The organism is Streptomyces avidinii (assembly GCF_014650695.1).
In the GTDB taxonomy this organism is placed as follows: domain Bacteria; phylum Actinomycetota; class Actinomycetes; order Streptomycetales; family Streptomycetaceae; genus Streptomyces; species Streptomyces avidinii.
In genome coordinates this window covers 1-56,091 of sequence record NZ_BMVL01000009.1, presented here as the reverse complement: position 1 = coordinate 56,091, position 56,091 = coordinate 1, and the positions used below count along the sequence as shown (strand labels likewise).

The 56,091-nt window shown below is 71.8% G+C and carries 52 protein-coding genes, 1 tRNA gene and 2 pseudogenes; 30 read left to right on the top strand and 25 right to left on the bottom strand.

Annotated features, from left to right (window positions below):
- The first annotated feature begins 274 nt into the window (after positions 1-274).
- A complete protein-coding gene (locus IE257_RS23370) occupies positions 275-934 on the top strand; it encodes a response regulator (RefSeq protein ID WP_189971683.1) in 660 nt (219 codons plus the stop codon).
- 331 nt (positions 935-1,265) lie between these two features.
- Here IE257_RS23370 and IE257_RS23365 read toward each other — a convergent pair whose 3' ends face one another.
- Entirely contained in the window at positions 1,266-2,870 is a 1,605-nt protein-coding gene (locus IE257_RS23365; protein ID WP_189971681.1) for a protein kinase domain-containing protein, read from the bottom strand.
- Positions 2,871-3,100: 230 nt separating this feature from the next.
- Between IE257_RS23365 and IE257_RS23360 the strand changes: the two genes are divergently transcribed.
- The 10 genes from IE257_RS23360 (at position 3,101) to IE257_RS23315 (ending at position 14,945) form a co-directional block, all read left to right on the top strand.
- Positions 3,101-4,759, top strand: coding sequence for a protein kinase domain-containing protein (locus tag IE257_RS23360; protein WP_189971680.1), 1,659 nt, complete (start codon positions 3,101-3,103; stop codon positions 4,757-4,759).
- 142 nt (positions 4,760-4,901) lie between these two features.
- Positions 4,902-5,426: a hypothetical protein gene (locus tag IE257_RS23355; RefSeq protein WP_189971678.1), complete on the top strand. Its 525-nt coding sequence runs from the start codon at positions 4,902-4,904 to the stop codon at positions 5,424-5,426.
- Between the two features lie 97 nt (positions 5,427-5,523).
- Complete coding sequence (locus tag IE257_RS23350) at positions 5,524-6,171, top strand: PadR family transcriptional regulator (RefSeq protein ID WP_189971676.1); 648 nt, start codon at positions 5,524-5,526, stop codon at positions 6,169-6,171.
- 25 nt (positions 6,172-6,196) lie between these two features.
- On the top strand, positions 6,197-6,943 hold the full coding sequence (locus IE257_RS23345) for an ABC transporter ATP-binding protein (RefSeq protein ID WP_189971674.1): 747 nt from the start codon (positions 6,197-6,199) through the stop codon (positions 6,941-6,943).
- 101 nt (positions 6,944-7,044) lie between these two features.
- On the top strand, positions 7,045-9,804 hold the full coding sequence (locus IE257_RS23340; RefSeq protein WP_229920634.1) for an ABC transporter permease: 2,760 nt from the start codon (positions 7,045-7,047) through the stop codon (positions 9,802-9,804).
- Between the two features lie 92 nt (positions 9,805-9,896).
- Positions 9,897-10,436, top strand: a complete 540-nt coding sequence (locus tag IE257_RS23335) for a bacterial proteasome activator family protein (protein ID WP_030014634.1) — start codon at positions 9,897-9,899, stop codon at positions 10,434-10,436.
- A 222-nt stretch (positions 10,437-10,658) separates the two neighbouring features.
- Positions 10,659-11,549, top strand: a complete 891-nt coding sequence (locus IE257_RS23330) for an NTP transferase domain-containing protein (protein WP_189971669.1) — start codon at positions 10,659-10,661, stop codon at positions 11,547-11,549.
- Positions 11,546-12,853, top strand: coding sequence for a molybdopterin molybdotransferase MoeA (locus IE257_RS23325; RefSeq protein WP_189971667.1), 1,308 nt, complete (start codon positions 11,546-11,548; stop codon positions 12,851-12,853). The genes IE257_RS23330 and IE257_RS23325 overlap by 4 nt, the downstream gene beginning before the upstream one ends.
- Positions 12,841-13,941: a potassium channel family protein gene (locus tag IE257_RS23320; RefSeq protein WP_189971665.1), complete on the top strand. Its 1,101-nt coding sequence runs from the start codon at positions 12,841-12,843 to the stop codon at positions 13,939-13,941. Before IE257_RS23325 ends, IE257_RS23320 begins: the two co-directional genes overlap by 13 nt.
- 26 nt (positions 13,942-13,967) lie before the next feature.
- Complete coding sequence (locus tag IE257_RS23315) at positions 13,968-14,945, top strand: NAD(P)H-quinone oxidoreductase (RefSeq protein WP_189971663.1); 978 nt, start codon at positions 13,968-13,970, stop codon at positions 14,943-14,945.
- A 146-nt stretch (positions 14,946-15,091) separates the two neighbouring features.
- Here IE257_RS23315 and IE257_RS23310 read toward each other — a convergent pair whose 3' ends face one another.
- Genes IE257_RS23310 through pdhA form a run of 3 tightly spaced genes read right to left on the bottom strand, consistent with a single transcriptional unit; the run spans position 15,092 to position 18,578 of the window.
- Positions 15,092-16,429, bottom strand: coding sequence for a dihydrolipoamide acetyltransferase family protein (locus tag IE257_RS23310; RefSeq protein WP_189971661.1), 1,338 nt, complete (start codon positions 16,427-16,429; stop codon positions 15,092-15,094).
- Positions 16,429-17,397: an alpha-ketoacid dehydrogenase subunit beta gene (locus tag IE257_RS23305; RefSeq protein ID WP_189972106.1), complete on the bottom strand. Its 969-nt coding sequence runs from the start codon at positions 17,395-17,397 to the stop codon at positions 16,429-16,431. Before IE257_RS23305 ends, IE257_RS23310 begins: the two co-directional genes overlap by 1 nt.
- A gap of 47 nt (positions 17,398-17,444) precedes the next feature.
- Positions 17,445-18,578, bottom strand: coding sequence for a pyruvate dehydrogenase (acetyl-transferring) E1 component subunit alpha (gene pdhA, locus IE257_RS23300; protein WP_189971660.1), 1,134 nt, complete (start codon positions 18,576-18,578; stop codon positions 17,445-17,447).
- A 178-nt stretch (positions 18,579-18,756) separates the two neighbouring features.
- On the opposite strand from pdhA, the gene IE257_RS23295 reads away from it, so the two are divergent.
- Complete coding sequence (locus IE257_RS23295) at positions 18,757-19,335, top strand: Lrp/AsnC family transcriptional regulator (RefSeq protein WP_372453149.1); 579 nt, start codon at positions 18,757-18,759, stop codon at positions 19,333-19,335.
- A 129-nt stretch (positions 19,336-19,464) separates the two neighbouring features.
- Here IE257_RS23295 and IE257_RS23290 read toward each other — a convergent pair whose 3' ends face one another.
- Both IE257_RS23290 and IE257_RS23285 read right to left on the bottom strand, forming a co-directional pair.
- A complete protein-coding gene (locus IE257_RS23290; RefSeq protein ID WP_189971659.1) occupies positions 19,465-20,052 on the bottom strand; it encodes a TetR/AcrR family transcriptional regulator in 588 nt (195 codons plus the stop codon).
- Positions 20,049-21,560, bottom strand: coding sequence for a 3-hydroxyacyl-CoA dehydrogenase (locus tag IE257_RS23285; protein ID WP_189971658.1), 1,512 nt, complete (start codon positions 21,558-21,560; stop codon positions 20,049-20,051). Before IE257_RS23285 ends, IE257_RS23290 begins: the two co-directional genes overlap by 4 nt.
- 124 nt (positions 21,561-21,684) lie before the next feature.
- On the opposite strand from IE257_RS23285, the gene paaN reads away from it, so the two are divergent.
- On the top strand, positions 21,685-23,367 hold the full coding sequence (gene paaN, locus IE257_RS23280; protein ID WP_189971657.1) for a phenylacetic acid degradation protein PaaN: 1,683 nt from the start codon (positions 21,685-21,687) through the stop codon (positions 23,365-23,367).
- Positions 23,368-23,425: 58 nt separating this feature from the next.
- Here paaN and IE257_RS23275 read toward each other — a convergent pair whose 3' ends face one another.
- Positions 23,426-24,073 (bottom strand): MerR family transcriptional regulator, encoded by a 648-nt coding sequence (locus IE257_RS23275; RefSeq protein ID WP_189971656.1) that lies wholly within the window; start codon positions 24,071-24,073, stop codon positions 23,426-23,428.
- Between the two features lie 101 nt (positions 24,074-24,174).
- Here IE257_RS23275 and IE257_RS38540 point away from each other — a divergent pair.
- A pseudogene (locus IE257_RS38540) lies at positions 24,175-25,107 on the top strand (hypothetical protein); the annotation flags it as partial.
- On the opposite strand, the gene IE257_RS23270 reads toward IE257_RS38540, so the two are convergent.
- The 3 genes from IE257_RS23270 to IE257_RS23260 form a co-directional block, all read right to left on the bottom strand.
- Positions 25,063-25,824: a TrmH family RNA methyltransferase gene (locus IE257_RS23270; RefSeq protein ID WP_189971655.1), complete on the bottom strand. Its 762-nt coding sequence runs from the start codon at positions 25,822-25,824 to the stop codon at positions 25,063-25,065. The pseudogene IE257_RS38540 and the gene IE257_RS23270 overlap by 45 nt on opposite strands.
- 64 nt (positions 25,825-25,888) lie before the next feature.
- The gene (locus IE257_RS23265) at positions 25,889-27,064 is read right to left on the bottom strand and encodes an HTTM domain-containing protein (RefSeq protein WP_229920617.1); all 1,176 of its coding nucleotides are present in this window, start codon (positions 27,062-27,064) and stop codon (positions 25,889-25,891) included.
- Entirely contained in the window at positions 27,049-27,711 is a 663-nt protein-coding gene (locus tag IE257_RS23260) for a DUF5819 family protein (protein ID WP_229920616.1), read from the bottom strand. The genes IE257_RS23265 and IE257_RS23260 overlap by 16 nt, the downstream gene beginning before the upstream one ends.
- A gap of 135 nt (positions 27,712-27,846) precedes the next feature.
- Between IE257_RS23260 and paaA the strand changes: the two genes are divergently transcribed.
- From paaA to IE257_RS23230, 6 genes are all read left to right on the top strand, one after another.
- Positions 27,847-28,908, top strand: a complete 1,062-nt coding sequence (paaA, locus tag IE257_RS23255) for a 1,2-phenylacetyl-CoA epoxidase subunit PaaA (RefSeq protein ID WP_189971653.1) — start codon at positions 27,847-27,849, stop codon at positions 28,906-28,908.
- A complete protein-coding gene (paaB, locus tag IE257_RS23250; protein WP_030009045.1) occupies positions 28,905-29,189 on the top strand; it encodes a 1,2-phenylacetyl-CoA epoxidase subunit PaaB in 285 nt (94 codons plus the stop codon). Before paaA ends, paaB begins: the two co-directional genes overlap by 4 nt.
- Positions 29,186-29,938, top strand: a complete 753-nt coding sequence (paaC, locus tag IE257_RS23245) for a 1,2-phenylacetyl-CoA epoxidase subunit PaaC (RefSeq protein ID WP_189971652.1) — start codon at positions 29,186-29,188, stop codon at positions 29,936-29,938. Before paaB ends, paaC begins: the two co-directional genes overlap by 4 nt.
- Positions 29,932-30,438, top strand: a complete 507-nt coding sequence (gene paaD, locus IE257_RS23240; RefSeq protein ID WP_189971651.1) for a 1,2-phenylacetyl-CoA epoxidase subunit PaaD — start codon at positions 29,932-29,934, stop codon at positions 30,436-30,438. Before paaC ends, paaD begins: the two co-directional genes overlap by 7 nt.
- On the top strand, positions 30,439-31,542 hold the full coding sequence (locus IE257_RS23235; RefSeq protein ID WP_189971650.1) for a 2Fe-2S iron-sulfur cluster-binding protein: 1,104 nt from the start codon (positions 30,439-30,441) through the stop codon (positions 31,540-31,542). It begins immediately after the preceding gene.
- 163 nt (positions 31,543-31,705) lie between these two features.
- Positions 31,706-32,848, top strand: a complete 1,143-nt coding sequence (locus IE257_RS23230) for an acyl-CoA dehydrogenase family protein (protein ID WP_189971649.1) — start codon at positions 31,706-31,708, stop codon at positions 32,846-32,848.
- Between the two features lie 11 nt (positions 32,849-32,859).
- Here IE257_RS23230 and IE257_RS23225 read toward each other — a convergent pair whose 3' ends face one another.
- From IE257_RS23225 to IE257_RS23200, 6 genes are all read right to left on the bottom strand, one after another.
- The gene (locus IE257_RS23225; RefSeq protein ID WP_189971648.1) at positions 32,860-33,204 is read right to left on the bottom strand and encodes a rhodanese-like domain-containing protein; all 345 of its coding nucleotides are present in this window, start codon (positions 33,202-33,204) and stop codon (positions 32,860-32,862) included.
- Between the two features lie 69 nt (positions 33,205-33,273).
- The gene (locus IE257_RS23220; protein WP_189971647.1) at positions 33,274-34,137 is read right to left on the bottom strand and encodes a J domain-containing protein; all 864 of its coding nucleotides are present in this window, start codon (positions 34,135-34,137) and stop codon (positions 33,274-33,276) included.
- A 177-nt stretch (positions 34,138-34,314) separates the two neighbouring features.
- Complete coding sequence (locus tag IE257_RS23215) at positions 34,315-35,715, bottom strand: DUF2252 domain-containing protein (protein WP_189971645.1); 1,401 nt, start codon at positions 35,713-35,715, stop codon at positions 34,315-34,317.
- Positions 35,716-35,772: 57 nt separating this feature from the next.
- Entirely contained in the window at positions 35,773-36,432 is a 660-nt protein-coding gene (locus IE257_RS23210) for a response regulator (protein WP_308279494.1), read from the bottom strand.
- A 9-nt stretch (positions 36,433-36,441) separates the two neighbouring features.
- The gene (locus IE257_RS23205; RefSeq protein WP_229920614.1) at positions 36,442-38,142 is read right to left on the bottom strand and encodes a sensor histidine kinase; all 1,701 of its coding nucleotides are present in this window, start codon (positions 38,140-38,142) and stop codon (positions 36,442-36,444) included.
- Between the two features lie 197 nt (positions 38,143-38,339).
- Positions 38,340-38,422, bottom strand: a tRNA-Leu gene (locus IE257_RS23200).
- Positions 38,423-38,715: 293 nt separating this feature from the next.
- Here IE257_RS23200 and IE257_RS23195 point away from each other — a divergent pair.
- The 6 genes from IE257_RS23195 (at position 38,716) to pknB (ending at position 46,843) form a co-directional block, all read left to right on the top strand.
- Positions 38,716-39,573 carry an FHA domain-containing protein gene (locus tag IE257_RS23195; protein WP_189971641.1) on the top strand — a complete coding sequence of 286 codons (858 nt, stop codon included), beginning with the start codon at positions 38,716-38,718 and terminating at the stop codon, positions 39,571-39,573.
- Positions 39,574-39,583: 10 nt separating this feature from the next.
- The gene (locus tag IE257_RS23190) at positions 39,584-40,087 is read left to right on the top strand and encodes an FHA domain-containing protein FhaB/FipA (protein ID WP_052870511.1); all 504 of its coding nucleotides are present in this window, start codon (positions 39,584-39,586) and stop codon (positions 40,085-40,087) included.
- Positions 40,088-40,234: 147 nt separating this feature from the next.
- Complete coding sequence (locus tag IE257_RS23185) at positions 40,235-41,698, top strand: PP2C family protein-serine/threonine phosphatase (RefSeq protein WP_229920613.1); 1,464 nt, start codon at positions 40,235-40,237, stop codon at positions 41,696-41,698.
- Positions 41,699-41,732: 34 nt separating this feature from the next.
- Positions 41,733-43,157, top strand: coding sequence for an FtsW/RodA/SpoVE family cell cycle protein (locus tag IE257_RS23180; RefSeq protein ID WP_189971637.1), 1,425 nt, complete (start codon positions 41,733-41,735; stop codon positions 43,155-43,157).
- The gene (locus tag IE257_RS23175; protein ID WP_189971635.1) at positions 43,154-44,620 is read left to right on the top strand and encodes a peptidoglycan D,D-transpeptidase FtsI family protein; all 1,467 of its coding nucleotides are present in this window, start codon (positions 43,154-43,156) and stop codon (positions 44,618-44,620) included. The genes IE257_RS23180 and IE257_RS23175 overlap by 4 nt, the downstream gene beginning before the upstream one ends.
- 195 nt (positions 44,621-44,815) lie before the next feature.
- A complete protein-coding gene (pknB, locus tag IE257_RS23170; RefSeq protein WP_189971633.1) occupies positions 44,816-46,843 on the top strand; it encodes a Stk1 family PASTA domain-containing Ser/Thr kinase in 2,028 nt (675 codons plus the stop codon).
- Between the two features lie 234 nt (positions 46,844-47,077).
- On the opposite strand, the gene IE257_RS23165 is transcribed toward pknB, so the two are convergent.
- The 6 genes and pseudogenes from IE257_RS23165 to IE257_RS23140 all read right to left on the bottom strand — a co-directional run bounded on the left by IE257_RS23165 (position 47,078) and on the right by IE257_RS23140 (position 51,033).
- Positions 47,078-47,800: a class E sortase gene (locus IE257_RS23165; RefSeq protein ID WP_189971631.1), complete on the bottom strand. Its 723-nt coding sequence runs from the start codon at positions 47,798-47,800 to the stop codon at positions 47,078-47,080.
- A gap of 13 nt (positions 47,801-47,813) precedes the next feature.
- Positions 47,814-48,500 (bottom strand): annotated as a pseudogene (locus IE257_RS23160) (class E sortase); the annotation flags it as partial.
- 134 nt (positions 48,501-48,634) lie between these two features.
- Entirely contained in the window at positions 48,635-49,273 is a 639-nt protein-coding gene (locus IE257_RS23155) for an aminodeoxychorismate/anthranilate synthase component II (protein WP_189971629.1), read from the bottom strand.
- Complete coding sequence (locus IE257_RS23150) at positions 49,270-49,446, bottom strand: hypothetical protein (protein ID WP_030011120.1); 177 nt, start codon at positions 49,444-49,446, stop codon at positions 49,270-49,272. Before IE257_RS23150 ends, IE257_RS23155 begins: the two co-directional genes overlap by 4 nt.
- Positions 49,447-49,535: 89 nt before the next feature.
- Positions 49,536-50,288, bottom strand: a complete 753-nt coding sequence (locus tag IE257_RS23145) for a class E sortase (protein WP_189971627.1) — start codon at positions 50,286-50,288, stop codon at positions 49,536-49,538.
- Positions 50,260-51,033 carry a DUF881 domain-containing protein gene (locus tag IE257_RS23140; protein ID WP_189971625.1) on the bottom strand — a complete coding sequence of 258 codons (774 nt, stop codon included), beginning with the start codon at positions 51,031-51,033 and terminating at the stop codon, positions 50,260-50,262. Before IE257_RS23140 ends, IE257_RS23145 begins: the two co-directional genes overlap by 29 nt.
- 91 nt (positions 51,034-51,124) lie before the next feature.
- Here IE257_RS23140 and crgA point away from each other — a divergent pair, with 91 nt between their 5' ends.
- Positions 51,125-51,379: a cell division protein CrgA gene (crgA, locus tag IE257_RS23135; protein WP_030383881.1), complete on the top strand. Its 255-nt coding sequence runs from the start codon at positions 51,125-51,127 to the stop codon at positions 51,377-51,379.
- Positions 51,380-51,494: 115 nt separating this feature from the next.
- Here the strand turns inward: crgA and IE257_RS23130 are convergent, their stop codons facing one another.
- Both IE257_RS23130 and IE257_RS23125 read right to left on the bottom strand, forming a co-directional pair.
- Positions 51,495-52,373, bottom strand: coding sequence for a rhomboid family intramembrane serine protease (locus IE257_RS23130; protein ID WP_189971624.1), 879 nt, complete (start codon positions 52,371-52,373; stop codon positions 51,495-51,497).
- A gap of 124 nt (positions 52,374-52,497) precedes the next feature.
- Positions 52,498-53,025 (bottom strand): peptidylprolyl isomerase, encoded by a 528-nt coding sequence (locus tag IE257_RS23125; protein WP_308279495.1) that lies wholly within the window; start codon positions 53,023-53,025, stop codon positions 52,498-52,500.
- A 147-nt stretch (positions 53,026-53,172) separates the two neighbouring features.
- Between IE257_RS23125 and IE257_RS23120 the strand changes: the two genes are divergently transcribed.
- Entirely contained in the window at positions 53,173-53,880 is a 708-nt protein-coding gene (locus IE257_RS23120; protein ID WP_229920611.1) for a DUF5324 family protein, read from the top strand.
- Between the two features lie 94 nt (positions 53,881-53,974).
- Here the strand turns inward: IE257_RS23120 and IE257_RS23115 are convergent, their stop codons facing one another.
- Positions 53,975-54,526 (bottom strand): LysM peptidoglycan-binding domain-containing protein, encoded by a 552-nt coding sequence (locus IE257_RS23115; RefSeq protein ID WP_189971620.1) that lies wholly within the window; start codon positions 54,524-54,526, stop codon positions 53,975-53,977.
- 204 nt (positions 54,527-54,730) lie between these two features.
- Here IE257_RS23115 and IE257_RS23110 point away from each other — a divergent pair, with 204 nt between their 5' ends.
- Together IE257_RS23110 and IE257_RS23105 are read left to right on the top strand one after the other, a co-directional pair.
- Positions 54,731-55,636 (top strand): ATP-grasp domain-containing protein, encoded by a 906-nt coding sequence (locus IE257_RS23110; protein ID WP_189971618.1) that lies wholly within the window; start codon positions 54,731-54,733, stop codon positions 55,634-55,636.
- A gap of 85 nt (positions 55,637-55,721) precedes the next feature.
- On the top strand, positions 55,722-55,901 hold the full coding sequence (locus tag IE257_RS23105) for a hypothetical protein (protein ID WP_189971616.1): 180 nt from the start codon (positions 55,722-55,724) through the stop codon (positions 55,899-55,901).
- Positions 55,902-56,091: the final 190 nt, after the last annotated feature.

The window sequence follows — 56,091 nt, the reverse complement described above, 5'->3', positions numbered from 1 at the left end:
ACCTGTATCCGTAACGAGCGCACGGGGTGGGTGCGCGTCGCGTACGGGGATTCAGGCGTGACAGGTGCCCCGGCGAGTGCCCTGCGCAATGCACGTTACCCAGTGTGTCGCATAACTGCGAAACCCCGTTTGACCTGCGTTTTTGCTTGGATTTCCAAGTAAATCCGCAGCGACGGGAACAACTACTGGTCACAGCCTTGCAGGGGCCGGGAACAACGGCACGTTATCCCGGGTAACTCCGGCAGGGAAGGGGTGAGTGTGTGAAACTGACTTCGTGCGCGAAGACGGAAAAATCAAGGTATTCCTCCTGGACGACCACGAAGTGGTACGTCGGGGTGTCCATGAGCTCTTGTCGGTCGAAGACGACATCGAGATCGTCGGCGAGGCCGGCACCGCGACGGAAGCCCTGGTCCGTATTCCCGCCACCCGTCCCGACGTGGCCGTCCTCGATGTCCGCCTGCCGGACGGCAGCGGTGTGGAGGTGTGCCGCGAGGTGCGCTCCGGGAACGAGGACATCAAGTGCCTGATGCTGACCTCGTTCGCCGACGACGAGGCACTCTTCGACGCGATCATGGCCGGCGCCTCCGGATACGTTCTCAAGGCGATCCGCGGCAACGAGCTGCTGAGCGCCGTGCGCGACGTGGCCGCCGGCAAGTCGCTGCTCGACCCGGTCGCCACCGCGCGGGTGCTGGAGCGGCTGCGTGACGGCAAGGGCGGCAGGGGCGACGACCGCCTCTCCAACCTCACCGAGCAGGAGCGCAAGATCCTCGACCTGATCGGCGAGGGCCTGACCAACCGCGTCATCGGCGAGCGGCTGCACCTGGCCGAGAAGACGATCAAGAACTATGTCTCCAGTCTGCTGTCCAAGCTGGGCATGGAGCGCCGCTCCCAGGCCGCGGCCTACGTGGCCCGGCTGCAGGCCGAGAGGCGCTGAGCGCGCCCGCACCACGGCGGTGACGCCCCGTGTGGTGCTCAGAATGCATTCCGGTTTCGGCTATCACCAGGCCTGCAACGGCAGTGTGGTGGCGTGCGGGGCCGACCATTTCAATTCCCGTGACCAGCGGCTCCGGTCGGTCCAGTTCACCGGAACGGCGCAGGTAGCCGAACCGGCCGCGGCTGAACCGGAGCTCTTCGGCCCGGTTCCGCATTTCGGCGGCGGCGAGCTCTTCGACCCCGTCTGCACGCGCGTCGAACCCCAGTTCATCACCGTGCACTCGCCGACCCGGAATGCGGAGCGCGCGTACCGGCACGCGCTCCGACCCGCGTCACTCCTCCGAGTTGGTGCCGGCGCCACCGCCGGGGCCACCCGCGCCACCGCCGCTCGCGTCCGTGGGCTTCGGTGACGTGGAGGTCGTCGGCTTGGTGCTCGCGGACGTCGTCGGCTTCGTCGACGCCGACGCCGACGGCGAGGCCGTACCGGTCGGCGAGTGCGACGCGGACGCCGAGGGCGTCGGGCTGAAGCTCTGCGACCGGGTGCGGCTCGGCGCGGGCGAGTTGTCGTTGCTGGGCGGGGGGTTGTCCTGCGTCTGCGTCGCCGTCGTGGCGTTCGGGGTGCTGGACTGGCTCGGCTGGCCGCCCGGGGTGCTCTGGGTGGTCTCCGGCTTGTTCCCGCCCTTGCCCACGGTGTTGACCGCGTACGCCACGCCGCCCGCGACCGCGATGATCGCGAGGACCGCGAACAGCCAGGCCTTCCAGCGGCTGCCGCCGCCACCGCGCTCGTCGTAGCCGTCGTACCCGTCGTAGCCGCCGCTGTTGGTGCCGGGGAAGGCCGAACCGTCGTCCGGGTTCAGCGCCGGCACCATCGGCTGCTGGAACTGCGAGGTCGAGGCGTGCGCCCCGTACTGCTGCTGACCGCCGCTCCCGCTCACGGGCATGGCCGTGGTGGCGGCGGCGCCGCCCCGCCCGTGCGGCAGGGCCATGGTGACCGGGCCGGTGCCCCAGGTGCCGGTGTTCGCCCCCTGCTCGTGCAGCATCTGCAGCGCGTACTGGACCAGCCCGCGCATCTCCTCGGCGCTCTGGAACCGGTCGTCCGGGTCCTTCGCCAGGGAGCGCATGACCAGACCGTCGAGCTCCTGCGGGATGTGCTGGCCCTCCGGCAGCTGCGAGGGCGGCACCGGTGCGTCCTGGACGTGCTGGTAGACGACCGACAGCGGGGTCTCGCCGGTGAACGGGGGACGCAGCGCGAGCAGTTCGTACAGCAGGCAGCCGGTCGCGTACAGGTCGGAGCGGTGGTCGACGGCCTTGCCGAGGGCCTGCTCGGGCGACAGGTACTGCGGGGTGCCCATGACCATGCCGGTCTGGGTCATCGTCGACTGGGCGCCGTGCAGCGCGCGGGCGATGCCGAAGTCCATCACCTTGACCGCGCCGGTCTCGGTGATGATGACGTTCGCGGGCTTGATGTCGCGGTGCACGATGCCGTGCTGGTGCGAGTACGCGAGGGCTTCGAGCACGCCCGAGGTGATGATGAGCGCCTGCTCGGGGCCCGGGGCCTCGGCGCTGATCAGCAGGTCGCGGATGGTGCGGCCCTCGACGAGCTCCATCACGATGTACGGGACGGTGTTCGGGCCGACCCGGTCCTCGCCCGAGTCGTACACGGCGACGACGGCGTGGTGGTTGAGTCCGGCGACGGACTGCGCCTCGCGCGTGAAGCGGGCCTTGGACACCGGGTCCTCGGCCAGGTCCGCTCGCAGCAGCTTCACGGCGACGGTGCGGCCGAGTCGTACGTCCTCGGCGGCGAAGACCTCGGCCATGCCGCCACGGCCCAGCCGGTGCGTCATCCGGTAACGACCGTCTCCCACCAGGCCGCCTGCGCCCCAGTGCTCAGGACCATCGGTCATCCCGGCGCCGTTTCCCTCGGGTTCGGGTGCCATCAGTCCTCGCCGTCGTATCTCTCGGCCGCCGCTCAGCGGTAGTCCTCTTCGTCGGTGCTCCGGTGAACGCTACAGCCTCGGAACCGGTCACCGTTCGGACAAGGCCACGCTGTGCCCGTGTGGTCACGGAACGGGCACCTGGCTTGACGTGTGCTTGCCCTCGGGCAGACTGGGCGCCACATGCGCCCGGCCGGAGGCGTAGGGACACAGCCCGAGGGGAAGCAACAGTCATGAGCCAGGACGGCACTCAGGGCCAGTACGCAGGCGGCTCTCTGGCCGGTGGCCGTTACCAGCTAAGGGACTTGCTGGGTGCGGGCGGCATGGCCTCCGTCTACCTGGCGTACGACTCGGCCCTCGACCGACAGGTCGCCATCAAGACGCTGCACAGCGACCTCGGCCGCGAGCAGTCCTTCCGCGAGCGGTTCCGCCGCGAGGCGCAGGCTGTAGCAAAACTGTCGCACACGAACATCGTCTCGGTATTCGATACCGGTGAGGGCGAAGTGACGTTCGGTGGCAGCAGCCGCGGTGACGGCGCCGTGATGCCCTACATCGTCATGGAGTACGTGGAGGGCCGGCCGCTGGGTTCGGTGCTGGAGGAGGACGTCCGCCAGCACGGGGCCATGCCCGCGGACAAGGCGCTGAAGGTGACGGCCGATGTGCTGGCCGCCCTGGAGACCAGCCACGAGATGGGGCTCGTCCACCGCGACATCAAGCCCGGCAACGTCATGGTGAACAAGCGCGGCGTGGTCAAGGTGATGGACTTCGGCATCGCCCGCGCCATGCAGTCGGGGGTCACCTCGATGACGCAGACCGGCATGGTCGTCGGCACCCCGCAGTACCTCTCGCCCGAGCAGGCCCTGGGGCGCGGGGTCGACGCCCGTTCCGACCTCTACTCGGTCGGCATCATGCTGTTCCAGCTGCTGACCGGGCGGATCCCGTTCGACGCGGACTCCCCGCTGGCCATCGCCTACGCCCACGTGCAGGAGGAGCCGGTCGCCCCGTCCTCCGTCAACCGGTCACTGACCCCGGCGATGGACGCGCTGGTGGCGCGGGCCCTGAAGAAGAACCCGAACGAGCGTTTCCCCACGGCCGCGGCCATGGGCGACGAGGTCGCGCGGGTGCTGGGATCCGGGCAGACCGGGGCGCCGGTCATCGTGCAGGGCCACGGCCCGCTGAGCAGCGGCGCGGGTGTGGCCTCGGCCGTCTTCCCGCCGGTGGAGTCCGGGTACCAGGCGCCCCCGCAGTCGGTGCAGCAGCCCTACCAGGCTCCGCAGACCCCGACGCCGGCCCCGTACGCGCCGACGCCCGCCCCCCAGCACGCGCAGGGCGGCTACGCCTACCCGCACACGCCCCCGCCGCAGCAGCAGTACGCGCCGCAGACCCCGCCGCCGTACACGATCTCCCCGACGGGCGCGTCGGGCGCATCGGCGACGGCCGGTGGCGGCAAGCGGAACATGCCGGTGCTCGTGGGCGCGATCGCGGTGGCCCTGCTGGCCGTCGGCGGCCTGATCGCGGCGATCGCGATGAACGGCGACGACAAGGACAAGGGGCGGACGACGGCGGACCCGGGCGCTTCCGCGTCGGCCTCCGCCAAGGCCGGGTTCAAGGGCCCGGACACCACGCGGACGATCGACCCGAAGAAGTGCACCGAGCCGGTGAAGCACTACAGCGAGGCCGGCAAGTACATGGCGCCGGACCTCAAGTACAAGAACCTGCTCTCCGTGAAGGAGTGCATCCAGGCCTCGGGCGGCAAGTACAAGATCGAGTACAAGGACGAGGCCGTGTACGGCAAGGACACGGTGCTGTTCCAGACCCCGTCCGCCGGCGAAAAGATCGACAAGGAAGGCACGGAGTACACGCTGACCGTGTCGAGCGGCAACCCCGAATAGCGCACCGCGTTCCGACACACCGGCATCCCGGGCACCCCGATGGGGGGTCCGGGATGCCGCTTTTGCCCCACTATGTAAATCTGGGCGCATATCTCTGACGCGCAGCGAGCAGCTCGCCGGCTCGGGACGGGAGGGGCTCCCCGTGATCCAAGGCTTCCGCCCGCCGCACTGGCTGGCCTGCGCGGCCCTGGCCGCCGCCGCGCTCGCGCCCACCGCCTCCGCGTACGCGGGCCCCCTCCTCGCCCCGGCCCGGCACGCGGCCGCCCCGGTCCCCGCACTCGCCCTCGCGCCCGCGCCCGCCCCTCCGGACGGCCCCTACGAGGAGCTGGCCGGCAGCCTCGCCGGCGTCGGGCGGGAGCGCCCCGGGCGACCGGTCGGCGAGCCTGCCGACCCCGAGCTGACGGTGGCCTCCCGGCCGCTGCCGGTGCGCCCGCGCACCGAGCCCACGCCGCCACCCGACGCCGCCGTACCGAGCCCGCACCCGCCCCTGCCTCTGCCCCCGCAGGCCGATCCGCAGCGCCCGCCGTCGGTGGTCACCGCACTGGGCACCGACACCAACGACCGGGCCGCCGACCTGGCCGCGCACATACTCCCGCTCGGCACCGGGTTCGCCCTGATGGGGCTGGGTCTGGGCTACCTCGGGATGCGGCTGCGCCGGAGCATCTGAGCGGACCCCGGCCACCCCCTTCCCACAGCCGTCCCCCTCGGGATGTAGTCCCGAGGATGGTTGCCGAGAGTGAACATACTCGGTATACATACTCGGTATGTCGATCCGCCACGGGCTACTCGCCCTGCTGGAACGGGGTCCTCGGTACGGCTCACAGCTGCGCACCGAGTTCGAATCCCGCACCGGCTCCACCTGGCCGCTCAATGTCGGGCAGGTGTACACGACCCTCGCCCGCCTCGAACGCGACGGCCTCGTCGCCCCCGACGGCGAGGACGCCGCCGGCCACACCCTGTACGCCATCACCGACGCCGGACGCACCGAGCTGTTCCAGTGGTACGAACGGCCCGTCGACCGGGCCAATCCGCCCCGCGACGAGCTGTCCATCAAGCTCGCCATGGCCGTTGGCGCCCCCGGCGTGGACATCCGCGCCGTCATCCAGTCCCAGCGGCACGCCACGATCAAGGCGATGCAGGACTACACCCGGCTCAAGGCGACCGCGCTGGCCGCGGTCGAGAGCGGGCGGTCCCACGAACGCGACGACGTGGCCTGGCTCCTCGTCCTGGAACAGCTGATCTTCCAGACCGAGGCCGAGGCCCGCTGGCTCGACCACTGCGAAGCCCGGCTCGTCCGGCTCTCCCTGCCGGCCGACCGGAGAGCCGCGGAACCCGAACCACCCCAGGCCGCCGCCGAGACCCCGGCCCCGACCACCACCCAGCCCCGTACCGCCCGCTCGCGACGTGGCTGAACCACCGTTCCAGGGGGGAACCTCCATGCCTGAACAGCGCAAGTCCCAGCAGCCCGTGCTGCAGTTGGACCGACTCGTCCGCACGCACGGCAGCGGCGCCACCGAGGTGCACGCCCTGCGCGGGATCGACCTCTCCGTCTTCCCCGGCGAACTCGTCGCCGTCATGGGTCCCTCCGGCTCCGGCAAGTCCACGCTGCTCACGCTCGCGGGCGGCCTCGACACCCCGAGCAGCGGCCGCGTGGTGGTCGAGGGCACCGACATCACCACGGCGAGCCGCAGGCAGCTGGCCGCCCTGCGCCGCCGCAGCATCGGCTACGTCTTCCAGGACTACAACCTGATACCGGCCCTCACCGCCGCCGAGAACGTGGCACTGCCCCGGGAACTCGACGGGATATCCGCCCGCAAGGCCCGCGCCTCCGCGCTCGCCGCACTGGAGGAGATGGGCCTGGGCCAGCTCGCCGACCGCTTCCCCGACGAGATGTCCGGCGGCCAGCAGCAGCGCGTGGCCATCGCCCGCGCCCTCGTGGGCGACCGCCGCCTGGTCCTGGCCGACGAGCCCACCGGCGCCCTCGACTCGGAGACCGGCGAGTCCGTCCTCGCCCTGCTGCGCGCCCGCTGCGACGCGGGCGCGGCCGGCATCCTCGTCACGCACGAGCCGCGGTTCGCCGCCTGGGCCGACCGCGTGGTCTTCCTGCGCGACGGCAGCGTGGTCGACGAGACCCTGCGCAGCCACGCCGACTCCCTCCTCCATGGGCAGGCGGCCGGCCAGTGACCTCTCCGCTCCAAGGCTGGTACCACTCCTGGATCGCGGCCCTGCGCATCGCGCGCCGCGACGCCTGGCGCGCCAAGGGCCGCAGCGCCCTCGTCCTCGCGATGCTCGCCCTGCCGATCGTCGGGGTGAGCGCCGCCGACCTCACCCTGCGCAGCGCCGAACTGTCCACCGAGCAGATGCTGTCCCGCATGATCGGCGCCGCAGACGCCCGCGTGAGCCGCTCGGGCATGAACGGGCCCATCAACCAGACCCCCGACGCCACGAGCTACGCACCCGTCGGCGGCTACAAGGCGTACGACCCCTCGAAGTCCTCGCGGGAAACACCGCCGGAGCCGGTGCAGTCCGGCTTCCCCGCCGGGGCCCAGATCCTCAAGGACAGCTTCGGCTACGGCAAGGTCCGCACCACGCACGGGCTGCTCGAAACCAAACTGCGTGAACTCGACACGCACAGCCCGCTGGTGGGGGGCATGATCACGCTGGAGCGCGGCCGGCTGCCCGAGAACCCGGGCGAGGTCGTCGCCACCCAGGCCTTCCTGAAGAACTCCGGCTTCTTCGTCGGCTCCTCGGTCACCCCCCGCGGCGCCACCTCCTCGTACAAGATCGTCGGCGCCTACGAGGTGCCCGACGACCTCGGCCGGGACGAGATCATCGCCCCGCCCGGGACCCTGCTCGCCCCGCTCGGCAAGGCCCTGGAGGCCTCCGGAGGGCGCAGCTTCACCCCCGAGGACACCTACCTGGTCAAGGTCGGCGGCGAGGGCGTCACCTGGAACGCGGTCAAGGCGGCCAACGCCAAGGGCCTGACCGTCATCTCCCGCGCCGTCATGCTCGACCCGCCCGCCGACTCCGACGTCCCGCTCTACAAGGACGAGCCGAAGGAGCAGTTCAGCCGCGACGGCAACAACGCCGTCGAGACGGCCATCCTGGCCACCGTCGTGGGCCTGGCCATGCTGGAGATCTGCCTGCTCGCCGGACCGGCCTTCGCCGTCGGCGCCCGCCGCTCGCGCCGCCAGCTGGGCCTGGTCGGCGCCAACGGCGGCGACCGGCGCCACATCCGCTCCATCGTGCTCTCCGGCGGCCTGGTCCTCGGCGCCGTCGCCGCCGTCACCGGCACCGTCATCGGCATCACCCTCACCGTGCTCCTGCGACCGGTGCTGGAGGAGACCCTCGGCAACCGCTTCGGAGGCTACGACTTCCGCCCGCTGGAACTGGGCGGCATCGCCCTGCTCGCCGTGATCACCGGCCTGCTGGCCGCGATCGTCCCGGCCGTCAACGCCTCCCGGCAGACCGTGCTGGCCTCGCTGACCGGCCGCCGCGGCATCCGCCGCGCCAACCGGGTGCTGCCCGTCATCGGCCTGATCGCCGTCGCCGTCGGCGCCGCGATCGCCCTCTACGGAACCACCTCGCAGCTGGGCAGCACCGTCGTGGCCGGCGGCAGCGCCATCGCCGAGCTCGGCATCGTCGCCCTCACCCCGGTCCTGGTCGGCCTGTTCGGCCGGCTCGGGCGGTGGCTGCCGCTGTCGCCGCGGCTCGCGCTGCGCGACGCCGTGCGCAACCGCGGGCGTACGGCACCCGCCGTTGCCGCGGTGCTCGCCGCCGTCGCCGGAACGGTCGCAGTGGCCACGTACCAGCACAGCAACGACGTCCAGATGCGCCACGAGTACCAGGCGGACCTGCCGCACGGCACCGGGCTGCTGGAGGCGTCCGAGAACGGCGCGTACAAGGACGTGCCCGCCCTGCGCGAGATCCTCTCCAAGGAGATGCCGGTGGCTCAGCGGGCGGACGTCGACCGGCTGGTCGTCGGCAAGCCGAGCTGCGAGTCGTACTCCACGGACCCCGGTTGCGGCCGGGCCGAGATCGTCGCACCCAAGGAGCAGCGCTGCCCGCTCTACGAGAACCCCGAGGGCATGGACGCCTTCACCGAGGCGCAGCGCCGGGAACTGCGCCAGGACTGGCGCTGCCAGGACAGCCGGTACGGCACGCAGCACCCCGTCCTCGTCGGGGACGAGAAGGTGCTGAGCATCCTCGCGGTCACCGACCCGGGCTCCGTGTCCGCGCTCAAGGCCGGCCGGGCCGTCGCCTTCGACAAGCGCCAGGTCAAGGACGGCAAGCTCACCCTGCGGATCATCACGGACCCGAAGGCCGCCGACGCCATGCGCGGGAGCGGCACGGAGCTGCCCGGCGAGGACAAGATCCTCCCCGTCCACCTGGCGCCCGACACGGCCGTCAGTTGGGGCGTCGACCTGATCCTGCCGCCCTCCGCGGTCAAGGCGGCCGGGTTGGTCAGCGCGCCCCTGGGCTCGTACTTCCGCCTCGACGGGACCGCCACGACCGAGCAGCGCCAGAAGATCGACGGGGAGATCGACCGGATGGGCGTGGAGGCCGCACTGCGCATCGAGGCCGGCTACCAGGGTGACAACAGCCTGGTCATGCTCGCCCTCGCCGTCTTCGCCGGGCTCGTCACCATCGGCGCGGCCGGCATCGCGACCGGGCTGGCCCAGGCCGACGCCGAGGCCGACCTGAAGACGCTGGCCGCGGTGGGCGCGGCGCCCCGGGTGCGGCGGACGCTGAGCGGCTTCCAGTGCGGGGTGGTCTCCCTGATGGGCGTCGTCCTGGGCTCGGCCGCCGGGATCCTGCCCGCCGTCGGCCTGCGCCTGACGCAGCGGCGGGAGATGGAGGACCTCTACCGGCACTCCATCGAGCAGGGCTACTCGTCGGCAACGGAAGCCCTGCCCTACGTGCCGATCTCGGTGCCGTGGGAGACCCTCGGCGCCCTGGTCGTCGTGGTCCCGCTCGGCGCGGCCCTGCTGGCGGCCCTCGTCACCCGCTCCAGCGGCGCGCTGGCCCGCCGGGCCGCGGCGTAGCGCCGTAGCAGGCCGGTGCCCCCGTACAGGGTGGATCACGACTGTACGGGGGCACACCGTGTGAGTACGGAGGTGTGCGAGAGAATGACGGCATGGAGATGCCGAGGAGTGAACGGTCGCAGGACAGCCCCCCGCACGTCCTGATCGTGGGACAGGACGGGACGGCGGTCGGCGACGCCGATGACGAGTCGCGCGAGGTCCCGGTGACGGAAATGGTCGAACAGCCCGCCAAGGTCATGCGGATCGGCAGCATGATCAAGCAACTCCTGGAAGAGGTACGTGCCGCGCCTCTGGACGAGGCGAGCCGGGTCCGGCTCAAGGACATCCATGCCGCCTCGGTCAAGGAGCTGGAGGACGGTCTGGCTCCCGAGCTCGTGGAGGAACTGGAGCGCCTGTCCCTCCCGTTCACCGAGGAGGCCATTCCCTCCGAGGCCGAACTGCGGATCGCCCAGGCCCAGTTGGTGGGCTGGCTGGAGGGCCTCTTCCACGGCATCCAGACGGCCCTGTTCGCGCAGCAGATGGCGGCGCGGGCCCAGTTGGAGCAGATGCGCCGCGCCCTCCCGCCGGGCGGGCCGCACGACGACGACGAGGACGGCGGGCACGGAGCGATCCGCTCGGGCCCGTATCTGTAACCCCCTGCGGACCGCAGAAGAAGCGGGTCCGGCCCACGCCCGAGGCGCGGCCGGATCCGCTCCGCAGTTTCAGCCCTCTTTCAGCCCCGCCGGCGTTTGAGGCGCGGGGGTCCGGGGGCAGCGCCCCCCGGCAACGGCGCCGCACCCGGCACCCGGCACCCCCGGGAAGCCCCTCCAGGTGCGGCTCCCCGCCGGGGGGTTGGGCGCCGCATACTCAACGGCATGAGTTACGACGCGATCGTGCTGGCCGGCGGCGCCGCGCGGCGACTCGGCGGGGCCGACAAGCCCGCGCTGAGCGTCGGCGGCCGCGCACTCCTCGACCGCGTCCTCGACGCCTGCCCCGACGCCCGGACCACCGTCGTGGTCGGCGGCCGCCGCCCCACCGCACGCCCGGTCCACTGGACCCGTGAGGACCCGCCCGGCGGCGGGCCCGTGGCCGCACTGGACGCCGGGCTGCGGCGGACCACCGCCGAGCTGGTCCTCGTACTCTCCGCCGACCTGCCGTTCCTGGACCGCGAGACCGTACGGGCCCTGCTGGAGGCCCCCGGCGGGCCCGGGGCGGACGGCGCGGACGGAGCGGACGGAGCGCTGCTGCGGGACCCCGACGGCCGGGACCAGCCGCTGGTCGCCGCGTACCGGGCCGAGCCCCTGCGCCGCGAGATCGCGCTGCTGGCCACCGAGCACGGCACCCTCACCGGGCTCCCGCTCCGCGCGCTGACCGCCGAACTGGACCTCGTCCGCGTCACCTCCCGGCCACTCGCCTCCTTCGACTGCGACACCTGGGAGGATCTCGCCGTCGCCCGCGCCCGGATCAGGGAGCATGGAAGCGTGCTGGAGCAATGGATCACCGCCGTCAAGAGCGAGCTGGGCATCGACCTCGCCGTCGACACCAAGACACTGCTCGACCTCGCCCGGGACGCCGCCCACGGCGTCGCCCGGCCCGCCGCCCCGCTGACCACCTTCCTGGTCGGCTACGCGGCCGCCCACGCCGCCGCCACCGGCGCCGACCCCGCCCAGGCCGTCGCCGAGGCCTCCCGCAAGGCGGCCGACCTGGCGCTGCGCTGGGCCGACGAGGCAGCGGCCGACTCCGCCGAACAGAACGGCTCCGGATGACCCCCACGAACTCCGCCGAGCAGGCCCTCGACGAGGCCCTGGCCCTGGTCAGCCGCGCCCCCGAGAGCGGCGGCGCAGGTGGCCGTCGCGCGGCCTCCTGGTCGCGGGCCCGGGACACCGCCGTCCGCGCCGGGCAAGGGGTCCGGCCCCGGACCCACCGTGTGCCTCTGGCCGACGCCCTCGGGGAGGTCCTGGCCGCCCCCCTGGACGCGCTGTCCGACCTGCCGTCCTTCGACACCTCCGCCATGGACGGCTGGGCCGTCGCGGGACCCGGCCCCTGGAGCGTGCGCACCGGCGGCAGCGTCCTGGCCGGCTCCGAGCGGCCCGACCCCTTGACGGACGGCGAGGCCGTGCGGATCGCCACCGGCGCCCGGATCCCCGCCGACACCACCGCCGTCATCCGCACCGAGCACTGCCGCGAGGCCGGCAGCCAGCTCTTCGCGGACCGGCCCGTCCTCACCGGCCAGGACATCCGCCCGCGCGGCCAGGAGTGCCGCTCCGGCGACCTGCTGCTGCCCACCGGGTCCCTGGTCACCCCGGCCGTGCTGGGGCTCGCGGCGGCCGCCGGGTACGACGAGCTGACCACCCGGCCCCGCCCCCTCGTGGAGATCCTGGTGCTCGGCGACGAGCTGCTCACCGAGGGCCTCCCGCACGAGGGGCTGGTGCGCGACGCCCTCAGCCCCATGCTCGGACCCTGGATCGACCGGCTCGGCGCCGAGGTCATCGGCACGCGGCGACTCGGCGACGACCCTGAGGGGGCCGCCGCCCTGCTGGAGGCCGTCACCACGAGCACCGCCGACGTCCTCGTCACCACGGGCGGCACCGCGTCCGGACCCGTCGACCACGTCCACCCGGTGCTGCGGAAGGCGGGCGCCGAACTGCTGGTCGACGGGGTCGCCGTGCGGCCCGGGCACCCCATGCTGCTCGCCCGCCTCGGATCCGCGACGCCCGACGGGAACCCGGTGCGCCACCTGGTCGGACTGCCCGGGAACCCACTGGCCGCCGTCTCCGGGCTGCTGACCCTCGCCGACCCCCTGCTGCGCGCCCTCGCCGGCCGCCGCGGCCGGCCCCGCTACACGGCGCCGGTGCAGGCCGACGTCCCCGGCCACCCGTACGACACCCGGCTCGTCCCGGTCCAGCTGAGCGATGAGCACGCGGTACCGCTGCGCTACCACGGCCCCGCGATGCTGCGCGGAGTGGCGGCCGCCGACGCGCTGGCCGTCGTACCGCCGAAGGGCGCGCGGTCGGGACAGGAACTGGAGATTCTCGATCTGCCCTGGGCTGCTGGAGGATGTTTCACGTGAAACTTCACGGCCAGGACTCCATGGCCCGCGGCGCCGACGAGAAACTCGTCTCCCGGCGCATCAAGCTGCCCAAACGCATCGTCGAGAACCCGCTGAGGCAGGTCACCAAGCGCCTGCTGATGGCGCTGTTCGTGCTCTTCCTGACGGTCCTCATCGTGTGGCTCGACCGCGACGGCTACCACGACAACGCCAACCAGGAAGTCGATCTCCTCGACTGCTTCTACTACGCCACGGTGACGCTGTCGACGACCGGCTACGGCGACATCGTGCCGTACAGCGACAGCGCACGGCTGATCAACATCCTGCTGATCACCCCGCTGCGCGTGCTGTTCCTGATCATCCTGGTCGGTACCACCCTGGAAGTCCTGACGGAACGGACGAGGGAAGAGTGGCGGCTGAAGAGCTGGAGGAAGAACTTGCGTGAGCACACGGTCGTCATCGGCTTCGGCACGAAGGGCCGCTCGGCCCTGCAGACGTTGCTGGCCACCGGCCTCTCCAAGGAGCAGGTCGTCATCGTCGATCCCAGCGCCAAGGTGATCGACACGGCCAACGCGGAGGGCTTCACGGGCGTGGTCGGCGACGCCACCCGCTCCGACGTCCTGCTCCGTGCCGAGCTGCAGAAGGCCCGTCAGATCGTCATCGCCACCCAGCGGGACGACACGGCGGTCCTGGTCACCCTGACCGCCCGGCAGCTCAACCGCGGGGCGAAGATCGTCGCGGCGGTGCGCGAGGAGGAGAACGCCCCGCTGCTGCGCCAGTCCGGTGCCGACGCGGTCATCACGAGCGCGAGCGCGGCCGGCCGGCTGCTGGGCCTCTCGGTGCTCAGCCCGAGCGCGGGCACCGTGATGGAGGACCTGATCCAGCAGGGCAGCGGCCTCGACCTCATCGAACGCCCCGCCCGCAAGTCCGAGGCCGGCAAGTCGGTGCGGGACACCGAGGACCTGGTCGTGAGCGTGGTGCGCGGCCACCGGCTGCTCCCGTACGACGATCCGCACGCGAGCCCGATCCAGCTGACGGACCGTCTCATCACCATCGTGCGGGCGACGCCGCCGGCCTCACCGCAGGTGAGGTTCGGACCTGCCGAGTAGCCGCGCCGTGGCGTAGCCTCCGGGCCATGCATGCGATCACCATCGAGCAGCCCGGCGGCCCCGAGGCCCTGGTCTGGGCCGACGTACCCGATCCGGTGCCGGGCGAGGGCGAGGTCCTCGTCGAGGTCGCGGCGAGCGCCGTGAACCGCGCCGACGTACTCCAGCGACAGGGGTTCTACGATCCGCCGCCCGGCGCGTCGCGCCATCCGGGGCTGGAGTGCTCCGGCCGGATCGCCGCGATCGGACCGGGGGTGTCCGGCTGGTCCGTGGACGACGAGGTGTGCGCCCTGCTGGCCGGTGGCGGGTACGCCGAGCGGGTGGCCGTGCCGGCGGGCCAGCTGCTGCCGGTCCCGGCGGGCGTGGACCTGGTGACGGCGGCCGCCCTGCCCGAAGTCGTCGCGACCGTGTGGTCCAACGTGTTCATGGTGGCCGGACTCCGCCCCGGCGAGACCCTGCTGGTGCACGGCGGGTCCAGCGGGATCGGCACGATGGCGATCCAGCTGGCGAAGGCGGTGGGCGCGACGGTCGCCGTGACGGCAGGCGGCCCCGAGAAGCTGGCGCGCTGCAAGGAGCTGGGCGCGGACATCCTGATCGACTACCGCGAGCAGGACTTCGTGGCCGAGCTGCGCGAGGCGACGGGCGGTGCCGGGGCGGACGTGATCCTGGACATCATGGGTGCGAAGTACCTGGCCCGGAACGTGGACGCGCTGGCCGTGAACGGGCGGCTCGCGGTGATCGGGCTGCAGGGCGGGGCGAAGGCCGAGCTGAACCTCGGCGCGCTGCTGGCCAAGCGGGCGGCGGTGACCGCCACCTCGCTGCGGGCCCGCCCGCTGGAGGAGAAGGCGGCCATCATCGCCGCCGTACGCGAGCACGTGTGGCCGCTGGTGGCCGCGGGGCGGGTCCGCCCGGTGGTCCACGCGGCCTTCCCGATGCGGGATGCCGCCGAGGCGCACCGGGTACTGGAGTCGAGCAGCCACGTGGGCAAGCTCCTGCTCACGGTGTGAGGCCGGCCGCCTCACACGCCGGCGGGGCTGAATTTCAGCCCGTCCGGCGTTCGAGGACCGGGGTCCGGGGCGGAGCCCCGGGAAACGCGAAGGGTGGGGCGGGCAGAAGCTCCGCGCAGCGGATTCCGCCCCGCCCCACCGCTGAGCTACAGGCTGCGCAGCAGGACCGCCGGGGATTCGACGCAGTCCGCGACGAAGCGGAGGAAGCCGCCCGCCGTACCCCCGTCGCACACCCGGTGGTCGAAGGTCAGCGACAGCTGAACCACCTTCCGGACCGCCAACTGCCCCTCGTGGACCCACGGCTTGTCGATGATCCGGCCCACACCCAGCATGGCCGCCTCGGGGTGGTTGATGATCGGCGTGGAGCCGTCGACCCCGAACACCCCGTAGTTGTTCAGGGTGAAGGTGCCGCCGGTCAGGTCCGCGGGAGCCAGCTTCCCGGCCCGGGCCAGTTCGGTCAGGCGGGCGAACTCCGCGGACAGGGACTCGGGGTTGCGGTTCTGGGCGTCCCGGACCACCGGGACCACCAGGCCCCGCTCGGTCTGCGCGGCGAAGCCCAGGTGCACGGAAGGGAGCCGGACGATCTCCTTGGCCGCGAGGTCCACGGTGGAGTTGAGCTCCGGGTACCGGGCCAGGGCAGCCGTGCAGATCCGGGCCAGGAGTGCGAGCACGGAGATCTTGGGCCCGCCCACGGCGTTCATCGCGGCCCGGGCGGCCATCAGCTCGGTGGCGTCCGCGTCGACCCAGCAGGTGGCGTCCGGGATCTCCCGGCGGCTGCGCGACAGCTTCTCGGCGACCGCCCCGCGCACGCCCTTGAGCGGGATCCGCTCGCCCCGCGCCGTCGCCGTCGGCGACGCCACGGAGGCGACCGGGGCCGGCTCGGGCGCGCGCAGCGCGGCCAGCGCCGCCTCGACGTCCGCCCGCAGGATCAACCCGTCGGGGCCCGACCCGCGCAGCGCGCGCAGGTCGACCCCGCCGTCCTTGGCCAGCTTGCGCACCAGCGGCGAGATCACCGGCACCGGCCCGGCGGGAGCCGCCGGAGCCACGGGGACCGCCGGAGCCGCCGGAGCGGCGACGACGGGGGCCGACACCGCGGCGGTGACGGGTCGCACCCGTCGCCGACGCGCCGGGCGCGAGTGGTCCTCGCCGTAACCGATCAGGGGCCGGGGCACATTGCCGGCGCCCTCGCCCTCGGCTCCGTCCGCCTGCGCGGCCGCAGCCTCGGCGGGAAGCGACGACGCCCCCACCGCCACGGTGATCAGCGCTGCTCCGACGGGCAGTTCCGTGCCCTCCTCCCCGAACCGGGCGGTGACCACACCGCCGTAGGGGCACGGAACCTCCACCATCGCCTTGGCCGTCTCGACCTCGACCACCGGCTGGTCGATGGCGACGACATCGCCCACTGCCACGAGCCAGCGGACGATCTCGGCCTCGGTCAGGCCCTCCCCGAGATCGGGAAGCTTGAATTCCATTACCTGCGGCATCAGTTCTCCCACTGCAGGCGCGCCACGGCGTCCAGGATCCGGTCCACACCCGGCAGGTGGTGCTTCTCCAGCATCGGCGGCGGATAGGGGATGTCGAAGCCCGTCACCCGCAGCACCGGCGCCTCCAGGTGGTGGAAGCAGCGCTCCGTGACGCGGGCGGCGATCTCCGCGCCCGGTCCGCCGAAGCCGCCGGCCTCGTGGACCACGACCGCGCGCCCGGTGCGGCGTACGGACTCCACGACCGTGTTCTCGTCGAAGGGGACCAGCGAGCGCAGGTCGACGACCTCCAGCTCCCAGCCCTCCTGGCGGGCTGCCTCGGCCGCCTCCAGGCACACCGGCAGCGAGGGCCCGTAGGTGATCAGGGTGGCGCTCGTGCCGGCCCGCCGGACCAGCGCCTTCCCGATGCCGGGCACGGGCGTCGGCGCCTCGGGCCGCCAGTCCGCCTTCGACCAGTAGAGCCGCTTCGGCTCCAGGAAGACCACCGGGTCGTCGCTCGCGATCGACGCGCGCAGCAGCCCGTAGGCGTCCTCGACGGTCGCCGGGGTCACGACCGTGAGGCCGGGCGTGGCCACGTAGTACGCCTCGGAGGAGTCGCAGTGGTGCTCCACGCCGCCGATCCCGCCGCCGTACGGCACCCGGATCGTGATCGGCAGCGGCATGGCTCCGCGGGTCCGGTTGCGCATCTTCGCCACGTGCGAGATCAGCTGCTCGAACGCCGGGTACGCGAAGGCGTCGAACTGCATCTCGACGACCGGGCGCAGCCCGTACATGGCCATGCCGACCGCCGCGCCCAGGATGCCCGCCTCCGCGAGGGGGGTGTCCGTACAACGGTCCTCGCCGAACTCCTTCGCGAGCCCGTCCGTGATCCGGAAGACCCCACCGAGCGTCCCGACGTCCTCGCCCATGACGTGCACGGTCGGGTCCTCGGCCATCGCGTCGCGCATCGCCCGGGTCAGGGCCTGTGCCATCGTCGAGGGCTTGACCCCCGACTTCGCGGACTTCGCAGCCACCGTCGTCACGCCTGGTCCTCGGCTTCCAGCTCTGCACGGAGCATGGCCGCCTGCTCGCGCAGTCGGTCCGTCTGCTCCGCGTACACGTGCGCGAACAGGTCCATCGGGTCCACCACCGGGTCCGCGTTCATCCCCTCGCGGAGCGCCGCGGCCATCGTCTCGGCCTCGTCGCGCGCCGAGCGGATCGCCGCCTCGTCGATGATGCCGCGGGCGGTCAGCTCACGCTCCAGCAGATCGATCGGGTCGTGCGCCTTCCAGGCCTCGACCTCGGCGTCACCGCGGTAGCGGGTCGCGTCGTCGGCGTTCGTGTGGGCCTCCATCCGGTACGTGACGGCCTCGATCAGGGTCGGGCCGCCTCCGGACCGGGCCCGCCGGACCGCCTCGGAGAGCACCTCGTGCATCGCGGCGATGTCGTTGCCGTCGACCAGCCGGCCGGGCATCCCGTACCCCACGGCCTTGTGGGCCAACGTCGGGGCGGCGGTCTGCTTGGCGAGCGGGACGGAGATCGCGAAGCCGTTGTTCTGCACGAGGAAGACCACCGGGGCCTGCCAGACGGCGGCGAAGTTCAGCGCCTCGTGGAAGTCGCCCTCGCTGGTGCCGCCGTCGCCGACCATGGCGAGCGCGACGACGTCGTCACCGCGCAGCCGGGCCGCGTGCGCCAGGCCCACCGCGTGCGGCAGCTGGGTGGCGAGCGGGGTCGAGAGCGGGGCTATGCGGTGCTCACGCGGGTCGTACCCGGTGTGCCAGTCGCCGCGCAGCAGCGTCAGTGCCTGGACGGGGTCCAGGCCGCGCGCCACGGCCGCCAGGGTGTCGCGGTAGCTCGGGAACAGCCAGTCCTGGTCCTCCAGGACCAGCGCGGCCGCGATCTCGCAGGCCTCCTGGCCCACGGTGGAGGGGTAGACGGCAAGCCGGCCCTGCTTGGTGAGCGCCGTGGCCTGGGCGTTGTAGCGCCGGCCGCGCACCAGCTCGGCGTAGCAGCGGCGCATCAGCTCCGGGTCGAGGCCGTCGGCCGCCTCGGTGCCCAGCACCCGGTAGGGCTCGGGGTCCGGGAGCAGCGGGGCGGCATCCGTACGGGGCCTCCAGGCGGGCGGGGTGGAACGGTGGGACGCACCGGCACCGGGCAGCTCTTGGACCGTCATGGCGGCGTACACCTCCTCGTGGGAAGCGGGCAGGGGGTGCCCCGGGTGTGAGGCCCCTCACCTACCGATTGTTCGGTTGTCCGCGCAATTTGGCTACAGGCGGCTCCAGGCTGTGGACAAACTGGCGTCGGGGCCCTGGGATGGATGCAGGACGTCCAGGAGAGGGAGGCATCGGGCAATGCCGGATGAACAAATGGCCGGACCGGGTTCCGCACCGGCTCCGCCGGGGGGCGCACCGGGAGCCTCCGCGGTCCCGCCCGCCACCCCCCGTCCCCTGGATCCGATCGACCGGTCGATCATGCGACTGCTCCAGGCGGACGGACGGGCGTCCATACGGTCGGTGGCGGAGCAGGTGCACGTCTCGCGGGCGAATGCCTACGCCCGGATCAACCGGCTCATCGACGACGGGGTGATCCGCGGGTTCACGGCCCGCGTCAATCACGAACGCGCAGGCCAGGGCGCATCCGCCTATATCACCCTGAAGATCGTCCAGAACTCCTGGCGGACGGTCCGCGAGCAGCTGCGCGAGCTCCCGGGCGCCGCGCACATCGCGCTGGTCAGCGGGGACTTCGATGTCCTGCTGCTGGTGCACACCCCGGACAACCGGACCCTGCGCGAGCTGGTCCTGACCCGCCTCCAGGCCATCCCGGAGGTCCTCTCGACGCGGACCCTGCTGGTGTTCGAGGAAACGGATCTCCTGGACGCGGGCCCGGGCCCCGGCCCGGTCGGCGGTTCCGCGGCGATCAGCGAGGAGTAGGCCGTCCGGGTGCCACGACGCCCCCGGCAGGGCCTGCACGGCCGTACCGGGGGCGTTCGGGGTCCGGCGGGGCCGGGGTGGGTCGGGTGGGTCGGGTGGGTCGGGTGGTCGGCGCTCGGGTCAGCAGCGTCAGCGGACGGTGCGCAGGCCGTCGAAGGCCATGTGGACCACGGCGTCCGCGAGCTGGTCGGGGCCCGTGCCCGAGTGCGGGCGGTACCACTCGACCAGGGAGTTCACCATGCCGAAGAGGAGGCGGGTGGCGAGCCGGATGTCCACGTCCGCCCGCAGGTCGCCGTCCGCGGCCGCCGCCTTGAGCAGGTCGGCGACCTGGTGGTCGAACTCGCGCCGGCGCTCCAGCGCCCACCGCTCGGTGCGGGTGTTGCCGCGCACGCGCAGCAGCAGCGTCACGTACGGCAGCTCGCCGACCAGCACCTCGACCGTGCGGCGCGTGACGTACTCGACGCGCTCGACGGCCCGGCCCCGTACCGCTCCCGGCTCCTCCAGGATCGCGAAGAGCCCGTCGAGGGCGCGGCTGACGGCCCGCAGCAGCAGCTCTTCCTTGCCCGCGACGTGGTGGTAGATCGAGGACTTCGAGATGCCCGCGGCCTTGGACAGGTGCTCCATGGAGGTGCCGTCGTAGCCGCGCTCGTTGAAGACCTGGACGGCGACCGACAGCAGGGTCTCGGGGGTGTACGTGTCCCGCTTGGCCGTCGTCACTCGTCGCCCTCCTCGTCGTCCGCGGCGTAGCCCAGCTTGAACAGGGCCAGGGAGGGCGCGTACCGGCCCCCGGGACAGCGCTCGTCGAGGTTGTGCAGCAGGTCGTAGGCGAAGTCCCGGCCGAGCCGCTCGTGCCATTCGACGGGACCCAGCGGGTAGTTGACGCCGAGCCGCATCGCCGTGTCGATGTCCTCGGCCGAGGCCGCACCGCGGGCGACCGCGTCGGCCGTCAGGTCGATCAGCATCGCGACGGTCCGCGCGACGATCATTCCCGGGACGTCGCCGATCACGGAGACCTGCTTGCCCAGCTTCTGGAAGAGGCCGATCGCCTCGGCGAGGGTCCGCTCGCTGGTGTCCTCGCTCGCGGAGAGCGCGATCCGGGTGGCACCGCGGTAGTCGAGCGCGAGGTCGAAGTAGACGACATCGGCGAACTCGACCGAGGTCTTGCCGTCCGCGAGGACCAGCTGGCCCTCGCCGGGCAGCTGGATGTACGGGCCCCCCTGCTCGGTGGCGGCGACCGCGATCCCGGCCTCCTCCAGCAGGTCGGCCAGCTCGGCGGCCGGGCCGAGGTCACCGACGACGGTGACCTTCGCCGGGGCCTCCTCGGGAGCGGCGGTGTGCGGGAGCGCGGTCTCGGCGTCCGGACCGTACGGGTACCAGCCGTGCCCGCTCTTGCGGCCGAGGCGGCCGGACTGGACGAGCCGGCGCTGGGCGAGGGAGGGGGTGAACTTCGGGCTGCGGAAGAAGGACTCCCAGACCGAGCGGGTCACGGCCTCGTTGACGTCCTGGCCGATCAGGTCGGTCAGCTGGAAGGGGCCCATCTTGAAGCCGCCGCTCTCGCGGAGCACGGCGTCGATGGTGGCCGGGTCGGCGCCCTGCTCCTCGTACACCGCGAAGGCCTCGGCGTAGAAGGGGCGGGCGATCCGGTTGACGATGAAACCGGGGGTGTCGGCGCAGCGGACCGGCGTCTTCCCCCAGCCGAGGACCGTGCGGTACGCGCGCTCGGCGGCGGCCGGGTCGGTCGCGAAACCGCTGACCACCTCGACGAGCGGGAGCAGCGGGGCCGGGTTGAAGAAGTGCAGGCCGAGGAAGCGGCCGGGGTGCGCGAGTCCGGCGGCGAGCTCGGTGACGGAGAGCGAGGAGGTGTTGGTGGCGAGCAGCGCGTCCGGGGAGACCACTTCTTCGAGCGCGGCGAAGAGCGCCTGCTTCACGGTGACGTTCTCGACCACCGCCTCGATGACGAGGGCGGCCCCGGCGAGATCCGCGAGATCGCCGGCCGGAGCGATCCGGCCGATCGCCTCCTCGGCCTCGGCGCGGTCCAGCCGGCCCTTGGCGGCCATCCGCTCGACCCGGTCCTGGACGAAACCGACGCCGTCGGCGGCGAGGGAGGCGTTGATGTCGTAGATCAGCACCCGGTGACCTGCGAGAAGAGCGACCTGGGCGATGCCCTGGCCCATGGTGCCCGCCCCGACGACCGCCACAGTGCGGGACCGCTCGATTGCTGTCATGTCCTGATCCTCCCGCACACACTTATCCACAGGTCCGTCGGGCCCTCTTGTCCCGACCGATCGTTCGGTTACTCTAACTCCAGTCTGCTCTCCTTCGCCCGGCTCAACGAGGAGTTGGTCCCTGATGGCCGCCGAGCTCACCGTCCCCCAGCTGTCCGCCAAGCACCGGCCCACCCTGGACCAGGCCCTGTCGGCGATCCGCAGCCGCGCCTACTGGTCCCCGCATCCCGAACACCCCAAGGCGTACGGCGAGACCGCCCCCGCCGACGGGCTCGCCGCCTTCGAGGCCCTCCGCGGCACGCGGCTGGACCTCGGCCAGCCCGGCACCGACGGCTGGACGGGCGCCGAGGTGTCCCCGTACGGCCCGGAGCTGGGTGTCGAGTACCCGCACGTGGACCCGGACGTGCTGCTGCCCGCGATGAAGGCCGGCATGGGTGCCTGGCGCGACGCGGGACCCGAGGCGCGCGCCCTGGTCTGTATCGAGATCCTGGCCCGCATTTCCGCCCGGACCCACGAGTTCGCGCACGCGGTCATGCACACCAGCGGCCAGGCCTTCATGATGGCGTTCCAGGCCGGCGGCCCGCACGCACAGGACCGCGGCCTGGAGGCCGTGGCCTACGCGTACGAGGAGCAGACCCGGGTCCCGGGCCGGGCCGACTGGTCGAAGCCGCAGGGCAAGAAGGACCCGCTGGAGCTCGGCAAGAGCTTCACCGCCGTCCCGCGCGGCATCGCCCTCATGATCGGCTGCAACACCTTCCCGACCTGGAACGGCTATCCGGGCCTCTTCGCCTCCCTCGCCACCGGCAACGCGGTGCTGGTCAAGCCGCACCCGCGGGCCGTACTGCCGCTCGCGCTGACCGTCCTGGTCGCGCGGGAGGTCCTGGCGGAGGCGGGCTTCGACCAGAACCTGGTGGCGCTCGCGGTCGAGCGCCCGGGCGAGGGCATCGCCAAGGCGCTCGCCGTCCGCCCCGAGATCAAGCTGATCGACTACACCGGGTCCACCGAGTTCGGTGACTGGCTGGAGACCAACGCCCGCCAGGCGCAGGTCTACACGGAGAAGGCCGGCGTCAACACGGTCGTCCTGGACTCCACCGACAACTACAAGGGCATGCTGTCCAACCTGGCCTTCTCGCTGTCCCTGTACAGCGGCCAGATGTGCACCACCCCGCAGAACCTGCTGATCCCGCGCGACGGCATCGCGACGGACGCCGGCCACAAGACATACGACGAGGTCGTCGCCGACCTCGCCGCCTCGGTCGGCGGCCTGCTGGGCGACGACGCCCGGGCCAACGCGCTGCTCGGCGCGCTGGTCAACCCGGACGTCAAGGCCCGGCTGGAGGCCGCGTCCGCCCTGGGCGAGGTCGCCCTGGCCTCCCGCGAGGTCACGAATCCCGAGTTCCCGGACGCCGTGGTCCGCACCCCGGTGATGGTCAAGCTGGACGCGGCCAAGCCCGACCCGGAGGCGCCGTACCTGTCCGAGTGCTTCGGCCCGGTCTCGTTCGCGGTTGCCGTGGACACCACCGCCGACGCCCTCGAACTGCTGCGCCGCACGGTGCGGGAGAAGGGCGCCATGACGGTGGGCGCGTACACGACGTCGGCGGACACCGAGCGGGCGATCGAGGAGGTCTGCCTGGAGGAGTCCGCGCAGCTCTCGCTGAACCTGACCGGTGGAGTGTTCGTCAACCAGACCGCCGCGTTCTCGGACTTCCACGGCTCCGGCGGCAACCCGGCGGCCAACGCGGCGCTGTGCGACGGCGCCTTCGTCGCGAACCGCTTCCGGGTGGTGGAGGTCCGCCGCCAGGCGTAACCGCGTACCGCAGCACCCGGCCCGGGTGGACCGGCCTCCTCCTGCTTCTCGCGCTCTGCTACTCCGGCAGCTCCTGAGCGAAGATGCGGGAGGAGGCGTCCACCTGGGCCATCCTGCGCAGGGCCGCGAACATCGCGTCGCCCACCACGGTGCCCACGACCACCGCCTCGACCAGGCCCTCCCGGTCCACCCGGCGGGCCGTGTACTCCAGATCGACCCGGGCCACCTGCTCGGCCGCCTCGGCGTAGTCGTCGAGGAGTTCGGCGAAGGAGCCGTGGCCCACCCGCGCGAGTGAGGCGAGCGCGGCCTCCAGCGCGCCGACGGCCTTGTTGCCGGGCCCGACGTGCCAGCCGCGCGCCTCGATCAGCCGTGCCACCTTCTCCCGGGCCAGTACCGCCTCGGCATCGTCCTGGCCGGCAGCGTCACCGTACTCGGGCACCATCCGCCGGGCCGCGGTGCCGAGCAGCTTGTGCACCGGCTGCTCCTTGTCGTCGATCGCCGTGAGGACATCGCCGATGGCCGCCACCGACAGCCCGCCGACCTCCAGCAGCGCGCGGACCAGGCGCAGCCGGCGCTCGTGCCCCTCGTCGTAGCTGGCCTGGTTGGGACTGCTCAACTCGCCCGCCGGCAGCAGGCCTTCCCGGACGTAGTACTTGATCGTCGGTACCGGCACCCCGGTACGGCGGCTCAACTCTCCGATGCGCATGGCGTGTTCACTCGTTTCTCCTTGCCCTGTTGCCCGCCCATCATAGATAGTGGCGCTATCAGATAGCGGTAAGCGCCACTATCCGTTCCTTAGGGGGCCCCATGTCTGCGTTACGTACCTGGCACCGTCCACTGACGCTGTTCGCCGCAGTGATGGCGGTGTGGGCCGTCGGCTCAGCCGTGGGGCTCGCCGTCGACGACCGGATGCTGGTCGGCGCCCCGATCTGGGCCAAGCCCTTCAAGTTCGCCGTCTCGTTCGTCGGCTACTCGCTCAGCCTGGCCTGGATGATCTCCCTCGCCGTAGCCGCCCGCCCGCGCCTGCGCAGGCCTGCCTGGTGGGCCGGTACGGTCGTCGCCGCGGCGAGCCTGGTGGAGATGCTGCTCATCACGGGACAGGCGGCCCGGGGCCGTCAGAGCCACTTCAACCAGCGGACGCCCTTCGACGCACAGGTCTACAGCGCCATGGCCGCGACCGTCGTCGTGCTCTGGACGGCGACGCTCGTCATCGCCGTCCTGCTCTTCCGCTTCCGCACCGCCGACCGGGCCACCACCTGGTCGATCCGGATCGCCGCCGTGCTCGCCCTCGCGGGCGCCGGACTCGGCTTCCTGATGACCACCCCGACCGAGGCGCAGCTCGCGGTCGACGGCGCTCCGGTGGTGGGCGCCCACAGCGTGGGCGTGCCGGACGGCGGGCCCGCCATGGCGCTCACCGGCTGGTCGACCACCGGTGGCGACCTGCGCATCCCGCACTTCTTCGGCATGCACGCGCTACAGCTGCTGCCCCTGCTCGTACTCGTCCTGGCCGCCCTCGCCGGCCGCTTCGCCCTGCTCCGCCGGGAACGGGTGCGGCTGGGGCTGACCCTGGTGGCGTCCGGGGTGTACGCAGCGACGTTCGCGCTGGTCACGTGGCAGGCACTGCGCGGCCAGGCGCTGGTCCACCCGGACGGGACGACCCTCGGCGCGGCCGCGGCGATCCTGGCCGCGGGCGTTCTAGGCGTGGTCGCCGTCCTGCTCCTGGGCCGGGGGGCCGCCCCAGTGGAAGAGGGTCATGGCCACGCTGGTGGCGAGGTTGTAGCTGGAGACCTGGGGGCGCATCGGCAGGGAGACGAGGTGGTCGGCCCGGGCACGCAGCTCCGGTGAGATGCCGTGGCGTTCCGATCCGAAGGCGAGCAGCGCGTCGTCCGGGAGGGTGAGGGCGCGGATGTCGGTGCCCTCGGGATCGAGCGCGTAGAGCGGCCCGGGCGGCAGCTCGTCCAGTTCGAGGCGCTCGACGGTGGTGGCGTAGTGCAGCCCGGCGCCGGCCCGGACCACGTTCGGGTGCCACGGGTCGAGGTCGCCGCGGGTCACCACGCCGGTGGCGCCGAAGCCGGCGGCGAGCCGGACGACGGCTCCGACGTTGCCGAGGTTGCGGGGGTTGTCGAGGACGACGACGGGCGCCGGCCGGGGCAGCCGCCCCAGCCCCGCGATGCCGGCCGCCCGGTCGGGCCGCACCGCGAGGGCCGCGACGCCGGTGGGGTGCACACGGGGCAGCACCTCCTTGAGGTCGGCCCGCCGCGCGAGGTGCCCCACGGCGCCCTCGACATCCGGAGCCAGCTCACGGGCCAGCGCCCGTACGGCGGCGGGATCCTCGGCGATGACCATCCGCACATCGGCCCCGAACCGCAGCGCGTGCTTCAGCGCATGGAACCCGTCGAGCACGACGAGACCTCCGGCCTGCTCGGCCTCCCGCCACTCCCGCACCGTCTCGTCCATACCCCGACCCTACGGTCCGCCCGGGCTCCGCCCTGACCCCGGGAGGCGCCGCCGCGGGGCTCCGTCAGCGCGGCGCGGGCACCGGCAGCGGCTCGGCGGGATCCGCCGCCGGCTCCACCGCACGCCGCCGGCGCACAGCGACCCGCGCCCCCAGCCACACCAGGAACCCCGTCGGCAGGAACACCGCGTCCGCGGCGATCATCGCCATGGAGAAGAACGGCAGTCCCAGCAGCACCGCGATCCCCGCATGCTCCAACATCATCACGGCGAGCAGCACGTTCTTGATCCGCCGGTTGAACAGGGTGAACGGAAACGCCACCTGCACCACCACCGTCCCGTACGACAGCAGCATCACCAGCGTCCCGCTGCCCGCCACCAGTGCCGACAGCGCCGGCCACGGCGAGAAGTAATCCAGCCCCAGCGGGTAGTACAGCGCCGTCCCGTCCTGCCACCGGGACCCCTGGATCTTGTACCAGCCCGCCGTCGCGTAGATCAGGCAGACCTCAACCATGATCACCAGCATTCCCGCGTTGTGCAGCAGGTTCGCCAGGACGTCCAGTACCGCCCGCCCCTCGCCCTCCGGTTCGTAGCGGTCGACCATCCACCACAGCCCGCCGACCACCCACAGCGCCGCGAACGCCGCCAGCCAGCCGAAGCCGAACCGCCCGGTCGCCGCGCCGTAGGCGAACACCGCCCCCAGCACACCCCACAGCACCGGCCCGGCCGCCCCGGCCGTCGCCGTCGCCGAGCCGCGCGTACGGGCCCGGCGGGCGTCCAGCGACCACACCTGCGCGCACCGGGTCAGCACCAGGTAGATCGCCATCAGGTGGATGACGTTGTCCCCGCCGTCGCCCATGAACACGCTGCGGTTCTGCAGCGACAGCACTCCGATCATGAAGAGCACCGAGGTCGCCCGCGTCCGCCAGCCCAGCAGCAGCCCCACGCTCGCCAGCACGGACACCGCGTAGACGATCTCGAACCACAGCCCCGAACCGGACCACATCAACACCGTGAAGGCATGGTTGGAGTCGATCAGCCGCTGGGCCAGCGCCCAGCTCCACGGCCCGTCCGGCCCGTACAGCTCGGCCCGGTTGGGGAACTCGCGCAGCAGGAAGAAGAGCCAGGTAGCGGCGAAGCCGATGCGCACCACCGCGCTCTGGTACGGGCCCAGCGCCTGCCCGGTGACCTGCGCGGCCACCCGACCGGCCGCCTCGCGGGCGCGCTTCACACCGTCCACCACGGCAGCTCCCGGTAGTAGGTCTGGGTGTCGGTGGTCTCGTCGCTCCACTTCGGCGCGGGCACCGACGTGCTCGCCGAGCGCAGCTGGACCCGCAGGACGGTCCCGTCCGGGTGCCGGGGGGCGAGCCGGTTCACCGCGATCCGCCGGAGGTACTCCTCGGACAGCCGGCCGCGCTCGCCGTTCGGCTCGTTGTTCTCGTCGTGCGAGCCGGTGAAGAAGTCCCACGCCCGGCGGAGCTCGTTCTGCCGGATATGGCTCGGCAGCAGGCTGTGCCGGATGGCCCGGGCGTCCTCGGCGCTCAGGTCGTGCCAGCCGCTGGTGGTCACGTCACCGTCGGCGCCCCGGACCTCCGCGCGCGCCTCCACCGCGATGTTCTGCTGCAGCGGGTTGGGTGCGAAGAGCTTCCAGTTCTGTTCGAACTCGGGGTAGATCCAGCCGTCGATCGTCTGCGCGTGCTGCTTGCTGAGCGTGTTGGCCGGGGCCACGTGCAGGAAGACGAGCGCCAGGTGCGTGCAGGCGGCCACCGCGATCGCCCCCAGGGCCAGGGCCGCCACGACCCGGTACGGGGTCGACAGACCGGCTATTCCGGGCGCCCGCGGGGATGGCGGAGCGGCCCCTTCGGCGGGCTCGTGCTCGTTCGAATCCATCCCCACCCGATCGTCCGGCGTCCACAGGGTTGACCTCAGAGGTTGACACCCTACGGGCCGCCGTCTCACCATTGAAGCGAATGAACCGAACGATCGGTCGGTCGGTCGGACAGCGGACTCTCACAGGGGGCCGGAATGGTGGCAGTGACCCCGGAAACGGGGCCGGACACGGCTCTCGGGGCAGACGGGACGGACGGGACAGACATGACTGCTGACCTGGGCGCACAGCTCGCGGCGGCATTCGACGCGGCCGTGGCGGCCGACGAGCGCGTGGAACCGCGTGACTGGATGCCCGACGAGTACCGCGCCTCCCTGGTCCGCCAGATGGCCCAGCACGCCCACTCCGAGATCATCGGCATGCAGCCCGAAGCAAACTGGATCACCCGCGCGCCCTCGCTGCGCCGCAAGGCGATCCTGATGGCCAAGGTGCAGGACGAGGCCGGCCACGGGCTGTACCTGTACAGCGCGGCCGAGACCCTCGGCACCAGCCGCGACGAGCTGCTCGACAAGCTCCACTCGGGCAAGCAGAAGTACTCCTCGATCTTCAACTACCCCACCCTGACCTGGGCGGACGTCGGCGCCATCGGCTGGCTCGTGGACGGCGCGGCGATCACCAACCAGGTGCCGATCTGCCGCTGCTCCTACGGGCCCTACGCGCGCGCCATGGTCCGGATCTGCAAGGAGGAATCCTTCCACCAGCGCCAGGGGTACGAGCTGCTCCTCGCCCTCTCCCGGGGCACCGAGGCCCAGCACGCGATGGCCCAGGACGCGGTCGACCGCTGGTGGTGGCCGTCGCTGATGATGTTCGGCCCGCCGGACGACGAGTCGGCGCACTCGGCGCAGTCGATGGCCTGGCGCATCAAGCGGCACTCGAACGACGAGCTGCGCCAGCGGTTCGTGGACATCGCCGTCCCGCAGGCCGAGTCCCTCGGCCTGACCCTGCCCGACCCCGACCTCAAGTGGAACGAGGAGCGCGGGCACCACGACTTCGGCGCCATCGACTGGGCGGAGTTCTGGGACGTGCTCAAGGGCAACGGTCCCTGCAACGAGCAGCGGATCGGCCAGCGGCGCAAGGCCCACGAGGAAGGCGCCTGGGTGCGTGACGCGGCCGCGGCCTACGCGCGGAAGCAGACGGCACAGCAGGCAGCACAGCAGGCGGCGAACCCCGCCGGACAGAACGAGGAGGCACGGGTATGACGCAGAACTGGCCCCTGTGGGAGGTGTTCGTGCGTTCGCGCCGCGGCCTCTCGCACACGCACGCGGGAAGCCTGCACGCCCCCGACGCGGAGATGGCCCTGCGCAACGCCCGCGACCTCTACACCCGGCGCGGTGAAGGCATCTCCATCTGGGTGGTGCCCTCCACCGAGATCACCGCCTCCTCTCCGGACGAGCGGGACCCGTTCTTCGCGCCGTCCGCCGACAAGCCCTACCGGCACCCCACCTTCTACGACATCCCGGAGGGGGTGAGCCACCTGTGACCGGCACCGACACCACCGACACGGCCCGCCTCACCGGCGCCACCGCCGCGGCGGCACTCGCGCTCGGCGACGACGCGCTGATCCTCTCCCACCGCCTCGGCGAATGGGCCGGGCACGCCCCCGTCCTGGAGGAGGAGGTCGCGCTCGCCAACATCGCGCTCGACCTGCTCGGCCAGGCCCGGATCCTGTTGTCCCTGGTCGGCGACGAGGACGAGCTGGCGTTCCTGCGGGAGGAGCGGTCCTTCCGCAACCTCCAGCTGGTCGAGCAGCCGAACGGCGACTTCGCCCACACCATCGCCCGCCAGCTCTACTTCTCCTTCTACCAGCACGAGGTCTACGGGGAGCTCGCCCGTGGTGACGGCCCCTTCGCGCCGCTGGCGGCCAAGGCCGTCAAGGAGACCGCGTACCACCGCGACCACGCCGAGCAGTGGACCCTGCGGCTCGGCGACGGGACCGAGGAGAGCCGCAGCCGCATGCGGGCCGCCCTCGACGCGCTGTGGAAGTTCACCGGCGAGATGTTCCAGCCGGTGGACGGCCTCGACGGACTGGACCCGGCGGCCCTGGAGCAGCGCTGGCTGGCCGCGCTGACCGGCGTACTGGACCGGGCCGGCCTCGACCTGCCCCAGGGACCGCGCACCGGTGCCTGGGCGGCCGGCGCCGGACGGCAGGGCCTGCACACCGAGTCCTTCGGCCGGATGGTCGCCGAGATGCAGCACCTGCACCGCAGCCACCCGGGGGCGTCATGGTGACTGCCGACGCCGGAACGACCCGCCTGGAGGCGGAACTGGCCGCGCTGGCCGGCTCCGTCCCGGACCCGGAACTGCCCGTGCTCACCCTCGGCGAGCTCGGCGTGGTGCGCGGCGTGCGGATGCACGAGGACGGCCACGCCGAGGTCACCCTCACGCCGACCTACACCGGCTGCCCGGCCATCGAGGCCATGTCCGCCGACATCGAGCGGGCCCTGACCGGCCACGGCATCCCCGAGGTGCGGGTGACCACGGTGCTCGCCCCCGCCTGGTCGACCGACGACATCAGCGCCGAGGGCCGCCGCAAGCTCGCCGAGTTCGGTATCGCCCCGCCCCGCCCGCACGCGGCCGGCGGACCGGTCCCGCTGACCCTGTCGGTCCGTTGCCCGAACTGCGGATCGACCGACACCGAACTGCTCAGCCGCTTCTCCTCCACCGCATGCAAGGCGCTGCGCCGCTGCACCGCCTGCCGCGAACCGTTCGACCACTTCAAGGAGCTGTAGATGGCCGCCCCCCGCCACGGCGCGTTTCACCCGCTGACGGTGGCGGCAGTCGACCGGCTCACCGACGACTCGGTGGCACTGACCCTGCGCGTCCCCGAGGAACTGCGCGAGGAGTACCGGCACGCCCCGGGCCAGCACCTGACGCTGCGCCGTACCGCCCCCGAGGGCGGTGCGGAGGTCCGCCGCACCTACTCCATCTGCTCCCCGGCACCGTCCGCGGACGGCCCGGGCCCGGCATGGCTGCGGGTCGGGGTGCGACTGGTGGAGGGCGGCGAGTTCTCCACGTTCGCGCACAAGGAGATCGTCGCGGGGGACGTGCTGGACGTCATGGTTCCGGCCGGGCGCTTCGTACTGGACCCCGCCGCCGCCCCGGCCTCGGGGCACTATGCGGCGATCGTCGGCGGCAGCGGCATCACGCCGGTGCTGTCGATCGCCGCGAGCCTGCTGGCCGCCCGCCCCGACGCCCGTTTCTGTCTGGTGCGCAGCGACCGTACGGCGGCCTCGACGATGTTCCTGGAGGAGGTCGCCGACCTCAAGGACCGGTATCCGGCGCGGTTCCAGCTGGTGACGGTCCTGTCCCGGGAGGAGCAGGAGTCCGGGCTGCCCTCCGGCCGGCTGGACGAGGAGCGGCTGGCGGCCCTGCTGCCCGCGCTGCTGCCGGTGACCGAGGTGACGGGCTGGTTCCTGTGCGGCCCGTACGGCCTGGTGCAGGGCGCGGAGCGGACCCTGGGCTCGCTCGGTGTCGCCCGGACCCGGGTGCACGAGGAGATCTTCCACGTCGAGGACACCCCGCCGACGGTCCGCGCCGACGCCGGGACGGCGCCCGCGCACGGGCGGGTCACCGCGCGGCTCGACGGCCGTTCGGGCACCTGGCCGGTCCAGGACGGCGAGTCCCTGCTGGACGCCGTGCTGCGCAACCGCGCGGACGCCCCGTACGCCTGCAAGGGCGGGGTCTGCGGCACCTGCCGGGCGTTCGTGGTCTCGGGCGAGGTCCGGATGGAGCGGAACTTCGCGCTGGAGGCCGAGGAGACCGACGCCGGGTTCGTCCTGGCCTGCCAGTCGCACCCGGTCACCGAGGAAGTGGAGATCGACTTCGACCGCTGAGCGGAACGACGTCCCTGCGGTCGGGCCCCTGTCCCACGACAGGGGCCCGACCCTTTTCACGCCCTGTCGCTTTTCAAGGCCTGTCCATTTTCAAGAACCTGTTCTATCTTGACGCACCGTCAGACGCGACACCGTCAGACCCGAACGTGCGGGAGGACAGGCAGTGGACTTCACCTTCACCGAGGAGCAGCAGGCCGCCGTCGAAGCGGCCCGGGCCGTCTTCGCGGATGTCGCGGCCGACAGCGTGCCCAGCCCCGCGCTGACCCCGGGAGCCGTCGCCGACGACTTCGACCGCCCGCTGTGGGCCAAGCTCGCCGGGTCGGACCTGCTCAGCCTGGTCCTCGCCGAGGAGCACGGGGGAGCGGGCCTGGACGCCATCGCCCTGTGCCTGGTGCTCCGTGAGGCCGCCAGGGTGCTGGCACGGGTCCCGCTCCTGGAACACTGCGCCACCGCCATGGCCGTACAGGCCCACGGCAGTCCCGAACTGGCGGCCGCCCTGCTGCCCGGCGCCGGGCGCGGCACGCTCGTGCTCACCGCCGCCGCCCACGGGCGCTCCGGCCACGACCCGGCCGAACTGGCCGTCGTCGCCCGCCGCGACGGCGACGAGTGGATCCTGGAGGGCACACAGACCGCCGTCCCGTGGGCGCACGGCGCAAACTGGATCGCCGTACCCGCCCACACGGGCGAGGGAGATGCCGTCCTCGCGCTGGTCCCGCGCACCGCCGAGGGACTGGCCCTCGCCGAACAGGTCTCCACCAGCGGGGAACGGCTCGCCGAACTCGCTCTCGACGGCGTACGGGTGGCCGGGACCCACCTCATCGAGACCCCGGGGGCCTGGGAGCGGCTGCGTCAGCTCCTCGCCACCGGCACCTGCGCGCAGGCGCTCGGACTCGGCGAGAACGTCCTCACCATGACCAGTCAGTACACCGCCAAGCGCGAGCAGTTCGGCTTCCCGGTGGCCACGTTCCAGGCCGTCGCCGTCCAGGCCGCCGACCGGTACATCGACCTGCGCGCCATGGAGGTCACCCTGTGGCAGGCCGCCTGGCGGCTCGATGCCGCGACCGGCGGCGCCGGTGGTCCCCTGCCGAGCTCCGGTGACGTCGCGGTCGCCAAGATCTGGGCCTCGGAGGGCGTACGCCGGGTCGTGCAGACCGCACAGCACCTGCACGGCGGCTTCGGCGCCGACACCGACTACCCGCTGCACCGCTACCACGCCTGGGCCAAGCAGCTGGAGCTCCAGCTGGGCCCGGCCGCCGCTCACGAGGAGGCGCTGGGCGACCTACTGGCCGCCCACCCCCTCGCCTGAGCCGGAGCAGGCTAGAGGACGAAGGCCGGCTTTCCGTGGTCCGTCACCATCGGGCGCCCGGCACCGTCCCAGGCCTGCATCCCGCCGTCGACGTTCACGGCGTCGATCTCCTGGCGCACCAGGTACTGGGTGACCTGCGCGGAACGCCCGCCGACCCGGCACATCACGTACACGCGGCGGCCGTCCTCCACGGCTTCGGTCAGCTCACCGAAGCGGGCCACGAAGTCGCTCATCGGGATGTGCAGGGCACCCTCGACGTGGCCGGCCGCCCATTCGTCGTCCTCACGGACGTCGAGGACAAAGCCTTCGGAGGGCACCGCGGCGGCGCCCACCGAGGGAAGCGGTCCGAAGTTCATAGCTGTCGCCTTCTCTCTTCACGGATCTGCTGACAACCTATCCGACCACCCGGTACGGACAGACCGGGCTCACTCGGCGGCGAGCGCCTCGGCGAGCTCCGCCTCGCGCTCGGAAACCTGGGCGAGCAGCTGCTCCGCGATCTCCTCCAGCAGCCGGTCGGGGTCCTCGGGCGCCATCCGCAGCATCGAGCCGATCGCGCTCTCCTCCAGCTCCTTGGCGACGAGCGAAAGCAGTTCCTTGCGGCGTGCGAGCCACTCCAGCCGTGCGTACAGCTCCTCGCTCTCGCCCGGCGCCGTGGCCTCGGGCGCCGGTCCGGCCGCCCACTCCTCGGCCAGCTCGCGCAGCAGCCGCTCGTCGCCCCGTCCGTAGGCCGCATTGACCCGCGCGATGAACGCGTCGCGCCGCTCGCGCTCGGTCTCCTCCTGAGCGAGGTCGGGGTGGGCCTGACGGACCAGCTCGCGGTAGAGGCGGCGCACCTCCTCCGAGGGCCGCACCCGCTCCGGCGGCCGCACGGGCCGGTCGGTCAGCATCGCGGAGGCGTCGTCCGAGATCCCGTCCGAGCCCAGCCAGTCGTGGAACAGCTCGTCCACCCCGGGCATCGGCATGACCAGCGCGCGCGCTTCCTTCGCCCGCCGCAGGTCATCGGGATCGCCGCTGCGGGACGCCTTCGCCTCGGCGATCAGCGCGTCCAGCTCGTCGAGCCTCGTGTACATGGGGCCGAGCTTCTGGTGGTGCAGGCGGGAGAAGTTCTCCACCTCGACCCGGAAGGTCTCCACCGCGATCTCGAACTCGATCAGCGCCTGCTCGGCGGCTCGTACGGCCCGCTCCAGGCGCGCCTCGGGGCGCTCCTCGGTGCGCTCCTCGCCGGTGACGGAGGAGTCACCGGAATCACCGGGGACTGTCTGCTCAGGCTGCTCGGTCTGCTCGCTCACCCGGCCAGCCTACGGCCCGTCCGCGCGGGCGATGTTTCACGTGAAACACCGCCCGCCGCGACACGGCCCGCAGCGGCTCCGACACGGTCGACGGGGCCCCGGCCAGAGCCTGGTCAGAGGGTGGTCAGGGCCTGGCCAGAGCGGTCCAGAGCCCGGCCGGACAGGGGCGGACCCCCGTCAGACCCCCATCTCCGCCGCGATCCGGCCGGTCCGCACGGCCGCCACCAGATCGGCGTGATCGGCCTCGGTGCGGTCGGCGTAGGCCACGGCGAAGGCCGCCATCGCCACGTCCAGCTCGTCGTTCTTGCCGCAGTACCCGGCCAGCAGCCGCGGGTCGACGCTGTGCGCGTGCGCCCGGGCCAGCAGGGCGCCGGTCATCCGCCCGTAGTCGTCCATCTGGTCCACGGCCAGCGCCGCCGGATCCACACTGCCCTTGCGGTTGCGGAACTGCCGCACCTGGAAGGGGCGGCCCTCCACCGTGGTCCAGCCGAGCATGATGTCCGAGACCACCTGCATCCGCTTCTGCCCGGCCACCACCCGGCGGCCCTCGTGCTCCTCGGGCTCGGACACGAAGCCCAGCCCGGGCAGGTGCGGCAGCAGCACCGAGGGACGGGCCTCCTTGACCTGGAGCACCAGCGGTTCGCCCCGGTGGTCCAGCAGCAGGACCACGTACGAGCGGGTGCCGACGCTGCCGGTGCCCACCACGCGGAAGGCCACGTCCTGGATCGCGTACCGGGCCAGCAGCGGCAGCCGGTCGCCCTGGAGCGTCTGGAGGTAGGGGCCCAGCGAGGCCGCCACGGCCGCGGCCTCGCCGTCCCCGACCCGGCGCAGTACGGGCAGCGCGTCGACGAAGCGGCGGCCGCCGTCGGGCCCTATCCGCGTCGACTTGGCGGCGAACCGGGCGGAGGTGTTGTTGCGGGCCTTCTCGGAGACCCGCTCCAGCGTGCCCAGCAGATCGCGGGCGTCGGTGTGCGAGACCAGTTCCTCGTCGGCGATGGCGTTCCACGCGTCGAGAGCGGGCAGCTTCGCCAGGAGCCGCATGGTGCGCCGGTAGGCGCCCACCGAGTCCAGCGCGGCCGCCCGGCAGGTGTCCTCGTCCGCGCCCGCCACCCGGCCGGCCAGCACGAGCGAGGCCGCCAGCCGCTTCACGTCCCATTCCCACGGGCCGAACACGGTCTCGTCGAAGTCGTTGAGGTCGATGACGAGCCGCCCGCGCGCGTCCCCGTACAGACCGAAGTTCGCTGCGTGCGCGTCGCCGCAGATCTGCGCGCCGACCCCGGTCACCGGACCACCGGACAGGTCGTGGGCCATCAGTCCGGCCGCCCCGCGCAGGAAGGCGAAGGGGTTCGCGGCCATCCGGCCCACCCTTATCGGAGTGAGCCCGGTGACCCGCCCGGCGTTGGACTCCTCCACCGCGCGCACCGCGTCCGGCCGGTCGGCCGGCGCCGTGAAGGCGGCGTGCGCCGTCCTCGGCAGGCGGGCGCGCAGCGCCTTGCCCGCCTCCTTCGGGGAGTCGGCCGCCACCCTCGGCGCGAACCCCGCCACGTCCGGAATCCGCTGACCCGCTATCGCCGCCATCGACGCCGCCCCCACCCGTTCACTTCATTGATCGCTGTCCGAACGCGCTGACCGTATCTACAGCCCGGCGTCCCTGGCCAGCAGCGCCGCCTGCACCCGGTTCTCGCAGTCCAGCTTCGCCAGAATCCGGCTCACGTACGTCTTCACGGTCGCCTCGCTCATGTGCAGCCGCCGGCCCGCGTCCGCGTTGGACAACCCCTCACCCAGCAGCGCCAGCACACCGCGCTCCCGCTCGCTCAGCTCCGCCACCTGACGCCGGGCCACCTCACCGCGCACGGCGGTCTTCCCGGACGCGAGCTGATCCACCACGTGCCGGGTCGCCCCCGGCGAGAGGTACGCGTCCCCGGCCGCCGCCGCCCGGACCGCCCCGATGAGCTCGCCGGGTGCCGAGTCCTTCAGCAGGAATCCCGCACCGCCCTCACCCAGCGCCCGCAGCACGTTCTCCTTCTCCCCGAAGGTGGTCAGGATCAGCGCCCGCACCTCCGCCGCTGCCCGCCGCAGTTCGCCCAGCGCGGTCAGCCCGTCCATCACCGGCATCTGGATGTCGAGCAGCACCACATCGGGCGCGTGCGAGCGGGCCAGCTCCACCGCCTCCCTGCCGTTGGCCGCCTCCGCGACGACCTCGATGTCCGGCGCCGAGGTCAGGATCATCCTGATCCCGGCCCGGATCAGTGGCTCGTCGTCGGCGATCACCACTCTGATCACTTCGGCTGTCACCCCGCGCTCCTACTGCTTGACCTCGTACTCCTGCTTTTCCACGAGCTTGCCGTCCTGGAAGCAGAACCGGAAGATCCGGTCCGTTCCCAGGGCGCTCGGCTGGTTCTCGGCCAGCAGGGCAAGACAGTCGGAGCCCGGCGGCCTCGGCGGCCCCTTGCGGGCGGCCCCTGCGGTCATGAAGTTCTCCCCGGTCGGCAGCCGGTCGCGTACGGACTGCTCCGACTCGCCCACGTGCACGGCGTCGAACTCGTCCCGGTCGATCATCGCGTCACTCGCCGAGTCCAGCAGCAGCACCACTCCGGCGCCGAACACGATCACCAGCAGCACCACCGCCGCGAACGCGATCCCGCAGCCCACCGCGACGCCACCGGAGCGGCTGGGCATGCGAACGGCGAGCTCCCGGTCCACCGCCCCCCAGTCCATCGGCTGCTCGGCGCCGCGCCCCGGCAGCGGACCGCGCGCGTACGCCTGCGCCTGCTGCCCGAAGTCGTCGGCCACGTCCACCACGCCGGCCGGCTCCGCCCCGTACGGCAGGACCCCGGCCACCCGGAACCCGCCGCCCTCGGCGGGGCCCGCGTGCACCATCCCGCCGACCAGCCGGGCCCGCTCTCGCAGCCCCGTCAGGCCCTGCCCGCCCGAGACCACCTCGTCGGCCGCCGGGCCGGGCGACGGCCCGTTGGCGATCTCCACCACCAGCGAGTCGTCCTCGAACCGCAGCTCCACCGAGATCGACGCCCCCGGAGCGTGCTTGTACGCGTTCGTCAGGGCCTCCTGAACGATCCGGTACGCGGCGTGGTCGCACGCCGCGACCAGCGGCCTCGGCCGGCCCGCCGTGGTCAGCCGTACGTCGGTGCCCGAGCCCCGCGCCGCCTCCACGACCCCCGCGATGCCGGCCACCCCGCGCGCCGCGGGCTGGGCCTCCTCCATGGGCGCGGGCGCCTCGACTCCGTCGCGCAGGATGCCGACGACCTCGCGCAGCTCGTGCATCGCGGCCACCGAGGCCTGCCGCAGCACCCCCACCGCCTCGCGCTGGCGGTCCGTGAGCTGCGGGTCCACCTCCAGTGCCCCGGTGTGCACGGAGATCAGCGCCAGCTGGTGACCCAGGCTGTCGTGCATGTCCTGGGCGATGCGCTGGCGCTCTCGCAGCCTCGCCTGCCCGGCGACCATGGCCCGCTCGCGCAGCAATTGACCGTTGCGCTCCTGGAGGGCCCGCAGCAGGGTGCGCCGCTGCGACCAGTACCGGCTGGCCAGACCCGGCATCACGGTCGTCGCCAGGAACATCAGCGTGGAGAACACGATCACCAGCAGCGGCCGCATCTGCGACCACTGGTCCACCACGCTGCAGCCGATCGCCGCCACGAAGGCCAGCGTGAAGGCGGCCAGCGCCCGGCCCACCCCGACGATCCTCCGCCCGGCCGACCAGCCCAGGAGGGGCAGGACGAAGAAGGCCCCGGGCAGGAAGGTGACCATGCCCGAGGCGAACACGAGCGCGCTCCCGGGCAGCCTGCGGCGCATCAGCGTCAGCACCACCGCGGCCACGGCTCCGAGCAGCATGCGCCGTCCGGAGGCGTTGCTGACCTCCTCGACGCCCAGGCCGAGTATGGCCAGTACGCCGCCGAGCGCCAGGTCCCCCGCCAGCATCCGCCGGGTCCACGGCTCCGGGCCCTTCAGCCAGTCCCAGCCGGCACGCGTCTTCGCCTTCGCATCCACCCGCCCGACCCTAGACACCCGCACCGCGCCCCGACCGCCCTCTTTCGTCGCGCCCCCCACGACGAAAGTCGACCGCATACGTGTCCTGGATCACTCCTGGCCGGAAAGCACCGGAAAAGACCGGGGGAGATCCGGAGAGTGGGGAGAAACACGAAACGGCCGCCACCGCTTTCGCGATGACGACCGTTTCGTCGATGTGGGCGAGGGGGGATTTGAACCCCCACGTCCCGAAGGACACTGGCACCTGAAGCCAGCGCGTCTGCCGTTCCGCCACTCGCCCGAGCGGCGCCCCAGTGGATCTTCCCTTTCGGGCCGTTCCCCTGGCGACGTCGAAACATTAGCACGGAGAACGGGGTGGATTCACATCGCTTTCCCGGCGCCCGCGCACCCCGGTTCGGACTGCCCCTCCCGCACTCCGCTCCTGGTGCGGGACACTGTCCCTGGGGCGCCCCTACGATCGCTTGTGAGGACCAACACTCGTCCTCACAGGTGCGATGGGGAACCACCCGAATCCGCCACGCGTGGATACGATCAGTAAGCAGTACAGGGCGACAGCGACGGAGGAGGTGCCCCATGGGAGTTCTGAAGCGGTTCGAGCAGCGACTCGAAGGTCTGGTGAACGGCACCTTCGCCAAGGTGTTCAAGTCCGAGGTCCAGCCGGTGGAGATCGCCGGAGCCCTCCAGCGGGAGTGCGACAACAACGCCACCATCTGGAACCGCGAGCGGACCGTCGTCCCCAACGACTTCATCGTGGAGCTCAGCGCCGGTGACTACGACCGTCTGAGCCCCTACTCGGGTCAGCTCGGCGACGAGCTCGCGGGCCTCGTCCGCGACTACGCCAAGCAGCAGCGCTACAGCTTCATGGGCCCCATCAAGGTCAACCTGGAGAAGGCCGAGGACCTCGACACCGGGCTCTACCGGGTCCGCAGTCGCACCCTCGCCTCCAGCACCTCCCAGCCGCAGGCAGGGCCGCCGTCGCCCCAGGGCGGCTACGGCTACCCGCCGGAGAACCAGCCGCAGGGCGGCTACGGCTATCCGCCGGTCGCCGCCCCGCCCATGCCCAGCGCCCCGCCTCCCGGCGGACCCGGCGCGCGGCGGCCCGCTCCGGGCGGACCCGTCGGAGTCGCCCCCGTGGCGAACTCGGGCGGCCCACGGCGCCACTGGATCGAGATCAACGGCACCCGCCACCAGATCTCGCGTCCCACGCTCGTACTCGGCCGAAGCACGGAAGCCGACGTGCGGATCGACGATCCCGGCGTATCCCGCCGGCACTGTGAGATCCGGACCGGAACGCCCTCGACGATCCAGGATCTCGGGTCCACCAACGGCATCGTGGTGGACGGGCAGCACACCACCCGCGCTACGCTCCGCGACGGCTCGCGGATCGTCGTGGGCAGTACCACCATCATTTACCGGCAAGCCGAAGGGTGAAGCGGGGGCAATGTCAGAGCTGACCCTGACGGTCATGCGGTTGGGTTTCCTGGCCGTTCTGTGGCTGTTCGTCATCGTGGCCGTCCAGGTCATCCGCAGCGATCTCTTCGGGACGCGCGTGACCCAGCGCGGGTCCCGTCGTGGCGGCGGCGGCGCCGGTGGCGCCCCGCAGCAGGCGGGCCGCCAGGCCGCGCCTCCACAGCAGCGCCAGCGCCGCGGCGCACCCACCAAACTCGTCGTGTCCGAGGGCATCCTCACGGGAACCACGGTGGCCCTCGCGGGCCAGACGATCACGCTGGGCCGCGCGCACGACTCCACGATCGTGCTGGACGACGACTACGCGTCCAGCCGCCATGCCAGGATCTATCCCGACCGTGACGGCCAGTGGATCGTCGAGGATCTCGGGTCCACCAACGGCACGTATCTCGACCGGACCCGGCTGACCACCCCGACGCCCATTCCGCCGGGCGCACCGATCCGCATCGGCAAGACCGTCATCGAGCTGCGGAAGTAGTACGAGAATGAGCGAGCGGAGCGAGCGCGCGGCGGCGATCCGTCCCACCGAGGACACGGACCCGAGCGCGCTCCCGACCGGAGGGTGGGCAGTGTGGCTCGAGACCGGTTGTACCCGGAGGCAGCTTCGTCGACAGGGCAGGTGCGCATGAGTCTGTCCTTGCGGTTCGCCGCCGGATCACACAAGGGCATGATCCGTGAGGGGAACGAGGACTCCGGCTACGCCGGGCCCCGGCTCCTCGCGATCGCCGACGGCATGGGAGGCCAGGCCGCCGGCGAGGTCGCGAGCTCCGAGGTGATCTCCACCCTCGTGCAGCTCGACGACGACGTCCCGGGCTCCGACATCCTCACCTCGCTCGCCACGGCCGTGCAGCGCGCCAACGACCAGCTGCGCGTCATGGTCGAGGAAGATCCCCAGCTCGAAGGCATGGGCACCACGCTGACCGCCCTGCTGTGGACCGGCCAGCGCCTCGGCCTCGTCCATGTCGGCGACTCCCGCGCCTACCTGCTCCGCGACGGCGTCCTCACCCAGATCACCCAGGACCACACCTGGGTGCAGCGCCTCGTCGACGAGGGGCGCATCACGGAGGAGGAAGCCACCACCCACCCGCAGCGCTCCCTACTGATGCGCGCGCTGGGCAGCGGCGACATCGTCGAACCCGACCTCTCCATCCGTGAGGTCCGGGCCGGCGACCGCTACCTGATCTGCTCCGACGGGCTCTCCGGCGTCGTCTCCCACCAGACCCTGGAGGAGACCCTCGCCGACTACCACGGCCCCCGCGAGACCGTGCAGTCCCTGATCCAGCTCGCGCTGCGCGGCGGCGGACCCGACAACATCACCTGCATCGTCGCCGATGTCCTCGACACCGACAGCGGCGACACCCTCGCCGCCCAGGTCAGCGACACCCCGGTGGTCGTCGGCGCGGTCGCCGAGAACCAGCACCAGCTCTTCGACGGCGGCAACGCCATGCAGACTCCGGCCGGCCGGGCCTCGGGCCTCGGCCGCCAGTCCCCGCCGCCCGGCGCCTTCGGCCCCCCCGGCAGCGGCGAGGCCCCCGGCTACGGGTACTCCGAGCAGGGCCAGGGCCAGGGCGCGGGCGGCTACGGCACCTTCGGCGAAGCCGACGCCTACGACGGCGACTCCGGCTACGAGGACACGTACGACCACCCCCGCAGGCGCCGCAGCAAAGGGCGCAAGTGGACCACCCGTACGCTGACCCTGCTCATCGTCGCCGGCGTCATCGGCGGCGGCCTGTACGCGGGCTGGCGCTGGACCCAGACCCAGTTCTACGTGGGCGTCAAGGGCGAGCACGTGGCCCTCTACCGCGGCATCAGCCCGAAGCTGGGGCCGCTGGAGCTCTCCAAGGTGGAGACCGACCGCCCCGACATCGAACTGAAGTACCTGCCGCCCTTCAAGCGGAAGCTGGTCGAGGCCACCATCAGCGAGGGCAGCCTCGACGCCGCGCGCAAGAAGCTCGATGATCTGGGCGTCCAGGTCTCCGCGTGCAAGAAGGACGAGGAACGCCGGAACGCCGAGGCCCAGAACAGCCCGACACCCGCCCCCAGCCTGACTCCCGAAGAGCAGCAGCTGGTCGGGCTGTGCGGCAAGTAGTAGAGATACGCGGGCACAGGGGGCCTGCCACACCATGAGCGTTGTCACCAACACGACCACCATCGGCGCCATCGAGCTGCCGAGCAGGCGGAACACCGAGCTCCTGCTGCTCGGCTTCGCCGTGCTCATCCCGATGTTCGCCTACGCCAACGTGGGCCTCGCGATCAACGGCACCCTGCCCCCCGGCATGGTGCTCTACGGCCTGGGCCTCGGCGCCCTCGCCGGGATCGCGCACCTCGTCGTGCGCCGGTACGCCAAGTACGCCGACCCGCTGCTGCTGCCGCTGGCCACGCTCCTCAACGGGCTGGGCCTCGTCCTGATCTGGCGCCTGGACCAGTCCGAGCGCCTGCAGAACCTCGCCAAGCGGTCCTTCGGCGCGTTCTCCCCCTCCGCGCCCCGCCAGATGATGTACACGGCACTCGCGATCGCCCTGTTCGCCGCGGTCCTGCTGATCCTCAAGGACCACCGCGTCCTGCAGAGGTTCACGTACATCTCGATGGCCGGCGCCCTGGTCCTGCTGATCCTGCCGGTCGTCCCGGGCCTCGGTGCCGACGTCTTCGGCGCCAAGATCTGGATCAGCGTGGGCGGCTTCTCCATCCAGCCCGGCGAGTTCGCGAAGATCGTGATCGCGATCTTCTTCGCCGGCTACCTGATGGTGAAGCGCGACGCGCTCGCCCTGGCCAGCCGCCGCTTCATGGGCCTCTACCTGCCGCGCGGCCGCGACCTCGGCCCGATCCTGATGATCTGGGCGATGAGCCTGCTGGTCCTCGTCTTCGAGAACGACCTCGGCACATCGCTGCTCTTCTTCGGCATGTTCGTGATCATGCTGTACGTGGCCACCGAGCGCACCAGCTGGATCGTCATCGGCCTGCTGATGTCGGTCGGCGGTGCCGTGGTCGTCGCCACCTTCGCCAGCCACGTCAAGGTCCGCGTCACTGCCTGGCTGGACCCCTTCGCCTGCTACACCACCTCGGGTGCCTGCGAGCAGGTCGGCCAGTCGATCATGAGTTTCGGTTCCGGCGGCGTCCTCGGCGCCGGCTGGGGCCAGGGCAACTCCGACCTCATCGGCTTCGCCGCCAACTCCGACTTCATCTTCTCCACCGTCGGCGAAGAACTGGGCCTCGCCGGAGTGATGGCCTTCCTCCTGCTCTACGGGCTCATCATCGAGCGGGGTGTCCGCACCGCCCTCGCCGCCCGCGACCCCTTCGGCAAGCTCTTCGCCATCGGCCTCTCCGGCGCCTTCGCGCTCCAGATCTTCGTGGTCGCCGGCGGCGTCATGGGCCTCATCCCCCTCACCGGCATGACGATGCCCTTCCTCGCTTCCGGCGGTTCCTCCGTCCTCGCGAACTGGATCCTCATCGCCATCCTCATCCGGATCAGCGACACCGCACGCCGCCCCGCGCCGGCCCCCGCCCCGTCCCCCGACTCCGAGATGACCCAGGTGGTCCGTCCGTCATGAACAAGCCCCTGCGCCGCATCTCGCTGTTCTGCGGGCTGCTCGTCCTCGCCCTGCTGATCCGCACCAACTGGCTGCAGTACGTGCAGGCCGAGGAACTCAGCACCCGCAAGGAGAACCGGCGGGTCCAGATCGCCCAGTACGCGACCGAGCGCGGCAACATCATCGTCAAGGGCGAGCCGATCACCGGCTCGGCGGTCACCGACGGCAGCGACTACAAGTTCAAGCGGACCTACCTGGACGGCCCGCTGTGGTCGCCCGTCACCGGGTACGCCTCGCAGGCCTTCGGCGCCACCCAGCTCGAATCGCTCGAGGACGGCATCCTCACCGGCAACGACGACCGGCTGTTCTTCGACCGCACCATCGGCATGTTCACCGGGGAGAAGAAGCAGGGCGGCAACGTCGTCACCACGCTCAACCCCGATGCGCAGAAGGCCGCCTTCAAGGCGCTCGGCGACAAGAAGGGCGCGGTCGCCGCCATCGACCCGCGCACCGGAGCCATCCTCGCCCTGGTCTCCACCCCCTCGTACGACCCCTCCACCTTCGCGGGCAATTCCACGGCCGACGGGAAGGCCTGGAACGAGCTGAAGGACAGCGAGGACAAGAAGCTCGTCAACCGCGCCCTGCGCGAGACCTATCCGCCGGGCTCCACCTTCAAGGTGGTCACCGCGGCCGCGGCCCTGGAGCACGGCGTCGTCAAGAACATCGACGACCCGACGGACACCCCCGAGCCGTACATCCTGCCCGGCACCCAGACCAAGCTGCCCAACTCCCACACCGGATGCGAGAAGGCCAGCCTCAACGAGGCCCTGCGCATCTCCTGCAACTCCGTCTTCGCGAACATGGGCGACAAGGTCACCCGCGACAAGATGGTGGAGACCGCGGAGAAGTTCGGCTTCAACAACGACAAGATCGACGTTCCGGTCCGCGCCTTCGCCAGCATCTACGACAAGAAGATGGGCAAGGACGGCAACGCCCAGAGCGCCATCGGCCAGTTCAACACGGCGGCCACCCCGCTGCAGATGGCCATGGTCACCGCCGCGATCGCCAATGACGGCAAGCTGATGAAGCCGTACATGGTCGACCACCTCACGGCCCCCAACCTGGACATCATCGAGAAGCACGAGCCGCAGGAGATGAGCCGGCCCCTCTCCGCCGCCAACGCGCAGAAGGTCCAGGAGATGATGGTCAACGTCGTCGAGAAGGGCACCGGCTCCAACGCCAAGATCAAGGACGTGAAGGTCGGCGGCAAGACCGGTACGGCGCAGCACGGCGAGGGCAACAAGAAGCGCCCCTACGCCTGGTTCATCTCCTACGCCGAGACCTCGGACAACAGCTCGCCGGTCGCCGTCGCCGTCGTCATCGAGGACAGCGAGGGAACCGCCCGCGACGACATCAGCGGTGGCGGTCTCGCCGCCCCCGTCGCCCAGGCGGTCATGAAGGCAGTGCTCAACAGCCAGGGGTGACCGAGCATTGACGGGCCGGAGCGGGGTGACGTACATCACTGAACCCCGCCCGGATCGGAGCGTACGGTACCGGTCCAGTATCAGCCTGTGGCCCCGAACCGATCACGGACGATCGGCCGGTAGCCTTTGCGCGAACAGCACACCGCCGGACCACACACAGGTGCGGTCGGGACTGACGGAGAGGGCTGCAACGTTATGGAAGAGCCGCGTCGCCTCGGCGGCCGGTACGAGCTGAGCCACGTGCTCGGCCGTGGTGGCATGGCCGAGGTCTACCTCGCCCACGACACCCGGCTCGGCCGTACCGTCGCCGTCAAGACCCTGCGTGCCGATCTCGCCCGTGACCCGTCCTTCCAGGCCCGGTTCCGGCGCGAGGCCCAGTCGGCCGCGTCGCTGAACCACCCGGCGATCGTCGCGGTCTACGACACCGGCGAGGACTACGTCGACAACATCTCCATCCCGTACATCGTGATGGAGTACGTCGACGGCTCCACGCTGCGCGAGCTGCTGCACTCGGGCCGCAAGCTGCTGCCCGAGCGCACCCTGGAGATGTGCATCGGCATCCTCCAGGCCCTTGAGTACTCGCACCGCGCCGGCATCGTGCACCGCGACATCAAGCCCGCCAACGTGATGCTGACGCGTACCGGCCAGGTCAAGGTCATGGACTTCGGCATCGCCCGCGCCATGGGCGACTCCGGCATGACCATGACGCAGACGGCCGCCGTCATCGGCACCGCCCAGTACCTCTCGCCCGAGCAGGCCAAGGGCGAGCAGGTCGACGCGCGCTCCGACCTCTACTCCGCGGGCTGCCTGCTCTACGAGCTCCTCAGCGTCCGGCCCCCGTTCGTCGGCGACTCCCCCGTGGCCGTCGCCTACCAGCACGTACGGGAAGAGCCGCAGCCGCCGTCGAACTTCGACCCCGAGATCACGCCCGAGATGGACGCCATCGTCCTCAAGGCCCTGGTCAAGGACCCCGACTACCGCTACCAGTCGGCCGACGAGATGCGTGCCGACATCGAGGCCTGCCTCGACGGCCAGCCTGTCGCCGCCACCGCCAGCATGGGCGCGGCCGGCTACGGCTACCCCGACCAGGGGCACGGCTACGGGCACCAGGGCTACGACCAGCCCACCGCCGCCCTGCGCACCACCGACCCCGGCGGCCAGACGTCGATGATGCCGCCGATGCCCCCGGGCGACGGCGGATACGGCTACGGCGACCAGGGCCACGGCGGTTACGACCAGGGCTCCGGCCGCCGCCAGAAGAAGAGCAAGGCGTCCACCGTGCTGCTCGTGGCGGCGGGCATCCTCGTGCTCGTGGGCGCGATCCTCATCGGCCGCTCCCTCTTCGGCGAGGGCGCCGACAACCGGCCCTCCGTGCCCAAGCTCATCGGCCAGACCCTCGAACGCGCGCAGAAGAGCGGCGACGCCGTCGGCCTCAAGGTGGTCAAGGGCGCCGACGAGCCGTGCGACGACCAGCCCAAGGGCAACGTCTGCAAGCAGGACCCCGCGCCCGACGCCAAGGTCGCAGACGGCTCCACGGTCACGGTGACGATCTCCTCGGGCGCACCCAAGATCCCGGTCCTGAACGTGCTGAGCCTCAGCTTCGAGGAGGCGGAGAAGCAGCTGAAGGAGAAGGGCTTCCAGGTCGAGCGCAAGCCGCAGGAGTCCGACCGTCCGGCCGGGACCGTCCTGGAGCAGGACCCGAAGAGCGGCACGGAGGCGGAGAAGAACAGCGTCGTCAAGCTGACCGTCGCCAAGGAGATCTCCAAGGCCGAGGTCCCGGACCTCAAGGGCAAGAAGAAGGACGAGGCGGCCAAGGCCCTCACGGACGCCAAGCTCCGGCTCGGCAGCGTGACGGAGATCGACTCCCCCGGAGCCGTACCGGGCACGGTCATCGAGCAGCAGATCCAGCCGGGCCAGCAGCTCGAAGTGGGCAAGACGGTGGGCATCACCATCGCCAAGGCCTCGACGCAGACCGCCGTGCCGAACTTCGTCGGCCGGACGCTCGGCCAGTACAAGGACGATCTGCGGCGCGCCAACCTGAAGGTCGGCATCGTCGCCGGGCCGACGGACGACAACACGTTCGTGCTCGCCACCGACCCGCAGCCGGGCACCCCGGTCAACTCGGGGCAGGCCGTGAACATCATCACGGGCGGCGGCCAGCAGCAGGGCGGCAACAACAACGGTGGTGGCGGCGGCTTCGGCGGCCTGATCCGCAACAACTAGCGCGACCCGCCGACGCGGCGACCGCACAGCCAGAAGAGGTCCGGCCCCTCCCCGTTCCCGGGTGAGGGGCCGGACCTTTGCCCGCCCCGCGCGCCGGCCGCCGCCGTACGGCCGCCTGCGGCCCCGTACGGGACCCGTGCGTCTCCGGGGGCCTCGTGGGGCTCAGGGGGCGTCAGTGCCGCTTCAGGGGCCTTCTGGGGTGCCGGCAGGGCCGTCGGGGCCGACGGGGCCGGGTCAGCGCAACTCGGCCGGAGGCGTCCGCTTCGCGTCCACCTTCTCCGTCCGGACCAGCTCGCCCCAGACGATGTACCGGTACTTCGAGGTGTAGACCGGGGTGCAGGTGGTGAGCGTGATGTACCGGCCGGGGGCGGTCTTCCCCGAGTCCTTGGGGACGGCATTGATCACGTCGGTGTTGTACTTCGAGGTCTGGCGCAGCTCCGCGAAGACCTTGTAGACGTACCAGCTGTCGCGGGTCTCGAAGACGATCGCGTCGCCGTTCCTCACCTTGTCGATGTTGTGGAACTTCGCCCCGTGGCCGTCCCGGTGAGCGGCGAGCGAGAAGTTGCCCTTCTCGTCCCAGGGCAGCGCCGACTTGACCGGCTGCGTGTAGTACCCGGCCACACCGTCGTCCAGGGTGTCCGGGTCGGTCCCGGCCTTGACGAGCACCTCGCCGTTCTTCATCGCCGGGACGTGCAGGAAGCCGACCCCGCCCCGGGTGTCGAGCGCTCCCGGCCCCGCGGCCTGCTCGGGTGCCTGCCACTGCTGGCGGACCTCGTCCCCGCGGGCCGACGCCTGCCGGTCCGCGAGCACGTTCGTCCACCACAGCGAGTAGGCGACGAACAGGCCCAGCACCAGGCCCACCGTGATCAGGACCTCGCCCAGCAGGCTCAGGAATCCGGCGAGCACACTGCGGTTGCCGACGGGCGGGGCCGCGGCGCGGCGGCTGGCACGAGACACTGCTGATTCGTCCTTAACTGGTCAGCGCGGGCGGCGGGCCCTGGCTGCGGGGGCGTTCATCGGTCATCCTGCCCCATACGATCATCCGGTAGGTGCTGGTGAACTCCGGGGTGCAGGTGGTCAGCGTGATGTACCGGCCCGCGGAGGTGAATCCGGACCCCTCCGGCACCGGCTTGATCACCGCCACGTTCGTCGGCGGGGTCTGCGCGAGCGACGAGGTCATCTCGTACGTGTAGTACGCGTCCCGGGTCTCGACCACCACGGGATCCCCGGGCACCAGCCGGTTGATGTAGCGGAACGGCTCGCCGTGGGTGTTGCGGTGTCCGGCCACCGCGAAGTTGCCCTGCTGGTCGGCCGGCATCGCCGTCTTCAGCGCGCCCTCTCCGTAGTGCCCGACCATGCCCCGGTCCAGCACCTTCGGCTTGCTGATGCCCTCCGCCACCGGGACCTTCACGTCCAGCTTCGGGATGTGGAGGATCGCGAAGCCCTGGCCGGGTTCGAAGGCCGTCACGGGCGGCGCGGCGGCCCCGGTGCCTCCCGGATCCTGTTCCCAGGTCTGGCGCAGCGAGCCGGCGGCGCCGTTCGCCACCCGCTCCGCCAGGAGGTTCGTGTACCAGAGCTGGTAGGCGACGAACAGCAGCATCACCAGGCCCAGCGTGATGAACAGCTCTCCGCCCAGCCGGCTCGCGATGACCACCGGGCCGCCCGAGGCCGGCCGCCTGCGCCGCCGACCGCCCCGCCGCCGGGTGCCTCTGGCGGCCCGCTTCGCTGCCTCCTGAGCTGCCCTGCGTCGCGCGGCCCGGCCCTCCGTGGGCGCGGACGGCGCGACCGCGGTCACGCGACGGCCTTGCCCACCACCGGGGCGAGCCCCACCGAGCGCTCCACCGCGCCCGCGTCCCCGCACCGCACCAGCCAGTTGGCGAGCATCCGGTGCCCCCACTCGGTCAGCACCGACTCGGGGTGGAACTGCACACCCTCGACGTCGTGCTCCCGGTGGCGCAGGCCCATGATGATCCCGTCCTCGGTCCGCGCGGTGACCTCCAGCACGTCGGGCAGCGTCCCGGGCTCGGCGGCGAGGGAGTGGTAGCGGGTGGCGGTGAAGGGCGACGGCAGTCCCTCGAACACTCCGAGCCCCTCGTGCAGCACGGGCGAGGTCTTGCCGTGCAGCAGCTCCGGCGCCCGGCCCACGACGCCGCCGTAGGCGACCGCCATGGACTGCATGCCGAGGCAGACGCCGAAGACGGGGACGGCCGTACGCGCGCAGTGGCGGACCATGTCGATGCAGACGCCCGCCTCCTCCGGCGTTCCGGGCCCGGGGGACAGCAGCACGCCGTCGAATCCGTCCTGCGCGTGCGCGAGCCCGACCTCGTCGTTGCGCAGCACCTCGCATTCGGCGCCGAGCTGGTAGAGGTACTGGACCAGGTTGAAGACAAAGCTGTCGTAGTTGTCCACAACCAGAATGCGCGCGCTCACGGAGTGGCTCCCGATCCCTCGTCCACCGTCACATCGTTGAACGGAAGCAGCGGCTCGGCCCACGGGAAGACGTACTGGAACAGTACGAAGACCACCGCGAGGACCAGTACGAGCGAGATCAGCGCGCGTACCCACGCGTTTCCCGGCAGGTGCCGCCAGATCCAGCCGTACATGCCGCCTGATTCCTTTTCGTCCACGTTCGTTCAACGCACCGCGGGGGCGGTACGCGAACAGACTAAAGGCAGCGGCCCGAAAGGGTGGGTCACCCGGACAAACCCTCCGGTCGGCCCCGGTCCGCGCTGCGGGTTTCGGTCAGCTCCGCCCAGACGACCAGCCGGTGGCTGTGTCCCCATTCCGGGTCGCAGGTGGTCAGCGTCAGATAGCGGCCGGGCGCCGTGAACGGGGATTTCTCCGGGACCGGGTCGACGACGGCGACATCGGTGGGCACGGTGCGCAGGGGGCCGCCCCGGACCGTGTACGTGTACCAGCTGCTCGCGTCCTTGAGGATCACCTCGTCGCCCGGGCGCAGGTCCGGGAAGTCCTTGAAGGGGTCCCCGTAGGTGCGCCGGTGTCCGGCCACGGAGAAGTTGCCGACGGCGCCGAGGCGGGCGGTGGCGGCGTAGTGGCCCAGGCCCTTCTTCAGCAGTTCGGGGTCCGTGCCCTCCAGGACCGGCTTGACCCAGTCCCGGCCGAAGCGCGGGACGTACATCTCGGCGAAGGCCCGGCCGGCGGGATGGCGCGCGGGCGGTGCCGGGGCCACCGATGGCGACGGAGCCGGAGACACCGAGGCCTGCGGCGCCGGGGCGGGGGCCGCCGCCCAGCGGTCGCGCATCCGGTCCATCTCCCCGTCCATGGCCCGGTCGGCCTTGACCCCGGTCCACAGCAGGACGTAGGCGACGAAGAGCACAATCAGGGTGCCCGCCGTCAGGCACACCTCGCTGAACGTCCGTACCACCAGGCGCAGTACGACGTCAGGACGGACCCGATCACGGGGTGGGCGCCACCGGCTTCGCATAGTGGAGGTCCACTGTGCCGGAGTACCCGGGAAGTGTCAGCGCCTTGTGCTCGTCCACTTTCCAGCCGAGCCCGTACGCGTTCACGTACAGCTGGTAGTTCTGCAGGGCCGGCGAGGCGGCGAGGGCCTTCTTCATCGCGGCGGGGTCCCCGACGGCCGAGATCTTGTACGGCGGCGAGTAGACCCGGCCCTGAAGGATCAGGGTGTTGCCCACGCAGCGCACCGCGCTGGTGGAGATCAGCCGCTGGTCCATGACCTGGATGCCCTCGGCGCCGCCCTGCCAGAGGGCGTTGACCACGGCCTGCAGGTCCTGCTGGTGGATCACCAGGTCGTTGGGCTGCGGCTCGGGCACGTTGGGGATGCGGGCGGTGGCGTTCGGCGGGGCGTCGTTGAGGGTGACCGTCAGGCCCTTTCCGGTCAGCTCCTCGGTGCCGGAGGCCGCGCGCAGGGCGGCCAGCTTGGCGTCCTCTGCCCTGGTGCTGCCGTCGTCACGCTCGGCGAGGGTGTCCACCCGGCCGCGTACGGCCGCGGTGCTCTGCTCCAGCGCCGCGTTGTCCTGGCTGCGCTCCTTGATGAGGTCCGACAGCTTCAGGAGCGATGCGTCCGTCCGGATGTTCGTACCCTTGGAGGTGTTGAAACTGGTGACGAAGAGCAGCCCGGCCAGGGCGAAGACGGCGGCAGCCAGCAGCCGGACCGGCCTGGCCCGGCGACGGGGACCCGCGGAGGAGTCGTCGGAATTGCTCAACGTACCCTTCTCCTTCAACGCCACAGGTCCACTACGCTAACGGACGCCCGGGGCAGGCAAGGTCCCCAGCGCATCGACAGGAGAGCCCCTCGTGCCGAAGTCACGTATCCGCAAGAAGGACGACTACACGCCGCCGCCCACGCGGCAGCCGCAGAGCATCCGGCTCACGAACCGCAGCTGGGTCGCTCCGGTCATGCTGGCGTTCTTCCTGATCGGACTCGCGTGGATCGTCGTTTTCTACGTGACCGAGACCCAGCTGCCGATCGAGGCTCTGGGCAATTGGAACATTGTAGTCGGTTTCGGCTTTATCGCCGCGGGATTCGGCGTTTCCACTCAGTGGAAGTAGCACCTCACAGTCCCTGACGGAAGCTCTCCCCATGAGTTATCCACAGCGTCATCCACACCTGAGGAAAAGACAGAAGATCTGTGGATAACTCTGTGGAGAGTTGACGCCGGTGTGATCAGGTGAGTTCCGCGGTGCGGGCCAGGATCACTGCCGCGACCAGCAGGAACGTCACCGCGCAGGTGCCCCACTGGACGAGTGCGCGTTTCCTGCCGCTGGTGGGCATGAGCATGCCCAGGCCCACCAGCGCACCGGTGATCAGGCCGCCCACATGGGCCTGCCAGGACACGGTGAGCGCACTGCCGAGCGGTACGAAGGTCAGCACCAGCATCAGTACGACCATGACGATCACCGGCCGCATCTCGTACCGCAGCCGCTTGGCCAGCACCACGGTGGCGCCGAGCAGGCCGAAGACGGCGCCCGAGGCGCCGAGGGTCGGGACGTACGGCTCGCTCAGCAGATAGACGAGCGCGCTGCCGCCCAGGCCGGAGAGCAGGAAGACCGCCAGATAGCGGACCCGGCCCAGCGCCGCCTCCAGCGGGCCTCCGATCACCCACAGGGCGATCATGTTGCCGATGATGTGCCACCACTGGACGTGCAGGAACACCGAGGTCAGCAGCCGGTGGTACTCGCCTGCGGCAACCCCGTGGACCGGGCCGCCGGGGTACTCCCGGTACTGGCCGCCGATCAGCTCCAGCTGGACCGCGAGCACCGGATCGGCGAGCACCACGAGGAACAGCAGCACATTGATCCCGATGAGGATCTTGGTCACCAGGTGGGGGTCGGAGGCGACCACCCCGCCCGCGACGGTGCGCGGCGCGTTGGCGATCGGCCGGTGCCCGGTGCCGGATCCCTCGCGGACGCATTCGGGGCACTGGAAGCCGACCGAGGCGCTGATCATGCACTCGGGACAGATGGGGCGCTCGCAGCGGGTGCAGCTGATCCCCGTGTCGCGGTCCGGGTGGCGGTAGCAGCCCGGCAGACGGTCGGTGTCCATCGGTTCCCTCGATCAGCGGCGAGGCAGGGGGTGCGCCCCGCCGGTCCCGTACGTATCCACTACGGACGGGCGGGGCGGAAAGGTTCCCGGAAGGGGGCCGGGGCCATGGGCCCGACGGGGTCGCTCAGCGCCGCTCGACGACCACGGACTGGATGATCACGTCGTCCAGCGGGCGCTCGGTGCGCGGGTTGGTGGCGCTGCCGGCGATGGCGTCCACGACCTTCCGGCTGGCCGCATCGGCGACCTCGCCGAAGATGGTGTGCTTGCGCGTCAGCCAGGCGGTGGGCGCGACCGTGATGAAGAACTGCGAGCCGTTGGTGCCCGGGCCCGCGTTGGCCATGGCGAGCAGGTACGGCTTGGTGAAGGCCAGATCGGGGTGGAACTCGTCCGCGAACCGGTAGCCCGGACCGCCGGTGCCGTTGCCCAGCGGGTCGCCGCCCTGGATCATGAAGCCGCTGATGACGCGGTGGAAGACGGTGCCGTCGTACAGCGGGTCCGTGGTCTTCTGACCGTCGGTGGGCCGGGTCCACTCGCGGGCGCCCGTGGCGAGCTCGACGAAGTTCCGGACGGTCTTCGGAGCGAAGTTCTCCAGCAGCTCGACCTCGATGTCGCCGTGGGTCGTCTTCAGGGTGGCGTAGAGCTTCTCGGCCACGGATCTGCCTTCCATAGTCATCACTGTCGGTCCAGATGGTCGCACGGAGAGCTCCGCGGCACTGAAATCGTCCACCCGTATGCCCTGTCACGCATGCCTGTCAGCGATATGGCAGGCATGATCCGTCAAAGGGTGGAAAGGTGAACTGTGTCCGCCACCGAGGAGGAGGATCCCGTGACCGGCAAGGAGAGCATGCGGCTGGCAGCCGAGAGTGCCAGGGAGAGTGTGCGTCACGCGACGGAAGTGGTGGCACCGTACGCGGAATCCGCCAAGGACGCCGCGGTGCACTACGCCCAGGAAGCGAACGAGCGGCTGGCACCCAAGGTGTCGTACGCGGCGAGCAGCGCCGCCCAGCACGCCCGTTCGACCTACGACTGCCACCTGCACCCCCGGCTCAAGGCGGCGCGGGCCCACGTCCCGCCCCCCGTCGACCGCGCTGCGACGCAGGCGCGCCGGGCGGCGCGGCAGGCCGCCGACTACACGCAGCCGAAGATCGAGAGCGCCATCGCGGCCGCCACCCCGATGGCGGAGGAGGCTGCGTCACGTTCGACGGCCGCCCTCGCTGCGCTCCGCGGTCAGGTGACGGCCAAGGAGGTGCAGAAGCTGGTGCGGCGTCACCGACGGCGCGAGCGCAACGGCAAGATCCTGCGCGGGGCCGCACTGGTCGGCGTACTGGCGTGTGCCGCCTACGCGGCGTGGAGGTGGTGGGACCAGCAGTCGAATCCGGACTGGCTCGTCGAACCGCCGGCGGCCACCGAGCTGTCGGCGCGCGACGCGGCGCCGGCGAGCTTCGACGACGAACTGGCGGAGAAGGAGCGCGAGGCCGAGACCGGCCCGGAGGACAAGCAGCTCTGAACGGTGCGTGAAAGGGGCCCGGATCCTGTTCCATCAGGATCCGGGCCCTTTTCACGTGGTCACGGTTGGCGCGCGGCCGCCGGCCGCGCGCCGGTCAGCCGGGGAGGGTGAGCACCATGCCGGGGCGGACGAGGTCGGGGGTGTCGCCGACGACCCCCCGGTTCATGGCGTAGAGCTCACGCCAGCGGGCCTCGTTGCCCAGCTCGCTCCGGGCGATCGTGGGGAGCGAGTCGCCGGCCTTGACCGTGTACGTGCGCTTCTTGGCGGAGGGCACGGGCTTCGCCACCGGGGCCGCCGGTACCGCCTTGTGCGCGGCCGAGTGAGGTGTGGGCGTGTGCATGGCACCCGGCGCGGCGGCGGAGGAGGCCTCGGGCTTCGGCATCGCGGCGGGCCGGGGAGGGGCGGGCACGGCCTTGTGCGCGGCGGATCCCGGGGTCGGGGTCGCGGGGGCCGGGGTGGCCGGGGCCCGCCGCGGCGGTGCAGCGGCCGCCATGCGCTCGGCGGCGGCCCGGGTGGCCGAGGCTGCGTCGGCCGCCGAACCCGCGGGAGGCCTCCCCGCCTCCCCGGCCTGCTGCTGCACCTGCTCCTTCTCGGCGGCGCGGTGCGCCTTCTTCTTTTCGTATTTCAGGAAGTCGAAGAGTCCCATGTCCGTACGCCTCCGGCGTGAGGGTGCCCCCTGGTATCGATACCTCTCTCCACTGTCCTGCACCGGGCGCCGCACGGCCCTGCGACGGGGCTGTCCGGGGGACGCCCGGCCCGGATCACACGTCGCCACCGGGCCGGGAACGCGGCGGGAACGGACCGGGAAGGTTCGGCACCACCCTCGTGAGACACGATGGAGGAGATTTCTGTGATCATCAGACAGGCCGCGGAGCGGGTAGTGCTGGTCAGGCCCGGACCCGGGCTCGTGAGCGCCGCAATCGTGGCAGGCCTGGAGGTCTGGGTGGTGTCGGACCCCGGACCCCGGCCGGGACAGGCGCGGATGCCTCCGGAGCTGCCCCCGCAGCGCCTCCTGCGGGTGGACTTCGATGACACGACCGCGCTGCGCACCCTGCTGACGGACACGGTCCTCACCCACGGGATCGGGCAGATCCTCTACCTCGCGAGCGATCTCGAAAGAGGTCTCGGCAGTGGGTCCGCGGCCGCCGCCGAGGAGGTGGTGCGGGAACTCTCCGGAAGCCGCGGGAAGCCGGCGGGCCGGCTGCCGGACGCGGTGGCGATCCGGCGCATCCTCAACCAGAGCCGGACCTCGGCCGTGCGCGCCGAGGAGGCGCAGACGGTCAGCGAGGCGTGCTCGCTGGCGGAGGATTTCCCCCTTCCCGTGGTCATCAAATCGACCGACAGGAGCGGGTGTTGGTGGACCGTTCCGGTGCGCGACCGTCCCGAACTCGCCCGGTGGGCCGAACAGGCCGTCACCGCCCGGCACTCGGCGCCCTATCTCGTCGAAGAGCTCCTGACGGGCGCCAAGTTCCGCGTGGAGACCCTGACGGTCGACGGTATGCACCTGGTGGCCGACATCGCACCCCAGGGAACGGCGGCGCCGCTGCACGACGCGGAGCAGGCCGGCATCCGCTCGACGGTACGGGCCCTGCTGGATCTGGCCGGGTACGAATCGGGTGCCACGCGGACGGACGTGCTGGTCGGCGCCCGGGGATCGCGTATCGCGGCGGCCACGGAGCCGGACCGGGAACAGGCCGGTAACGGCCGCTCCCGCACTGCGGCGACGACCGGTATCGAGAGGGGAACGGACCGGTAAGGGACTCGGCCACTCTTTGTCATGTCGAGAGCGGCCACCGCACCACACGGGAGCCGCACCGGGTACACACCAGGGGGTTCCACACATGCGCAGCAAGCTGGCTGGACTGATCGGGATCATCGCGGCGGCTCTGGCGTTCGGAGTCGGTGTGACGGTCAGCAGCCCGGCCGACGCCGGTCAGCCCGCCGGCTACCAGGTCCTCGCGGACGACAAGGGCCCCGGGGTCGCCTCCCCCGCCCCCACCCCGGCCCCGTCCCGCCGCTAGACCGGCCGCCTGCCGCGCACCACAGGAGAGTGCCCCGCGCCGGAATCCGGACCCTGTTGGTAAATCCGCCCCGCTGGAGCTATCCGGCGGGGCGGAGTGCTGCGAAGGGTGAGGTGCGGGTCGGGGCGAACGGGGTGTTGGTGAGCCAGGCGTCCAGGCGGGCGAAGTTCATCGCGGCCGCGGTGAAGAA

Excerpts from the sequence above, each read along its gene's own strand:
- IE257_RS23365 (WP_189971681.1), bottom strand. The coding sequence starts at position 2,870 with ATGGCACCCGAACCCGAGGGAAACGGCGCCGGGATGACCGATGGTCCT.
- IE257_RS23360 (WP_189971680.1), top strand. The coding sequence starts at position 3,101 with ATGAGCCAGGACGGCACTCAGGGCCAGTACGCAGGCGGCTCTCTGGCC.
- IE257_RS23350 (WP_189971676.1), top strand. The coding sequence starts at position 5,524 with ATGTCGATCCGCCACGGGCTACTCGCCCTGCTGGAACGGGGTCCTCGG.
- IE257_RS23345 (WP_189971674.1), top strand. The coding sequence starts at position 6,197 with ATGCCTGAACAGCGCAAGTCCCAGCAGCCCGTGCTGCAGTTGGACCGA.
- IE257_RS23340 (WP_229920634.1), top strand. The coding sequence starts at position 7,045 with ATGCTCGCCCTGCCGATCGTCGGGGTGAGCGCCGCCGACCTCACCCTG.
- IE257_RS23335 (WP_030014634.1), top strand. The coding sequence starts at position 9,897 with ATGGAGATGCCGAGGAGTGAACGGTCGCAGGACAGCCCCCCGCACGTC.
- IE257_RS23330 (WP_189971669.1), top strand. The coding sequence starts at position 10,659 with ATGAGTTACGACGCGATCGTGCTGGCCGGCGGCGCCGCGCGGCGACTC.
- IE257_RS23325 (WP_189971667.1), top strand. The coding sequence starts at position 11,546 with ATGACCCCCACGAACTCCGCCGAGCAGGCCCTCGACGAGGCCCTGGCC.
- IE257_RS23320 (WP_189971665.1), top strand. The coding sequence starts at position 12,841 with ATGTTTCACGTGAAACTTCACGGCCAGGACTCCATGGCCCGCGGCGCC.
- IE257_RS23315 (WP_189971663.1), top strand. The coding sequence starts at position 13,968 with ATGCATGCGATCACCATCGAGCAGCCCGGCGGCCCCGAGGCCCTGGTC.
- IE257_RS23310 (WP_189971661.1), bottom strand. The coding sequence starts at position 16,429 with ATGCCGCAGGTAATGGAATTCAAGCTTCCCGATCTCGGGGAGGGCCTG.
- IE257_RS23305 (WP_189972106.1), bottom strand. The coding sequence starts at position 17,397 with ATGGCACAGGCCCTGACCCGGGCGATGCGCGACGCGATGGCCGAGGAC.
- pdhA (WP_189971660.1), bottom strand. The coding sequence starts at position 18,578 with ATGACGGTCCAAGAGCTGCCCGGTGCCGGTGCGTCCCACCGTTCCACC.
- IE257_RS23295 (WP_372453149.1), top strand. The coding sequence starts at position 18,757 with ATGCCGGATGAACAAATGGCCGGACCGGGTTCCGCACCGGCTCCGCCG.
- IE257_RS23285 (WP_189971658.1), bottom strand. The coding sequence starts at position 21,560 with ATGACAGCAATCGAGCGGTCCCGCACTGTGGCGGTCGTCGGGGCGGGC.
- paaN (WP_189971657.1), top strand. The coding sequence starts at position 21,685 with ATGGCCGCCGAGCTCACCGTCCCCCAGCTGTCCGCCAAGCACCGGCCC.
- IE257_RS23275 (WP_189971656.1), bottom strand. The coding sequence starts at position 24,073 with ATGCGCATCGGAGAGTTGAGCCGCCGTACCGGGGTGCCGGTACCGACG.
- IE257_RS23270 (WP_189971655.1), bottom strand. The coding sequence starts at position 25,824 with ATGGACGAGACGGTGCGGGAGTGGCGGGAGGCCGAGCAGGCCGGAGGT.
- IE257_RS23260 (WP_229920616.1), bottom strand. The coding sequence starts at position 27,711 with ATGGATTCGAACGAGCACGAGCCCGCCGAAGGGGCCGCTCCGCCATCC.
- paaA (WP_189971653.1), top strand. The coding sequence starts at position 27,847 with ATGGTGGCAGTGACCCCGGAAACGGGGCCGGACACGGCTCTCGGGGCA.
- paaB (WP_030009045.1), top strand. The coding sequence starts at position 28,905 with ATGACGCAGAACTGGCCCCTGTGGGAGGTGTTCGTGCGTTCGCGCCGC.
- paaD (WP_189971651.1), top strand. The coding sequence starts at position 29,932 with ATGGTGACTGCCGACGCCGGAACGACCCGCCTGGAGGCGGAACTGGCC.
- IE257_RS23235 (WP_189971650.1), top strand. The coding sequence starts at position 30,439 with ATGGCCGCCCCCCGCCACGGCGCGTTTCACCCGCTGACGGTGGCGGCA.
- IE257_RS23225 (WP_189971648.1), bottom strand. The coding sequence starts at position 33,204 with ATGAACTTCGGACCGCTTCCCTCGGTGGGCGCCGCCGCGGTGCCCTCC.
- IE257_RS23215 (WP_189971645.1), bottom strand. The coding sequence starts at position 35,715 with ATGGCGGCGATAGCGGGTCAGCGGATTCCGGACGTGGCGGGGTTCGCG.
- IE257_RS23195 (WP_189971641.1), top strand. The coding sequence starts at position 38,716 with ATGGGAGTTCTGAAGCGGTTCGAGCAGCGACTCGAAGGTCTGGTGAAC.
- IE257_RS23190 (WP_052870511.1), top strand. The coding sequence starts at position 39,584 with ATGTCAGAGCTGACCCTGACGGTCATGCGGTTGGGTTTCCTGGCCGTT.
- IE257_RS23185 (WP_229920613.1), top strand. The coding sequence starts at position 40,235 with ATGAGTCTGTCCTTGCGGTTCGCCGCCGGATCACACAAGGGCATGATC.
- IE257_RS23180 (WP_189971637.1), top strand. The coding sequence starts at position 41,733 with ATGAGCGTTGTCACCAACACGACCACCATCGGCGCCATCGAGCTGCCG.
- IE257_RS23175 (WP_189971635.1), top strand. The coding sequence starts at position 43,154 with ATGAACAAGCCCCTGCGCCGCATCTCGCTGTTCTGCGGGCTGCTCGTC.
- pknB (WP_189971633.1), top strand. The coding sequence starts at position 44,816 with ATGGAAGAGCCGCGTCGCCTCGGCGGCCGGTACGAGCTGAGCCACGTG.
- IE257_RS23150 (WP_030011120.1), bottom strand. The coding sequence starts at position 49,446 with ATGTACGGCTGGATCTGGCGGCACCTGCCGGGAAACGCGTGGGTACGC.
- IE257_RS23145 (WP_189971627.1), bottom strand. The coding sequence starts at position 50,288 with ATGCGAAGCCGGTGGCGCCCACCCCGTGATCGGGTCCGTCCTGACGTC.
- IE257_RS23130 (WP_189971624.1), bottom strand. The coding sequence starts at position 52,373 with ATGGACACCGACCGTCTGCCGGGCTGCTACCGCCACCCGGACCGCGAC.
- IE257_RS23115 (WP_189971620.1), bottom strand. The coding sequence starts at position 54,526 with ATGGGACTCTTCGACTTCCTGAAATACGAAAAGAAGAAGGCGCACCGC.
- IE257_RS23105 (WP_189971616.1), top strand. The coding sequence starts at position 55,722 with ATGCGCAGCAAGCTGGCTGGACTGATCGGGATCATCGCGGCGGCTCTG.